The organism is Spongiibacter taiwanensis (assembly GCF_023702635.1).
GTDB lineage: Bacteria > Pseudomonadota > Gammaproteobacteria > Pseudomonadales > Spongiibacteraceae > Spongiibacter > Spongiibacter taiwanensis.
This window is the reverse complement of the sequence record NZ_CP098455.1, coordinates 114,847-167,128: the sequence shown is the minus strand read 5'-3', so window position 1 is coordinate 167,128 and position 52,282 is coordinate 114,847. Positions and strand designations below refer to the sequence as shown.

Below are 52,282 nucleotides of genomic sequence, written 5' to 3'. Positions count from 1 at the left end.
GCTTGCGCTGGTAAATTTCCTCGCGGTCCACACCCACATGGCGCGGGGCCTGCACCCCCAGCCGCACCTGGTTGCCCTTCACGCCCAACACGGTCACCTCAGTGAGCTTGCCGTTGTCATCGCAAATCAGGGTCTCGCCTATCCGTCGGGTTAATATCAACATGGTGGTTCTCCTTCCTTAGTTTTGGGTCACTAAAACGTGACCACGTAGGTGAGCCCTGCGGCAAACAGCCAATAGAGCCCTTTTCGCCAGTCGCCACACATCAGGTAGGGGGTCGCTGACCCCAACTGCAGCACCATCATGGCGGCGGGTAACAGTTTTTCAGCGGTCATGGTTGGCACCCTCAGACAGCGGCGGGAGCCGGGCAAAGCCGGTGCGGTCGAATAACGCTTTCCACTGGCTAAGGGGCTTGGCGGCGATGGTCATCAGGTTGTTGGCCTCGTCTTCCCGATGCACTTGCAACAGCACATCCAGAAGCGCAATGGCCAGCGCATTGCCGCCTGCCACCAGCTCTTCATAGCTGGCCACGCCGGGGTCCTGGGTAAATTCACTCACGCGGTTCTCTCCTTGTTTTCAAAAATCCAGCAGCGCACCGACTTGCCCTCTGTGCCGTTCAGGGAAATGGCAGAGTTGACCACAGTGGTGTCCAGGTACTTGTAGCGGCGGCTGCCTTTGAGCAGGCGTTTCAGATCGGTCATGGGCGGCACCTGCTGGCGGTGCTCCACGGCGCGCTCAACAAAGTGGTTGAGGTTGATGGCAATCCGGTCGTCGTTTTTGCTGTGATTCAGCTTGGGTTCTTTATCGGAGCCATTCAAAAATTCGTATTGCTCCCAGAACTCCTGCACCACCGGATGATCGGCGCTGATGGCCTGCTGGCGCTCCACGGCCATGTTCAGCAGCTCCCGCTGGGCGGCCTGCACCTGCTCTTTGCTGAGGGGCAGCACCAGCGCAAGGGCGCTCACCAGGGCACACAGCTGGCCGTGGTTTTTAGCGATCCGCACGTTCTTAATGCCGGGCTGGGCCATCAGGCGCTTTTCAAATTCAGGGGTTTTCTCGGTGATCAGGGCCATGACATCGGCCTCTTTCTTTACTGACTCGAGCACAAAGCTGCTCACATGCTCCAGGGGCATGTGCTCCAGCTCGTGGGCCATTCGCTTGCTGTCGTCATTGTGGGCGGCCCGGGTAAAGCGCAGATGCACTATCCGCTGCAGCACCGCCTCACTGGCCTGCACAGCGGCGTTCTGGCTGATGGCAATGGCACCCCGAAATGGCGGCTCGTAGGTTTCATTGCCGCTGTTCTTCATTCCCCGGCTACGCACCGACCGCCCGTTGTAGGCGGTTTTCAGCTCATCCCAGTCAAACTTTTTGCCGTGGGCGGTATCTTCGTCCCGGTCGCCCTCAATGAGCACCACCGGCATGTTGGACACCTGCCCCATATTCCGGGCCCGGGCCGCCGCGGTGGATTTGCTGGGGTCGAAGCCTTCGTAATCGCGCCGGCCAAAGGTCTTCCAGAGGAATTCAATCAGGGTGGTTTTACCGGCGCCGGGCTCGCCAATGATTTCGCAGAACGGGTAGCTTTTTTGAGTCTCGCGGATCTGCTCGGCAAACAAGGCACCAAACCAGAACGCCAGCGCCACCAGGCCCTTTTCACCAAAGCACACATGAATGTGGTGAACCCAGTCAGTCCGGTAGTTGTCGGCATTCTTGGCAATAGCCAGGTGAACGGATTGGTTCAGGCTCTTGATGGCCAGCTTGCCCGCGTCAAAATAATCCTCGTCGTTAATGGCAATCAGGCGGCCATCTTTCACCGCCACATCGTTATAAACGTAAATGCCAAACTCTTTGCTGTAGCCCAAAAAGTCGATGGTGTTCACGGTTTTAATGTTGTAGAGCTGGTCTTTGGCAATAGTGTCCAGCTGCTGGCTGGTGCCGGTAAACACACTGCCCGCCGCCACCGACAACAGCCGCTTTTTAAACTCGCTGGCGCTGGAAAGCTGGCCCCCGGTAAAGGTGTTTTTGACCGGCAGACCACCGTGGGGAAAGGTGATGCGGGCGTAGTACCAACTCTCATCGGTGATGGTGTTGGCCTGAAAATACAAAAACTGAAAGTGGCAGTTGGCGATCTCGCAAATGCTGTTGCTCAGCTCCAGGGCCTTATCGCGCATCTGCTTTTCAGTCAGGCCTTCGTCGCCATCAGCCAGGCTGTTATAGGCCTTGTTGAACTTATCCAGGTTGAGGGCAAACCAGTACACCCGGCTGCGAAACTCAAAATTAAACTCCTGCCGCTGGTGGTGGTTGTACATCAGCAAGGCCTTTTCGCTGGCACTGGCGGCAATCAGCAAACTGCCGTGGTAGCGATACCGGGCCATGTCCTTGTCGGTGAGGCGGGCCTGCATGTGCAGGTCGTTCCAGTCGTCTTTGCCTTTGCTGTCTTGGGGGATGGTGACGGCGCTGGAACTTTCTTTGGTTTCAGCCAGGCGGGTATGGTGGCGCAGAGTCCACTTGCGGCCAGCGTGGTCACCGTCCAGCGCCCACACCCAGCGCACGTCTTTATGCTTGTGCTCATCAAAAAACGCCGCGGGGAAGTTGGTGCAACCCAGAATGGCGCAGGCCTTGTAGCCGTTCAGGTAAAGGGCAATGGCATCCAGAATGCCCTCTACAATAAACACCTCGTCGCCCTGAGCAATTTCCTGCCCCGGGGCCAACCAGGCCAAGCCTTTATAATCGCCTTTGAATGAGGCCTTGCGCTTCTTCTTCTCGCCGTTGTCATTTACCCAAAGCTCTTCAACAAAGCGGTCGAAATAGATGCCGTCGGCAATCATAAAGCGCACGGTGGCCGTGCCCGACTGCTTACCGATGACGTTGGCGCTCCACCAGCGATCCTGCTCATACCAGCCGGCAATGCGGGTAATGTCGAAGCCCCTGGCCTGCATCAAGTACGCGTCGGCAGTGGCCCGGGGGTTATCGTCGGTGGGCTGGTAGCGTTCGTTGAATTTCTCAAACGCATCGGGGTAAAGCTCTTTAATGTGGCCAGACCAGGCGCAGTTGTTTTCCCTGCCGCAGCGGATAACCCAAGGGCTTTCCGCTTTGGCGTAGAGCTCTTTTTTGCTGCAGCTGGGGCAGATGCCCGACCGCAACCACCCTGCCCGCTCTTTGAACTGATAATCCCGCAGCAGGCGCTGGGTGATATCGTTGTGTACCGCTGGGATCATGGCAGCCCCTTAGAATTGCAGGCTGTGCTGAATCGTAGTTATGTCGGCGCTGAGCTGCTCTGCGTCGTCGAATAGCCCGCCAAGCTGATCGCGGACGGCGTTAGAAATACTTTCTATCGCCTTGGACAGATTGTTCGCGCCAGCTTTGAGCTCAGTCAGGCGGGTAACGGCTTGCTCATGCCGGGCGTCCGGCACATCCAGCTCATCGAGCTTCATACACACTGCAATATGTGCCGGGCTGCCCTGCTCGGTCACACGCAAATGACACTCCAGCTCATCCAGGGTCAGGTTTCTCAACATGGCTTCATTCATGATGCTTTCTCCGTTTTGGTCACTGGTTTTCATGGCTCGATCTACATGCGAATCGGCATGAGCACATGCACGATTTCCTGATTGCCGGTCCACAACACCTGGGCGTTGTGGGCACCAGAATTGAGCCAGGTAAACTCGCCTTTGATGGAATGCATGGCGTCGTTCACGTAGGCCAGATTCATATACACCTTGGGCCACTTTTCTTGGCAGGTCGCTGGGGCCTCGTCCTTGGCTGCGGGCTCGCCCTTATTCTTGCTGTCGTCCCCGGCGCTCAGCGTCAGCAGGTTGTCTTCAATCATGCAGCCCAGCATGTTGGTGCCCACCGGCACAAAGCTGCGCAGGCGGCTCAAGGCCGGGGAAATATGGGTGGCGTCCAGGGTTGCCTTCACGCCCGTTTCAGGGATGTGCATCACCCGCTTGTAATCCACGTATTGGCAGTCCAGCAGCTGGGACCGGTACCGGCCGGCCGCGTGGGTCACCTCAATGGCGCTGTCGCTGTACTGAAGCTCGGCGCCCTCTTCCATCAGCGCGGCAATCAGGTTTTTCAGGCTGTCCCGGGGGATGGTGATGGGTTTGAAATCTGCATCAACAGACGCACAGGCCAACCGGTGCCCGTCGGCGGCCACCACGTCGCCTTCGTTGAGGTGGACGCCCAGCAGCATGAACCGCACATCATTCACCGCCGCGGCGTACTGCACGGTAGCAATGGCCTTGGCCAGCGCTTGCGGGTCCAGCACCGGCGTCATTGCCCGGCCCATTGCCTGCCCCTTCGGGAAAATGTCTGCCGAGAGGGACAAAATCTGAAACCGCCGACGGCCCTGCTGCAGCACGGTTTTAAACTTCTCGGTGCCGGGGCTGCCCTCGGTGCTGAGCGTCGCAGGCCCAGCCAAACCGGTGACAGCCGCCTGCAGCTTTTCAGCGTGGCAGGTAACGCTACCGCCCTGCTCTACCCGTTCAGCAGCAATCACCACCTCGCGCTCCTGGCTGCCGTCCCGGCTGATCACCCGAAGCTCAGCGGGCGACTGGGTGGCAATCAACAGCACATGCTCATAGATGTTTAGGGTGCTGCGCTTTTGCGCAAGATTGTTTTTCAGGGCGGCAGCCAGTCCCTGTGCATTCACAGTCACGTTCATGTGGGGCCTCGTTATTGGAGTGAGAAAAAGTCGGTAATGGCGTGCAGAATCTGGTCTGCACTCACAATGATCTGGCGGCCGTCCTTGGTGCGCAGTGTGGTGTAAAACGCCGTGGTCGCCTCGGCGTCAAGCCACACCTCGCCGGTATGGCTTGCCTCGGCCAATGCCAGGGCCGCTTCTTTTTGTGCCCGGTCGGCGGTGATATCAAAGGCCATCATGAGGTGCGCCTGGCAGCGCGACACCAGCGCCTCGTTGCCCTCGCGGCTGGCCAGATGCTGGTTACGGTGTGCCAGCACATAGCTCATGGCTGCGTTGCTGACAGTGGTTTCTGGGCTGAAAGGCAATACATTGCTCATGGTCGCACCTGCGTTAGTTTTTGGAGAAAAGGCCCTTGGTCACCGGAAGGTGAACCGAGGGGTGGGGAGTTGCCGACTCGGACAGCGTCCGGGTGGCGGTTAAATGGGCCACCCAGGTGTGGCCGCAAACCGGGTTTTTGCAGATCAGCGTTAATTCCCGGGTGAGCCGGGTCATCTGCTCGCTGTCGCGGATGTAGCTGTCGCAGAGGCAGTGGGGGCATGGCACCAGGCGGCTCATTGGGCACCTCCCGCGCGCAGGGATTTAACGTAGTTGATGGCGCTAACGGTGGCCGACAGGGCTTCGTGCAACTCTTTATCTGCCTTATCCAGTTCGCCCGGGTCGATGCCATCCAGCAGCGCTACCACTGAGCGAGCAGCGTCTGACTGTTCCTTAATCAGCAGATCAGCCGCGAGCGCAGCGCTACTCCCATCGATCCGAATGGAGACAGCAACACCGGCCTCTGAATACACATCACGTAGGTAATGAAGGCGCATGTCTTGTGGCATGGCGGCAACAATGGCCTGCTCCATGTACCAGAGTTTGTCTGGGGCGGGCTTGGCTTCTTCGTAGGCCCCCAGCCAGCGCCAAAGCTTTTGGGCATGCGCCCGCATATCCCCTACCGCGTCATCCCCATGGGAAAACTCGACCCCGGTGCCCGCCAGTTGTTCTTTCAGCCCTAGTTCGTCAAATTTTTCGACAACGATTTCCGCCACAACCTGGCGGTTATGGCGCGGGCTGGCAGCCCACTTATCGAGGTAGCGACGGATCAGGGCCAAACGATTCTGTAGGTTTGTTATTTCCATGCTTATTTCCTTCCTTGTTGGTAGTTGCTCCACCAACGTCGCACAGATTTCAGAACCAGCAACTCAGCGTGCATGCGGGGTGCTTTGATATTCATATCAACCACGTGGAATGGCTCGGCTATTGGAAAAGCGGCATGTCGTCATCGACGGCTGCGCCCATTTCATTCAGGTGGTCACGGATAAGCAGGGAGATGGATTGCTTTTCCTTGGCGTCATTGGTGGCGTTGCGAGAGCGAATCAGCTTGTCGAGCTGGCTAACCGCCTCACCCTTGCCGCGCTTGTAGGCGACGCCGTTGGTTTCGTAGGAGTGGAGAGCCTGCGCCCATTCGATTTGGAGCTTCAGGAGCTTTTCGGCGGCCTCTTCGTTGCCTTGCGCTCGGACTCGGCTTGTTTGAATGCGCGCTAGAAACATCCGCGAACGGTCAAGACGGATATAAATGCTCTCTTTCTGGGGGGTGATATCACCCCCCTCGGCTGCAAAAATGGGGTCTTTTAGCAGCTTGGAGCCAAACAAAATCGCGTTATCAACCGAAAAAGCGGCCTTTTTTGCATTCCGCCAGTCAGTTTCGGAGAGGTCTACCAGGGGTTTGAAAGGGATGTACTGCACCCCTTCATGTTCCACCACAATCATGGTGACCCCGTGGAAGTTGATCAGATTTACTACCCTGGTTGCGTTACTCATGGTTTTCGCCTCGCTGAGTGGTCTGTGATCGGATATTCAAGACGCTCTAACTGTTTGGATTTAGGATTCAGTTTTCACAGGAGAAGGAGGACCAAAGATGTCGGGCCTCAGGTCGTGAACTGAAATAGCACCATCTGTAGCCTGCGCTATGGCGCGGCAGCGGTGTGGAGGAACAACACCTGTCCGTTTCCATTTGGATACGGCGCTCTCTGTCACCCCCAAGAAATCGGCTAGGGACTTTTGGCTTTCGAGGAGATCGATTGCGCGTTGAATTGCGGACATATACTTTCCTAAAGGTTCACCTTTTCGGAGAATACTGAACCAACTGGACAGTAAATGTCAACGGTTTTTCGTATAAACTTGACCTATGGGAAAGATGCGTAATAGAGACGACAACATACTCGCCGAGAATTCGGAGTGGCTTGCAACCTTGTTCAATGAGGCGGGCGTGTCTCAGGTACAAGTTGCCACAGCACTGGGGGTAACAGAGAGCGCCGTATCGAAGTGGAAAAGAACAGGGAATATAACGGCAGAGAACATAGTTCTTATTTGCGAGTTGTTTGAGTTTAATCCACCTGTTTGGCTTAGAGATAAGCGCCTGGAAGATTCTGAACCACAGAGAACGGAAGAGACGTTATTAAGAATTCAATCACTCTATGAAGATGGCCACCTGACCCTAGACGACCTCCTCCACCTCGAACGCATGGCCCTACACATCGCGGGACTTCGCCAGGCGCTAGAAAATAAAGGGTAAGAAAACGAGCATGCACGGATTGCATTTGCGTTATGTTAAATAGACTGTTTTTAGTTTCTCTCCTGATTTTTGCGCCCAGCGCTTTTCCTCACGGCGGTGGTCTCGATAGCAACGGCGGCCATAACAATCGCCAGACCGGCGAATACCACTGCCACCGCGCACCCTGCACTTCTGTTAAATCCCTAGTCGAAAAGGCACAAACCGAAGCCGTTGATGAAGGTCGTGCTTTCTCCAGTCTCTATGACCGGGCTGACTGGCCACACTGGGTAGATGCGGATAACGACTGCCAAGACACCCGCGCTGAGGTCCTGATTCGTGATAGCCAAGTGCCGGTCAAGTTCAAGCGCAATAAAGGCTGCTCAGTTAGCCACGGATCGTGGCTAGACCCCTACACCGGACAGCTTTTTGATAAAGCCTCCGATTTGGATATTGATCACATCGTGCCGCTGGCCTGGGCGCATGGACACGGTGCCGGCGGCTGGACAAGGGCACAGAAGCGCGCCTTCGCCAATGACATGGATAACTTGTTGGCTGTGGATGCTGGAGCCAACCGGGAGAAAGGCGCCAAAGGGCCTGATGACTGGATGCCGCCTGCGGCGGCATATCGGTGTGAGTACTTGGGTAGGTTCAAAACATTAGTGGCGAAGTATAGGCTTGTGTTCTACCCTTCAGAATCCAGCGCTATTTCCCAGTTGGCGACTAGTTGCCGCAATCCTCATTAGTCAAAGCAAGGAAGCGAAGGACGCCCAGCCAATGGATATGGCAAGAAAAACAAGCTGCAATATAAAAAACTGGACCATCCTGTCTAAATACCGGCCCCGCGCTGCATTTTCCTTTTCGTTTTGCTCAAAGGCGCTGCATAGATCAGTCAGCATGTTGCAGTACGCCACATCGATGTCCTTTGAGATATACGAGTCATACAGTTTATCCACGTCGAATGTGCCAGTGAGCGCGGTGTTGCCGCCTTTCCAGATTAAGGCTGCAAACCAGTATATGCCTATTGAGCAAAGGCAAACCAAGCTCAAAAATGCAAACTCAAAACCGCGGCTCGATGCGGAGTCTGGTAAAAATTTCGCTGCCGTGATGATGCCGACAATGGCAGTCGAGGCTGCGGTAATAAAATTTGCTCTGTTCTTCATATCGTTATTGAGTCGAGCAAATTTCTCGTTGTTCTCTGAAACCCGTTCAAAAATAACCCGTTGTTGATATGAGATACCACCCATAGGAGCCTCCAATGTCGAACGAAGATACTACCCCAAAGCCAAAACCTACTGAATCCGAATCGCATCAGCCCGAAACGGTCTCAGTGAGAAACTCAGACAAGGGAAAGAGCGTTAGAAAATAACCTCACCCCTTTTTAGTCACCAACTCCACCGCCGTGACGAGCCCACTGTCGCTGGCGGTGTGATTCAAATCCTCGATCACCCAGCTGTGGGCGTCGATATCCCCTTTCCACCCGCTCAGTGCCACTGGCTGGCCGTTTACCAGCTCGGGTCGGCCTGGTTCTACGGTGATGCTCATGGTGGCGTCACCGCGCTGAATACGTGCCCACTCGGCTTTTGCTGCCTCCCCTGCTTGCTGCTCGTCTGGCAGTGGGTCGCGGATCTGTTTGGTGTAGCCTGCCTCACCCACGGTGACGGTCTCGGTTTGGGCGGTGTCGTTGTTGTACCAGCGGGCGGTGACGCCCGTGAAGCGGCTGTTGCGGTCGGCCGTTTTGTAGCGGTGGTCGGTGGTCTGGTTTTTGGCAATGGTAGCCATCGGCAAGGCCGCACCGCTGGCGGTGGCGCCCTGCCCTTTGGGGAAAAACAACAGGTAGCCGTTTTTGCTGGTGGCCACCGCATCAAACTGTTTGCCAATGCGGTTAAGAAAGGCGCTGTCTGATTCGGCGGTTTGGTTGAGTTGCGCCAGCGCAAGATCGGCCAGATCGGGGGCCACCTTTGGCGCCAGGTTGTAGCGCTCGGCGATGGTGGCCACCAGCGCGCCCAGGGTGGTGCCGGGCTCCCAGTGGGTAGAGCGCAGCGTTTTGAACTCTTCGCGGAAGTTAGCGCTGCGGGCGGTGATGATCAGCTTATCCGGCGGGCCGGCATGCTCCACATCGTCTACGGTGAATGTGCCCTTGTTGTGCAGGGCTTTGCCTTTGTAGCCCAGTTGCAGGGTAAGCTCAGCGCCCTTGGGGGGAATGTTCAGGGTGCCGTCGCTGTCGTCTAGCTCCAGCACTAGCTGGTCGGCTGTGGTGCCGCTGGCGTCGTGGTAACTCACGCTGATAATGCGCTTTTGCACCTCGGTGGCCAGGGCAATGCCGTTGGCAGTAATGGCGGCAATGGGGGTCATGCTGTGCGGGCCGTTTCGGGGTTGCCGGTGCCGTTCATAGCCAGGGTGCCGATGGTGTCGGTTTCGCCGTCATTGTTGCGATTGAGCACCACGGTAAATTCAATTTTGCGCGGGGTGCCATCGGGGAAAAAATAACTGGCGTTCTCCTCCACCGAGTCGATAAACCAAAATCCCTGGTGAACGCCATCGCCCTGCATCAGCACCCAGGCTTTGCCGCTGTCGCCCAGGTCGCGCAGATCCTGCAGGCGCTGACCGTCGCCGGTAATGTCGTGGGCCAGGGTGCCGCTGAGGGTAATGCGGTCTTCACCGGGGCCGGTAAATTGATGGGCGGGACGCTCACCCAAGCGGTTATTGGCCGCCCAACGCCATTGGGTGCTGCGTTGCAGACGGTCATAGGCCAGCGAGTCTATGGAGAATACAAACAAGCCCAGCGACATCAGCATGGCTTAGCCCTCACGAGTGGTCCGCGTATGACCCACCCCGGCGGCGGGTTTTGCGGCGGTCAATTTCATCAATGGTCTTTTTCACCAGGGCATCGGCGTTTTCGCCGGGCTGCTGGTGGACGTTAATGGTGTACTGGCTGGCGTCGGTATAGTTCTGGCCACCAGCGGCGCCAGCGGCCACCACCGGGGCCCCACTGCTGACCGGCACACTGGCCTTGGCGACGTCAGCGCCTTTGTTGCCAAACACCCAGTCGCCCACCTTGTTGCCAAACCACTCGCCGCCCATACCACCGGCAATGGCGCCTACCAGGCCACCAATGGCGGTACCGACAATGGGCACCACTGAGCCCAGTGCCGCACCGGCCGCACCGCCAGCCAGTGCGCCACCCATGCCGCCAAGGTCTTTGGAGACCTCCAGCCCTTTATTGATATTGGGGTTGTCGCTCATCAACGTGCTACCGATGGACAGCGCACCAATACCCGCACCAATTAACCCGGCCTTAGAGCCCAGCCCCCGCGCCAAACCCTTCAGGCCACCGCCCTTGCCGCCGCCGGCTACTGCACCGCCTAAACCTCCGGCCGCATTTTGCAGTGCCGCCCGTTTAGCGCTCACGCCCAGCCCGGAAATGGCCACCCGAAGGGCGGCAATGGCCACCAACACCGGCGCCACTGCCAAGGCAAGCGCACCTAATCCACCCACTAATATCATTGCGACCTTGCTGGCGCCGGGGAATTTATCGGTTAGCCAGTCGAGGGCATCAATTAATCGGGTTGCCGCACCAGCAACCCAATCGATTACTGGTAACAGCTCATTACCCAGCTTGGTCTGAAATTCATCCCAGCGATTTTGCAAAAGGATTAATTGGTTCTCTCTGGTCGCAGCGCGGTTTTCAGCTTCTCTGGACATGCTGCCAGCAAAATCTGCGCTGTCGGCTACTTTATCCAATGCCTTTTTGTACACCTGCAGATTGCCCGCCAGCAGTGAAATATCGTCGGAATACTCAAGCCCAAACAGATCAGTGAGCACCCCGGCGCGGGCCTGTTTGTCGATTTGTGAGAGTGCCGCCAGAAACTCATCCAGCGCACCCTGCCCGTTTTGGGCAATCATGGATTCCATGGTGTCGGCAGAGATGCCGATTTCGTCCAGCGCGTCCTGAAACTTGGCCCCCTGCTTGGTGGCGGTTTGCAGCTTGTTGAGCATGGCGTTAATGGCGGTGCCAGCCACCTCGGGCTTTTTGCCCAGGGCCACAAAAGCGTCACCCAGGGCAGCGGTTTGCACGGTAGTGAGACCAAACTGGGTGGCGGTACCGCCCACCCGCAAGAGTACGTCCACAATCTCCTTGGCCTTGGCGGCGGTGTTGTCAGACAGGTGGTTGACGGCATCACCCAGGTTACCCATTTCAGCGATCGGCACCTGGTATACGTTGCTGAGCTTGGCCATGGCCTCACCGGCCTGATCGGGCAGCATGTCAAAGGCGGTAGACATTTTGGCGGCGGTTTCAACAAAGCCCGGCAGCGCGCCGCGATCCACGCCCAATTGCCCACCTTGGGCGGCAATGGCGGCCAGCCCCTCTTTGGCTATGGGAATGCTGCGGGTCATCTGCAGGAGGGTGGCAGCAAAGTCTTTGAATTGGGCAGGGTTATCAAATTCCACCACCTTTTTCACATCTGCCATCGCTGATTCAAACGCAATGGCCTGGGCAGTGGGCCCGCGCAGAAAATTCAGCGCACCCCGGCCAACCCGGTCCAGCCCTGCCGCCACAATGGTGGTGTTAGCGGCTTTCTGCAAAGTCTCGTTGTGCTTTGATTCGGCGGCTTCCAGCTGGCCATGAGCCCTGGCCACCGCCTTTATTCTGTCTTGAGTCTGAGCGTAGGCGGCGCCCAGGCGCTTTTGTTCGGCAGCCAGCTCCCTTGTTTCGATGCCCTCTGCTTTTAGCTTCTTCCGCAGCGCCACCGACCGCTCCGCCGCAAGACGCCGCTGCTTGGTGGTTTGTTCCAGGGCCTTTTCTGCCCGCTCATGCTCGCGGATGAGGGTTTTATTTTCTTTGGCCTGGCGCTTTAAATTGGCGATCTCTTTCGCATCGACTTTTACGCCGCTGGCTTTCAAGTCCTGCAGCTTATGCAGTTCGGCACGGGCAACCTTTAGCTGTTCCGCTTCTTTTTCACGGGCAAGGCGCAACTGCTTTACTTTTTCTGCAGCTTGACTTGATGCTTCTTTGGCTTTGCTGGATGCAAGCTCATATTCTTTGAGGCGGGCCACCGCTTTGCGCTGGTTGCCAATATTTTTGAGCTCGTTTCCGGTTGCAGAGAGTTTTCTTGCTAGCTCACTGTTGATGCCAGCCAGCTTTTTTGCAGGTCCACTCCACTGATCAACAATGCGAAGCGTTAGCGTGCTATTGAGGTTATTGCTCATGTGCGTTACCGGGTTCAGTTGGGTTTAGTGTTGCCGGATCGGTCCCGCGCTTTTTGCTCCCACATGGCCAGGTCGGCCAAGGGCATTGCTGCCATTTCTGAGGGCGGCCAGTGGAAGATTACGGCAACATTTGCCATGGCCTCTTCCACCTGGTCGGGCAGTGGCATGCCTGCCTGCTGCCCTATTCGGTCAAAAAACCGACTACCTCCCCGGCGCAGCTGACCAGGTCTTTAACATCCATGTCGGCAATGTCTTGCTCGGTCAGGGCAGGCTCGGTGATACGCGGCAACACGGTAATCAGGCTGTCTACATCGGAGTTCAGCAGCATGGAAAGACGGCAGCCACGCAGTGCGCCGGTATTGGGCTTGCGCAGAGTGAGTTCGGTAATTTCCTGCTCACCGCGTTTGATCGGTTTTTTCAGCGTGATCAGGCTGTGGTTTTTTTCTGTCATGGTTTGCCCCTGTTTCCTCATCAGATGCCTGTAAATGGCAGTGATAAACTTTTTTCTCTACATAAAAGCGGCCAAGCAACTCACACTCTCTCGCTACCGTTAGATGCGCCTTCTCCCAACCCAACGCAAAACCCAGCAGCAGCGATAAAAGCATTAAGAAAAGAATCAGGATCATGGCCGCCTCAAGATTTTAAGAATCTATTAAAGCCCCAGTGCGTTACGCTGGCCCGCCAGGCGGTCAGTGCCGCCCACGTTTTCAATCATGTTGATCACGTCGATTTCGATCAGGGTTTCGCCGTTCACAACATATTTGAAATAGCTGAGACTGGCCGTGCAGTTGAGCATGCCCGACTCCCCGGCTTTGTAGCCGCTGGGCAGCTCCAGGCCGCTGTAGCGCCCGCGCATAACCACTTCAATGGCATCGGTGCGACTGGTGTCACCATCGCTCACAGCGGCACCCAGAAAGCGCAGGGCCACGCCGTCTACCGTGGTTACACCAAACTGACGCAACACGCTGGCGGCCATTTCGTGCAGGCGGAAAGACGACGTGAGCTTGTTCATGCCCATGTCGCTGTCGACCGGGGCGTTAAAGCCACCGGGGCGCATTTCTTCCATTTTGCGCTCAAGGTTGGGCAGCGTGATTTCGTCCACCTTGCCAACAAAGTTTTCACCGTCGGCAAACAGGTTAAAGTTCTTGAGTTTCTTGGGCAGCATGGTTGCTCTCCGGTGATTGAGTGGATGGCGTCAGGCGCGCTTAGGCGACCAGTTGCACCAGGTAACGGTCGGTAATGGTCTGGATGAAGGTGAGGTCTTCCAGCGGCGGCACGGGGGTGTAGTCGTAGCTGATGGTGAGCTTGCCCGCTGCCAGCTGCTCGGTGGTGTTCAGATCGGTATCCACGTAGGCATAGGCGTCCACAATGTAGCCGCTGGCCTTGAGGCTGCGGAATTTGGCGTTAATGCCCTCCACAATCTCTTTGATCAGCACCTTGCTCATGGGCTTATCCATCGCCCACATGTGCGCCTCGGCAATGGTGTCAGCCAGAATATCGCCAGTGCGGGCGGCAGACTCAAAGGCAAACACCGGGTCGTTGGAGCAGGTGCGCGAACCCCAGAAGCGGAAGCCACTGCTGCGAATGAGCGTGGTGATTTCGTTGCCGTTGAGGTAGTTGGCGTCGGTGTTGACGTTGGTGAGGTCGAAATGCACCGATTTGGAAATGCCGGTTACGCCGTTAACCTCGATGTTGGACAGGGTTTTGTGCCAGCCCACCTCGTTGTCGGCACGGGCACGCACACCCAGTGCGCGAGCGGTTGAGGTGAGCGCGACCTCGGCATTCAGTGCGGTGTTCCAGCCGGTAAATTCAGGCCATAGCAGCATAAGACGCTTTGAGCCGTAGCTATCGCGGGCGGTAACAGCGGCCTCCATGGTGTCGGCGCTAATGTAGGCATAGGCAAAGGCGCGCAGATCATCTGCCACGCTCACCATGGCCGCAATCACGCCGGTGAGGTGATCCAAGCCCGGCACACCCAGAATGCGAGGTTTAACGCCCAGTTGGGCCTGGGCATCTTTCAGGGCCAGCAGGCCGGTGGCCTTACCGTCTACCACCGAGCCAATCACATTCGTGGTGGTGGCGGCATCATCAATGCCCTCTGCCACGCGCACTACTACGACCATCGCGCCAATCTGATCAAAGATGGCGGTCATGGCAGCGGGCAAGGTGCCAAGGCCTTTGCCGGTGCTATCCAGCAAGGCGGCTTTGGCCCGGTTGCCCAGCACCAACACGGGAGTATTCAGGGGGAAGGGTTCGTTGACGCCGCCGGTAAGGGTGACTTTCGCCTCGGCAATCATTACGCCGGTGCCGTCTGAGCCGGTGGCATTGGCGGCGGTGACCAGGGCGGACGCCTCGCTGGTGAGCTCGTTAATCACATCAGCGGCGGTGCTGGTGACATCGCCTGTGCCGTCGGTGGCGAGGGTAACGGTGATGTCGTTGCCGTCGATTGCTACCGCCAGTGCTTCGTCCACTTCGCCGGTATCAATCACGGTAATGGTAACGCTGTTGCCAGCCTGGCCGATCAGTGCTGAGGTGAGCGCGATGGCGGTGTCTGAAGCGACAACACCAATTTGACCGGTGGCAGCCACCGCTGGGGTGGAGTCTGGCGCGGTACCCACCAGACCAATCACCGCCGTATTTACGGTGCGGATTGGGCGCGCCCCTTCGGATTTTTCGATAATGCGGACGCCGTGGTGATATTGGTCAGACATGGTGGTCTCCAGCGATTAATGATTGCGTTACCCGCATTTTTCGCTGGTTGCCATGCGCGTTAAAGCAGCGGCAGGAGTAAACCCCCGCTATACAGCGGGGTAAGATGGTGGGCTATTGGGAAATGAGCTGTGCCACGTCGGGGTTTTGCTGCAAAAAGGCCTGGAGCTTGGCCACTGGGTTTTCGGGTTCTGCTTGGGCGGGCGCGTTAACCAGATCCCAGCTGTGACCGTTCCAGCGCGGCCATTTTCCCTCGGGCACTTCAGACGGTGGCGGTGTTTCGGTGCATCGAGCGGGCAATAAAAACTTGCCCGGTTCCAGGGGCGATTCGTCGGCTTCGGTTTCGCCCTGATACAGCCCTGCAGCGTCGTGCTGATAAACAATCATGCGCAGCTCCTTTAATACTTGATGCAGGCCAGCATGGCAATATTGCGCGGGCGAGACTCACTGCCACCCGCTGACGATGTGAGGCCCACCGATGGCGTGGCGGTTTTACCTGCAATATGGGCGTTAGCCTCGCCCCCGGTCGCGCTCTTTGGCACCGGGCTATTGCTGGCGGTGATGGGGCTGCTTTGCGGGTTAACTGAGCCGGTGTCTGAGGTAAACGAAAAGTGGGTGTGGGCCTTGTTATCTGAGCCTTGGGCTGAGCCAAAAGTCCGGCCGGAATCAATGCCGCGGCTATCATCCCAGCCTCGCATAAACTCCCCCCGCAGATCCGGCAGCGCGAAGGTGTTAAAGCCATCGCCCGCACCAAAGGTGGTGCCGATTGCAGCAAAGAGGTTGGCATAGGCTGTGCGGCTCACCAGTGCGCCGTTCGCCTTGAGCCAGCCCGTGGGTGCAGAGTTGCGGGCAAACATGCCCACCAGCCCCGGGGGTGCCTTCTGATCTGCCTCGGCCTTGCTGTACACGCTCAGGTTTGCCCGGGCGGTCGCCACGCTGGCCACATCAGACAGGTTTTTGCTCTTTTCCAGCGGCGCAGGCGCGCTGCCGGTGGGCTCGTTCTGGGCGCAAATGATCTTGGTGCCGGCGGTGTAGCTTTGGCCGAGTATGATGCGGGTTTCGTCATTGGGCGCCGCCGCCTTCTGCCACTGGTCCGCCCCTGCCCCGGGGTAAAGGCGCTGGCCGTCAATGTACACCGCCAGCCCCCGGGTGCTGACCACCGCCAAATCCACCTGGGTTTGGCTGTCGGCCAGGGTCTGTTCCTCCTCGATGGTGTCCACGGTGATATTGGCCACGTCTGGGTCTTGCCAGTCCACATCGCCATCGGTATTCGATTGCTTGCGCAGCACCTGGCCCGTGGTGCCACCTGGTGTGAGCGTGGCCATTTTGATGTTGTTGATGATCCACGTTTGGGTGGCCACCGCCACGTTGGGGTCGACCTGCAGAGTAATCACCGCCGCATTGCTTACGGCAAATTCAACGCGGACCACCGTATCGGAAAAGGCCCCATCGGCATCAGTAGGCTTGTAAGTTTCCGGCAAGTTGCCAACAACGAATAACCCGCCCTGGTCGTCAAACACGCCAATTTCCCGCAGGGTAAACCCCCCTTCCGTGGCAGGAATAATCAGCTCGGCGGTATAGCGGGTGTTGTCTTCCGGGTCTTGATATACGCGGTTGACCACATCGCGGAAGCGCTCCCGCACCAGGGTAGCCTGACCTTCGTCGGGATAGACCTCGTTGCCGTTGCCATCGCCCACGGCGATCTCCACCAGGTTGATGGGCTCGCCGCTGATTTCAGCGGCAGCAAGGCGCTCTAGGGCGTAGGCGGTGTGGATGGTTTTGAAGTTTGGCATGGTAATAAGCCCAATCTAAGAAAATCTTCTGCGATGAAAATTTACTGGGAATTAAGTCTGTTCTTGTCCCCATTCGTCTGCAGGAAATACTTGATTCCGGACTGCATCACGAACAATCCAATTCGAACAGTTCACAATGAACATCTCGCAATCTGGAGATCCATCGTCATTTGGATTAATTACCGATTTTTGATTCCACAACATCATATCGGTCTGCCCCGCCAAAATTTCGTGGCACATACCTAGGAACCTCGGAAAGCTGCATGCCAAAGAGTCTGGCGTTGTAGACATGTAAGTCGAGCATTCTGCTATTTTCTGTTTGATCGATTCAGCATCCGATTCCAAACAGACAGCTGGCGACACGCTACCGGCCGAATCTTTGAACTGGACATAGATTTTTGTCATCGCATTTATCCTTTTCGTTGGTTCAGTAAGGACCACTTAATATCTCGTGGAGCACCGGTATTCTGAGTGACCTGTAGATTGCCACTGGCGTCTATCGAAAAAATAACATTCACGTTATTGGCGGCGCTTTGCACTGCGGTCTGAGTAATATTGTTATAGCGATGGACCGTGCACTCGCCATAGCAATAAAGACTAGAATTACCGACGATTACTCGAGCCTGGTATCCTTTCCCGAGACGACTAGCAGGAATCAGCGTGGTAGCAACTCCATTCTCTATATTTATTGTTCCGCCGCCTTCCTCTTCTTCTTTAAGCGTGTTGAAACAATCGCCTTTAAATGTACCGTCAAGCCGCATCGCGGCCCTCAAGATGTTATCGACCAATATTCTGTAGCCACTACGCGCCATGCCGTCGTCAATATCTGTAATATCAGATCCCTTGACTGCGATTGTGTGTGACAACGCTGCGCCACCAAGACCCGCAAAATCGCCTGCAGATATGTTTCCTGTCAAATCTCCAATAAGCTGCGTGGCATGGGGGAAGTAATCTCCACTGACGATCAGGATGGCATTTTCTCCAAGAAAAACGCTCTCGCCGTTTGCAATAAATTCGTTAGTCGGCTCGACCGGAACGGTTACACCGAACCCTTCGTAAACATCGGCTGTAGCGATGGTGGCCACTGCAATTTGCTCGCAGTCGAAGGTCCATCTGTCTCCATAATAATTAGACTTTTGTAGGTTTACCGTATTGCCACCTGCAATAAAATGACGCCCCCGCATAGCCAGACGCTTGGGAGCACCCGCCGCGATACATTCTGGAGTGCACAATATCCCGTAAAACACGCCCCAGTCGTAGGGGCCCTGATAATACCCAGTATCCATCTCGATATAGTCAACGCCGCCACCTCGGCATAGGACTACAGATCGACAGCTGTTGTGGTAATTTCTGATTCTAATCAGCTCACAGCTTGCGTCGACTACCAGCCCCGCAGATCCCCTTTCAAAGTGCGGTGTGTCCAGCTCTACCATCCGCACGCTGCTTAGATGCAGGCCAAAATGCCCAAACAGCGTCGGATCATTCAGAAGTTTCTCAGTGCGCAATCGTGTAGAGAGTGGAATTGTAGTGTTAACACCATCCCATTCTGGAGATATTGTGACGATCTCGGCCCGCGAATTCTGGCCAACCATAAAACTGAAATTTGCCACCAGCCCATCGATGTCAGTAACAACGACCTCATTGTCGCCAGCAGCTGCTGGCGCAGCCAATTTCCCGCGCACATTTTTTCCAGCGTACTCTGGATATCCAGCGTTGCACTTCAATGATTCAAAGACAAGGCTATGCCGACCATTGTCTGAATGCCGCAGAAACCCAACAGCTATGCCGTAATTTGCACATCCCACAAATCTCACGGTGTCCTGCTGACCGGTGTCTGAATCAACAAATGTGTCAAGCAGCATGATATTACGCCCAGCGGCGTTGCAGTTGGCAACCGTACCAAGATAGGTGCCGTCGAAATGAAATAGGAAGCCAGATTCGACTTCATTTGCTGGACAGATCGAATGGTTAGAAATATCGAAATTTCTGAGGCGCGTGAGTTTAACAACACCCTCTGTAAAATCATGGACTCCATCAAGTATCCAGCAGCACTGTCCCAGGACGGTATACTCTTCAAGAATGCCGGGTGATTCATTGCTATTAATGTGCAGTGCCGGTACGACGCTGGTTCGAATTTTACAGCCGACTTCAAAAACCAAGCCTCTTCCAGCTCTGTTTTTACTTATATTGCCCCGGAACTGTCTCGCAGTCTCAGAGATACGCCACGATTTGTCAGTGATAGACAACGGATCGCTATCCGGAACCCGGTTTATTACAGGAGTTCGCCGTAAGTGATCCGCTACTTCAAAACACGAGAGCCAAGCAGCGGTATCTTCCGCCTCATCTTCCCCGGCTGGGCCGAAAAATCGATATTCAAGCGCCCCGAATTGGCGAATTAATGCTCCATTTGATCCGTCCTCGCCGGATCGAGTAATGACAAGGGCGTTTCTGGTGTCAATCTCTGCCAGTGCTGACCAGTCCGCGGTCGACCATACCCATCCGCCCTCCCTCATAACATCCGTTAAATGGAAGTTTTGATTTAGTGGGTTGCTATCTATCGCGTTTTGCAGCTCTTCTATTGTTTTTACCTTTCTAATTGATCCCGAAAGCCATTCGTCTCTAAATTCAACGACTTGCTCTGCGGCATCAGATATTGGCGAATAATCTAAAACAGTCGTTCGAATTCTGTAATCCCTTAGCCCTGCTTTAAATCTCAGGTCGTAAGCCCCGTTGGGAGCGCTGAATTGGACAAGCCCATCTTTATTTGCTTGAAACGGGTTATCAATCGGGTTGCCGTTTTTATCCGTCAGACCAGTTACCAAGTTGCTGGTGCCCGCTTCGTAGAGGTAAGCCGTGCAGAACGGGATGGGCTTATTTTCAGCGGTGAAGGCGAAGTAGTTTTTAACTTCCATTTCAGGCCTCGGTGACGGGCACGACCAATTCGTTGATGACAACGATGGGGGCGGCGTATTGATTAACGGTGACTTCGTGGCCGCTGTTGCTGGCGGTGGCGAACGCGGGCTGGTTGCGGCTGATCACAATGGGGATGATCTGATTCAGGTGTGAGCGCAGGCTTTTGGCGCTGTCGACCACGGCCAGAATTTTGTCGATATCTTCAAAGCGGATGCCGGTCTGGTCGGTTTCAAAAATCAGGTTGAACGTATAGGGGTCGCCGGGTGGGTCCTGATTGAACCACTCCTGCACCTTCACGCCGAGGCCGATGGCATTGAGGGCGCGCTTGACGGCGCCAATGCTGCCTTTGCGGCGATGCACGGCCAGCGAGGCCTTGATAGCGGCGCGCTTTTGAGCATCGGTCCAGTTGGCATCCCAGGCATCTACCGAGGCGGCGCTGGCCAGCCAGGGCAAGAGCGCATAGGGGCAAGTATCGGGGTTCCAGACTTCCCGCATTACCACTGGCACTTTACCGATCCGGGCGGTGACGGCTTCCAGCGCCAGCTCATAGTCGCTGGCGTTTTTGGGCAGCAGGCTGGTATCAGACACCGGCTTCGCCCTCTACGGTGATATCAAAGGCGGTGCAATAGGCGGCCTCGCCGGTATCGATGGCGACATCGGCAGCGGGCTGGACCAGATCAACTGACTGCACTCCAGGCTGGTGCAAGGCGGCATAGACGGCGGACAATTTAATGTCGTAGCCCAGCTTATGGATGCTGTCTGCGTAGGCCTGGGCGGCGGCAATGGCGTTGGCCTGCACTACCATAGCATCGGGGCCGGGGTAGATGGTGAGCACGGCCTCGATGGCGTACGTAGTGATGGTGGCCGACAGCACAGTGACATTATCAGTCATGGGCCGCTTGTCTTCGTCATTCAGTGCCGCTTCTACCGTCTCAATCAAGCCGCTGTCGGCGGTGCCGTCACCCGTGCGGCTGAGCACATACACGGTCACCTCGCCGGGGTTTGGGCTTTCAGCGTCGGCGTCTTTAACGCTGGCGTCGGCGTTCAGTGTGAGCGCCACGTAACTGCCCCGGCTGCCGGCCGTGGTCAGGGCTTCGTCAGCCAGTTGCACCCGGCGGCGCAGGTCGGCGTCTGACTCATAAGTGGGCGGCACCGGGGGGATGGCGTTGGGGTTGCCGAGGTCGAGCACAAAACGGGTGAGTTCTTTGTTGGCGGCGAGCTGGTCCAGGTCTGAGCCGGTGGCGTAGGCCAGCATAATGGCCCGGGCGCCATCGTTAACCCGCTGGCGAATATTCAGCTCGCGGGCAGCGGCCACTTCCAGAATTTTATAGGCCGGGTCTGATTCCACATTGGCGTCAAAATCCGGGTGGCGGGCGCGCATGTCGGCAATCATTTCTGCCAGGATGGTTTCGTAGTCCAGGGGTTGGACCACGTTGGGCGGTGGCAACTGGGACAGGTCGATGGCGGAAAATGTGGTGGTCATTACAGCGGCACTCCCGTCAGCACTTGCTGGCCTGATTCATCAATGCCCTCAACGTGCAGCTCAAATTTGTCGGTATCCGCCTGGCCAAAGCGGGTTTTGGTGAGCTTAAAGCGCGGCTCCCACTTGGCAATGGCGTGGGCCGTGGCGGCAAACAGCCGCAGTTTGGTGGCGGGGTTGAGGGGCTGGTCGATCAATAGCGGCACCAGGCTGCCGTAGTCCCGCCGCATTACCCGGGATCCCACTGGCGTAGTGAGAATGTCGGCAATGGATTGGCGCAGGTGCTCTGCCCCGCTCAGCGCTTTGCCGGTTTTTGCGTTTACGCCGTTCATTGCTGCTGACTCGGCGCGTCGGTGTTCATAACGCCATTGGGGTGGGTGTGGGTGTTGTAAATGTCGCGGTCGGAACCCATTGAGCGGGTGCCATCAGAAACATCGCCGTCGGCATGGATGCTGCCAGCGGCGGCCATGTCGTCGTCGGTGGTGATAGCGCCGGTGCTGTGGGTGGTGCCGTTAATGGTCACGTTACCGTCGATTTCGGTGTCGCCCACAATGTGCAGGCCACCGTCGGTTATCAGCTCGGTGGTCGCACCTTCTGGCAGCGTGACGGATAAATGCTGGTTGCCGTGGTGGTAGCTGAACACGGCGCCATCGGGCAGCACGCTCACGGTTTCGTCGGGGTCGGTGCTGGGGGCGGGCTTGGCGGCGCTGTAAAGCCCGGGCAGCGCCACGGCGTTGCCGGGGTCGCCCGAGGGGCACAGCAGCATGACCTGCTCGCCTACGTCGAGTTGGGACCAGCTCTTTTCATCAGCGGCGCGGCTTGCCAGCCACTTGATGGGTGGGGTGAGGTTGTTGGCATCACCGCCAATGGCAACCCGGCAAAAGATACCGTCCACCGAGTGCACAATGCCCAGGGTGATCAAATTGGCAATGCGGCGCTGCAGGTCGCTGATGAGTTCGAGTTCGGTCATGGCTGTGATTGTTGATGATTTATGCGCGCGCGTAGTGGCTGCGGCGGTGTAACGGGCGGGTTTACGGCTTGGCGGGGTATTTTATGGGGTGGTTTTTACCGGCCAGAAAGGTGCTTGCTAACCAGGGTGTCGATGTGGCTCATGTCGGCGTCTGATAGACCCAGCAGCTCCCGCTGGGCGTATTTCACCAGCGGCCCGCCCTGCTCTACCTCGGCAATAAGGCCGTGCTGGTGCACCTCGGCAATAGCGGCCACCCGGCCCCGGAAGCCCACAGCGGCCTCGTCGGCGCTGGCGCGGTAGCGCAGGTGCTTGCGAGTGCGGATGCGGGCAAACATGGCTCGGCGGCGAATGCCGGGCTTCTGCAGGCGGCTTTTGCGGGGCTCAAACGCGGTGCCATCGGGGTTTTTCTGGGCGGCAACACGCTGGCTTTGGGATTGGCGCAAATAGAGGGCGATATCGCGCATAAGCTGGCGGCGGCTGGCCGGTGACAATGGCGCCAGGGTAGCGCTGAGCCAGTCGTTGAGGGTGCTGTCGGTATATTCGGTGGCCACTATTCGCCCTGGGCAACCCAGTCGGCCACGGGGTCAGGATCGGGCGGAATGTACAGCTCCCACTCCCCGGCGCTGAGGGGCACGACATCGATGGGCGCAACGCCGTTGTGTACCAGCTGGATACCGCCCTCTACCTCGTTGGCGCCCACCAGCTCTTCGAGCTGGACGATGATTTCTACATCAGTTTTTTTGTGGTCGATGATGTCGGCGTTAAAGCGGATTGCGTTGGCCTGGTGGTTGGCGTTATTGGCCTTGAGCCAGTTCAGCACAATGTAAAACAACATATCGGGCGCTTTGCCGTAATCCACCACAATGATGTTGGCGTCGTAGCGGATGGCAAAATGGTGGTTAATGTCGCCTTGGTGGCTGACGATTTCGCCGTCTTTAGCAAAGGTGACCAGGTTGTCGGCCTTGATGCCAAGCGGACTGTCGAGAATGTGATTGCGCAGCGCGGCGAGTAATTCCATTACGGTTTACTCAGCAGCGCGATCAGGGCCACAACGATGGGCACAACAGCCAGGATCAGGCCGATAATATAAGCGCTGGCGCGGAAGGCGCCCGCTTTCTGATTTTGGTTAGCAATGACGGTGTCCAGCTTACGCGCTGTTTCGTCGCTGGAAACTTTCGACTCACTCATAAAGGTGGCCACCTGCGCAGCCAATCCATCTATTTTTGCGTTCATGTTGGTGTTCATGTCGGCAATCCGGGTGTCGTGGCGAATATCGTTTTTTTCCAGGTCGCTAATCGCCTGCCGGTATTGGTCCAGGCGCTCCCAAACGACTCGCAGTGATTCATCAGCCATTCTTAATCCTTGACTGTATCTTGTGGCAATAATTCAACCGCAACGCCGCAGCGTCAGGCCCCGGACTTCAGTAAACGGGTTTTTTCGGCGCTGGAGCGCGTGGTGCCCACCCAATACGTAACGGACGCGGCCCATAAGCCCAGCAGCTGCCCAAACAGCATATAGGCCACATCGCGGTTGGCTGCCGGGATCTCGACGTGGAACAACAGCCAGCCCGCCACCGCAACCATGACCGTTAGCGCACCGGTAACAATGGCCGGCATGGGTGAATGCTTGTGAATCTCCCGGGCGTGCTCTTGGTTTTTGAGTTCCGCCAATGCGACCTTGGCGGCTATCTGCTCAAGTTCGGCTCGATGATCAGCCTCAATCTGCTTGAGCTTAACCAGCGCTTCAGGGGATGCCATAGCAGCCGCCACAGCATCAGGCTGATTATCCACGCCGAGAGCGCCAGCAACGACAGCGCCAAAAGCACCGCCAGCAGGTCCTCCCAGTACGGTTCCCAGCAGGGGCGCGGCTTTGGCAACACGCTGGCCTACGCTCTTCCAGTCCATCACAACTGCCCCGCTACGTATCGCTGGTAGTTGTCGATAAATTCCTGTGGGTGGCCCTTGCCCTGATGGGTGTTGTAGTGGTCTTTCCAATAACGGGCCTGACCATCCAATGACAGCGGGATGGCCTCTTTTACCCGGCGATAGTGCAAGCGGGCAAAGGCGCAGGCGTAGGCCAGATTGATCAGTAAATAGCGGCTGTGAAATTCGGTGACACCTGCCAGCTCCATCACCTTGCTGGCCAATTCCGGCCGGTAACGCAGGTAGTTTTCGACAATATCGTCATGGGTGGCGGGCTCCATTTGCCACAGCCCCAGGGCGGGTCCGTTGCCCAATTGGCGGATAAAATTAAAACCCCCGCTCTCTTGGGCGGCAGTACCGAGCAGCAACAGAAACGCCTCGCCACTGAACATGCCCAGAGCCATGAGTACCGGTTTAACAATATGCTCAGACAGCTGCTTAACGTTCATGGTTAGTCCCACACGTTGAGGGTTTTGGATTTTTCCTGCACGGGCTTGTCTGGCAGGTTCACCAGAAGCCCGGCGGGCAGTATGTGGCCGTAGTCGGCCAGCCGTGGGTTGAGTTCAAGCAGCTGCTCGGTGACGCCAGCGGTGCGGCCCAGCTCCCGGTAGCAAATCAGGTCGGCGGTGTCGCCCTGCAGGGTGCGGATCTGGCGCATCAGATCAGCTCCACTACGGTGCCGGGCTGGCTCATAATGGCCCGCACGTTGCGGCGGGCCTCGCGCTTAAAGTCGTCAATGGGTTGGCTGAGTTCGTCGGCTTTGTTGTGACCGGCGGCGGTGCTGTCAAAGTCGCGCATGTGCTCTACCACGCGGGCTTTAGCGAGGTGGAACACGGCAGACTGGTAGAGTTTTTCTTGATGGTTAACGGCCTGTTCGTCCTCGCCATAGACGGTGTCTTTGGTGGCGGCCAGGGTGGCATTGCCCAGTTCAATTTGCGCGGCAGACCACACCGCCAGGCTGTTATTGACTTCCATCAGAGAGAGCTGCAGCGCCATGCTGATGCGCTCGGTAGACACGGTGGTGTCTACGTCCATGGCATCGCGGAAAAGCGACGGGCTGACAGTTGGAAAAAAGGGGATGTTGGGCAGGTCGGGCTCGTTGCTGGGGGATGCTTGGCCGCTGGGGATAAAACTGCCCATTATCTCACCTATATTGATGTGCCCTTTGCGTTAAGAAGCGCCCGGCTTTCAGCTTTGACCAATTTCAAAACCTCCAGCCGGGTCTTCCGTCGGCGGGGCGACCCTCTTATTGACTGGCAGCGGCTTTAATTTCCCGCTCCAGTTTTTCAATGTCTTTTTTCACGCCCGCAGCGGTGTTCAGCTCCAGGGCGCGTTGCAGCGCAGTCAGGGCGGCGGGCTTGTCGGTTTCCCTCAGCTCATAGCCGATGGCCTTGTGCAGCTTGGCGCGCACCTGGTCGGGCATGTCTTGCTCTTTGGTCAGCTCCTGAACTTGCTGCAGCATGGCCAGCGTGATGCCCTCTGCCCCTTTAAGGCTGTAATCGGCAAACTCTTCGGCGATCACCGTGCCCATGGTGCGCTGATGCGCGTCTGGCGTGGGCAGGTTGTGGCGCAGGCAATATTCAGCCAGCTCCAGCGCGCCTTCGTAATAACCGGCGTCGATGCACCAAAGCAAAAGCGTGGTGACAACTTCATCCGCGCCACCGGCATCCGCTTCCAGAACCCCAGCAATGTAGGCTGCGTAATCAGGAATCAGCTGCTTTTTAAGCTCAATTTTCTTCTCGATGCTTTGAATGCTTTTCAGCTGACGCTTATGTTCAGCCAGCAAAACCAGCTGCCGCTCGTAGGCGGTGTGGTTTTGGGTGTTGGCTGGATCAGCGTTTTTCTCGGCTTCGATTTTGGCCGCCATGCGCTGGCGGTGCCGCTCTGCTGGTGTCATGTTCGCCCCGTTTATTGCTGGTTAGTGGTTTAGCTGTATCGGCAGCTACCCACGCTTACGCGTAGGCAGTGCCGTTCCACAGTTTGATATTCTCGACAGCGGCGAAGGCGCCGGTGTCTTCCACTACGTAGTCTTCGTTGATGGACTGGTAGTCTTCCACGCGGTCGCGCTTGGCGTTGTCCACCACGGTGCGGCGGCGCGTGCCCTCTTGCCAGTAGATGGACAGGTTGTCCAATGTGGTCACCACGATGCTGCGCGCCGGGAAGAAAGGCACCCGTACCGCTGGCAGACCGCCAACACGCTTGCTGGAAATAATCATGTCGCTGGCGATTTTCTCAGTGGGCGTGTTGTTGTCATCAATGATGGGGAAGTATTTATCCGCCAGCAGTTGACGGCCCATGATGGCCACTAGGCCAGTGTCTTCGGCATGCCATTCGTCCAGCAGGTTTTCGACCACATCGAACACCAGCGAGTCCAGGTTCTGGTAGTCATAACCGGCGTTGGTGCCGACGTTAACAGCGGAAGAGGCGGCTTCGACCTCGCTCATAATGCGGGCGGCGTCATTGTCGCGCACATACTGAATCCAGCCCTTGTTCACATCTTGCAACAGCGGGTTGGTGCCACGGTTAGAGGTGGCAGCGCGGCTGGTACCGTTCCACCCGATCATCAGGCGGTCGCGGGCGATCTGGCGCAGAATGGCATCGCGGATGCGGGTTTGAAAATCGGGGAATTTTGCCCACATATCCAGCTTGGAATACTTCAGGTGGGTGTCGAAGTTGGTTTGCTCGCAACGGTAACCAAACGCGTTCAGCCCGGTGGGGTCGGTTGTAGCGCGATCGGTTGAATCCGTATCGGTAGTGCCTGCGATGGTAGAGCTGGTACCCAAGCCAAGGGTTTCGCCCTCTTGCTCGGTAACCGGCACCACGTTGATGCTCTGCAGGAAGGCAGAGGATTCTTGAATACGGTCTTCCAAGGTTTGGGAAATTGAGGGCTCAACACTGAACTTGGTGCCCCCCTTGATATCTTCAAGCGCAATGGCATTCAGCGCGGCTTGCTGGGCCAAATAGCCGTTGTATTTTTCGCGGGTTTCTTTACGCATGCCAGTTGCTCCTAATCAAAGTCTTTGTGCTGTCGGCCTGTTGCTTTCGGGGTTGTTGGGTTAACAATCTGCCAGGACTTCGCCGTCACCACCGGTGGCGGACGGGCGCTGGCTATGCTTGTGTTCTTTGCCGAGCTGGGTTTTGAGCGTGGTCAGCTCTTCCTGCAGGGCGGAGAATTGGGTTTGCAGTCCGCTGGTGTCACCACCCGCCTTCACGCTATCGGCTAAATCGGCCAGGCTGCTGGACAGCTTGACTACCTCTTCCGCTACCAGGGTGATGGCGTCGTTTTGGGTATCGATGGCAGCGCTGAACTCTTCGCGTGTGTCACGGGACTGCTTTTTGAACATGTCTTTGATCTTGGCAAAGAGCCCGCTTTCGTCGGTTTTTGAGTCCGGCTTACTTTCGGTTTCAAACACAATGTCGACTTCCATCGCTGCGCTGAACAGGTTCTCGGGTCGGGCTTTGCGGCTGGCCAACAGCTTTTCTTCTGCCGGTTTCTCCGCCGAGAATTTCAGGGCCTCAGTGCCCAGACTGGCGGGGCTGTCGGTAATGCCCAGCCCGTACATATAGGCCTGGCCGCTGCCAGCGAAGTCGGGGTCCAACTCGATAGAGGTGTAGATTTTCTGGCGCTTTTCGTTAATCGCAATAAGCTCTTTGGTCGGATCGATGGCGGCGTAGAGGGCCATTTTTCCTTTCAACTCGCCCTCTTTGATTTCTTCTGCTTTGACTTCTACCACGTCACCCAAGGCGGGGAATGGACCTTCGGCGAATAGGCCCCGCAAGTGTTCCAGCCAAATACGGGCGCCGTATTTTTCTGTGTTGTAGGTGCTGCCCATGTCCACAATCTGTTCGCGGGTGATGGCGCGGCCATCGGTGGTCTGGCCTTCAACGGCAACTCGGAAAAATTTCGATTTCATATTCTGCATCCGCTTTGGTGGCTGTTGGGCTGTGAAATCAGCTATTGAGCGGTAGCGTTGCGGAATTGTTTTGACACGCCAAGGCGGCGCGGGAGTAAACAAGGGCTTTACACCTTGGCTACATAAGGGGGCGGCAGGTTTGCCCGTAATCTGAGCGCATGAAAACGGCCTCAGATGACAGAACAGAAGCGCGGTTGCTCTATTGGCAGGGCTACCGCATTCCCGAGATTACTCGGCGGTTATCTGTGCCCGGCGCCACCCTTCACAGCTGGAAGCGTCGGGACGATTGGGACAATGCGCCCGTGGTGCAGCGGGTTGAGCAATCAATCGATGCCCGGCTGTGCCAGCTGCTGAAGAAAGATGAAAAAACCGATCAGGACCTGAAAGAGATCGAGGTGCTGACCAAAAGCCTTGAGCGCACAGCCCGCATTCGTCGCTATGACGATGGCGGCAACGAGGCAGATTTAAACCCAAACGTTCGCAATCGCAACAGGGGAAAGCGGCGCAGCAATAAAAAAATCAAGAATGAGATCTCGCCGGAAGCGCTGGACCGCATCAAAGAAGGGTTCATGGATGAGATATTTGGCTACCAGAAAATTTGGCTCAGTAAAAAGACCATTTGCCGTATCAGAGACGTACTAAAGAGTCGCCAAATCGGCGCAACTTACTATTTTTCCAACGAGGCTTTTGTTGACGCTGCAGAAACCGGAGACAACCAGATTTTTATATCAGCCTCAAAAGCTCAGGCGCACGTGTTCCGAAATTATGTGGTGCAGTCGGCCAAGAAATGGGGCGACGTAGAACTGACTGGCGACCCGATTGTGCTGCCCAATGGTGCGGAGCTGATATTCCTGTCTACCAACAGCAACACCGCACAGAGCTACCACGGCCATCTGTATTTCGATGAATATTTCTGGACAAACAATTTTCAGAAACTGAGGAAAGTGGCCTCGGGAATGGCGGCTCACAAAAAGTGGCGGCAGACCTATTTTTCTACCCCTTCCAGCGTTAACCACGAGGCATATCCGTTTTGGACCGGTGCGCTGTTTAACCGGGGGCGCAAGAAAGAAGACCAGATCCAGTTGGACGTTTCCCACAAAAAGCTTTCACCCGGCCGCATGTGTGAAGACGGCCAATGGCGGCAAATCGTTACTCTATTGGATGCCGAGGCTAAGGGCTGCGACCTGTTTGATATTGACCAGTTGCGCCTGGAATACAGCCCAGAGGAAATGGAAAACCTCTTTATGTGCCAGTTTGTGGATGACACCTTTTCGGTGTTTTCCTTCACTGAACTGACGGCCTGCATGGTGGACAGCTGGGTGGCTTGGGATGACTACAAGCCACTGGCTCCCCGACCGATCGGCAGCCGCGATGTGTGGATAGGCTATGACCCGTCGCGGACCAGTGACAACGCCAGCTGTGTGGTGGTCGCCCCTTCGCCGGTACCGGGCGGCAAGCACCGCATTCTGGATAAGCTTAACTGGGTGGGCATGGACTTTGTCGACCAAGCTGAGCGCATAAAAAAGTTGACCGAAATTTACAACGTTACCCATATTGGCATCGATAAAACCGCGATTGGCACCGGCGTTTTTGATATGGTCCGCCGCTTTTTCCCCCGCGCTGTGGGTTACGACTACAACCCTGGCATCAAGGCCCAAATGGTGCTCAAGGCCAAAGACATTATTTCCCATGGCCGCCTGGAATTTGATAACGGCTGGACCGATATGGTTCACGCCATGCTGATGATCAAGCGGACCATGACCGCCGGCGGCGGACAGATGACCTACCAGGCTAGCCGCACCAACGAAAGCGGCCATGCGGATTTGGCCTGGGCACTCATGCACGCACTCGACAACGCCCCGCTCCATGAGAGCGCGGGCAACAACAGCATATTGGAGATTTTCTAATGGCCACCGCGAAAGCCAAACCCGCCAAAAAACACAAGACCGAGGTGTTCACCTTTGGCGATGCCGAGCCGGTGCTGGCCGCCCGGGATATCTTGGGCTACACCGAGTCGTGGTTTAGCGGCAAATGGTATGAGCCGCCGGTATCAGTCAACGGCCTGGCCAAAACCTACCGGGCCAACCCTCACCACTCCAGTGCTATCCAGGTGAAAAAAAATGTGTTGGTGAAAACCTTCCGCCCTCACCCGCTGCTGAGTCGTCAGGAGTTTGAAAAGTTCGTCCTCGATGACCTGGTGTTCGGCAATGCCTACTTGGAGCGTGAAACCAGCCGATTAGGCACACCCATCCGCCTGCGCCACAGCCTGAGCAAATTCACCCGCCGCGGCAAAGAAGATGCCTACTGGTTTATCCACGACGCGGGCAACCCCCACGAATTTGCGGCCGGTTCGGTGTTCCACCTACTGCAACCGGATATCAATCAAGAGATGTACGGCGTGCCGGAATATATGTCCAGCCTGCAGAGTGCCTGGCTGAATGAGAGCGCCACCATATTCCGCCGCCGTTATTACGACAACGGCAGCCACGCAGGCTTCATCCTGTACATGACCGACGCCAGCCAGAATGGCGAGGATGTGGACGCGATCCGCAAGGCCATGAAGGAAAGCAAGGGCCCGGGTAACTTCAAGAACCTGTTCATGTACGCGCCCAACGGCAAAAAAGACGGCATGCAGATCATCCCCATCAGCGAAGTCAGTGCAAAGGATGAGTTTTTCAACATCAAAAACGTCACCCGGGACGACCTCATGGCCGGCCACCGCGTACCGCCCCAGCTCATGGGCGTCATTCCCACCAACACCAGCGGCCTCGGGGATCCCGAGAAAGCCGCAAAAGTCTTCGCCGCCAACGAGGTCGAGCCCCTGCAGGAACGCTACCGCGCCCTGAACGATTGGATCGGCGAAGAGGTCATGCGGTTTGATGAATACCGAATCGAAGGCCTCGGCAGCTCTGACTAGCCGCCCACCACCTCACACTGCCGAAAGGCTTCCCCGCGGCTGCTTGCACAGCCGGACCTTTGGACTCTCAATTTTTGAAGCCGACACGGTCATCGTCGCCGTTAATGACGCTACCCAACGATGCCCGCAACGGCTGTTGCTGCAGGACAAAAACAGCTCTGTGGCGCACCGGGTAAGGTAGCAAGTGTAAATATCCTTGGCAGGGTACGTGCAGTGAGGGCAAATCGGCGTAAAGCCGAAAATAGTGAATCTTGCTGGAACGCCGTCATCAGCGCGCGATTGGGTGACCGATTTTCCATTTTTGCCAGCCATCTCACACCTCCCCCTCGTGTTCCATCAGCCACTCACTGAGAACCACCGCGCATTCCATAAAATCAAAGGCGTCCACTGCGGGCTGCAGGCGCTCCACCAGATCGGCTATGCGTCTGTCCAATTTCAGTCCGGGGATTGTCGCCGCCAAATCCAGAAGGCGGAACACTTCCGGCCAGAACTCACGGGGATCTTGATCAACGCTGCAGGCGTGGGTGTAGTCAACAAAGTGGAAGAAGAACAAAAAGGCACTGCGGGAGATGGGCGATTGCCGCCAGACAGCCTCGGCTGAATGGGAGGGAGTTTTACAACTTGCATGTTTTTGAGCAGCCATACATGGCCTCCTTTCGATTTAGTAGTGTGCCACCTTGAATGAGGGCGGCGGGACTCAACTACCGTCGAAAGGCGGCTGGGCTTATTCCCCCGAAGGGTATTGTATTCGGCCCTATCATCCCGCCATAACAGGCGTTCATGCCCAAATAAAAGGCACAAAAAAACCGCAAGGCTGACGGGTGCGGATACCGCTTTCGATGTAGTAGTGGCAGAATAGCACTTTCCTTGCTAGCGTGCACCAAATCACTCAACAAATGGAAAGCAGCATGAAATGGAGTTCGTGGGTTGGTTCTATTTTTATAGGTTTGGGCGTAGCCGTTGTGTTGTTCGATGACGGCCTCCCTTCCGAAAGCGAAATCGCTCAGCTCAATCTTTCTGACTATATAGCTCTGACCCCAAGTGATCGGCCAAAAGTCATAGACAAGTTTCTAAAAAGCGAGGGCAATTCAGGATATAACCTGGAACAATTTAAAGTCTGCCTTAACGATTTCGCTCCACAAAAGAACGCCGACCTCCTCTTCACAACCGTCTTAGGATGGTGCGTCAATGAGCACAACAATCTGCCAGAAAAGTTCCGAAGCCACTACGACGAACTCGACGACATTGACTCCGATTTAGATATTTCCGCTCGCATCAAGTGCCAAGACCTTGTCAGGTCGGAGATGCTGAGCCCCAAAGATGCTGACTTCCCCTTTTACGACTACATAACCATTCGGAAAAATAGGGGCCGTTACACGATAAAGTCGCATGTCGATACAAAAAATCATTACAACGCTAATATCCGAATGACTTGGTACTGCGACATACAGTTCCTTCACACAGGCGACACTGCCTTCACGGAGAACTGGAAGCTTCATCAATTGACGTTTGAGTAAGATGGCCAGCGGATATTTACTCGGTATCTTCTTCCACTAGTCGAAGCCGCCGCTCGTTCTGGAAATCCACCAGGTCAGGATTGCTCGTGCAGAACACCCAGCATCGAACCGTGCCGCCAGTGATACGGGAGTTCACCGGCTTGGTTTCTACAAAGCGGCGATCCACGCTGGTTTTCAGGGCAGACTTCACGCCTTCCGGCACATCAAAGCCGTTCTCTGCGGCCACATCGATAAAGTGATTCAGGTTCAGGGCAATGTACGCATCATCCTTACTGTGGTTCAGAATGTTGTTGCCCTTCTCATCCAAGCACACCGCCTCGTAAATATTCCAGAACTGAGCCACCTTCGGATTCTCTGCCAGCGCCTCTTCCTTGGCGCCAAGCATCTCCAGGACATCAATGCCAGTAACTTCAGCCACCATGCGGTTCGACATCGCCACCGCCCGGTGCTTAGGAACCCCGGAGCGCTCCAGGTAGGTCAGCCCCGCCGAAAACTGGCGAGTCATGGCAGGCATATCAAACGGGAATTCCATGTTGTACTTCCGGTCTGTGCGGAAGTAACCATCGCGCCGCAGGCTTGGCAGCACCTCTTCAAAGACCCAACGCTGGAACTTCTTGGCAGATGGAAGCTTGCTGCCAAAGATCATGGCGTAAACGTCAGGCTCGTAGATGCAATCTGTGGGTCGCATCTCTCCGCGCGAGTTGCGGACTCCCCGTTTCAGGGAGTCCGCGCAATGCCTCGCTACAGCATTTTCCGGGCGCTCATACCCAAGCACACTCGCAACATCAGTAGCTACAAATAATGGCTGCCCGTTCTCGTCTTTGAGCGTACGAACTTGGCTGCCCTGGAAGTAAAAAGGAATAATCTGATCCATCGTCAAAGCCCCGTAATTAGTGGTTCTCAGCCAGACTTCCACAGCATATAAGGGGCGTCAAGTTAATAAAATCACAGCCCTCGCAGCACCTACCAAGGGGGTGGCCAAACGCCCCACCCCTGGATGGGTCGGCATTTTACCGAGCCACCAGCTCTTCCCCGGACACATTCGGCCCAAAAAAACGCACCAATTCAGTGCAGCCTAAGCCCCGACAGGGGCAGGGAGGGGGGCCAGCCCCCGGCGCGCGCAATTCGCCCCCCGCCGCGCCTCCGCGCTTTATGTCCAAGATTTTTTGCAGATGCATAATCAGCTGAAAATCAGGCGCGGCACAGCTTTGGTGCAAAGCCGTAAGCCACTGATTTATTGCGAATTTATATGTCCGTGCAGAAAGATTGGGCGGTGGGTGTTCTCTGAGGTGCAGGGGGGGCATCGGAAAAGCGTAATTTTTGTAGTCACCCCCTGTTTTACGTCATAAGCCATTGTTATTAAAGGATTTTAAAATTACAAATAACCGTAATTTACCGTAACCAAAAACGTAATTAATTTTTAACTCATTGATTTATATAGATATTATTTTACCCAAATATTACTAAAAATAGTGTAACTAAATTACGCTTCACCAACACAATAATTACATTCACCGTTTCGGGTTTTCGATTTAAAAACAACTAGATAAGACGGCCTCCGCAAAAAATTACAAAAATTACGCTTTTCCGAACCCCCCACACATTTTGGCGAAACCCCTTATATAGAGAAGGTTTCACACCCACGCTAAATATTGTCACTGGAATGCTGGGACCGCTTCGGGACTAAATAAGCACATCAAATGCGCTATTTTCAGTCGTAACCCATTGATTTATATAGAGCGCATAACAAGCAGATAGGGTTCAAATCCCTGCCCCTCCGCCATCTTTCCCCCACCAGTTTTGCTTTGCTTTACCCCCCATCCTCAGTATCATAAATGCCGAAACCCCACTTTTTTGGTGACTTCGGAGCTCACAATGCAAGAGAAAACCCTGTATCACGCGAACGTTCAGGCCGCCGGTGCCCTGGATACCAGCAAGGTACTGCGCAACACTTATCTCCTGTTAGGCATGACACTGCTGAACAGCGCCCTGTTTACTGGTATCGCCATGGCGCTGAACATCGGTCACGGCACCGCACTGGTGCTGTCTCTGGTCGGCCTGGTTATGCTTTTCGTTGTTCACAAAACCGCTGACTCCGCCAAAGGTCTGGCAGCCGTGTTTGTATTTACCGCGCTACTGGGCGCGGCCCTTGGGCCAATGCTGCAAGCCTATTTGTCCCTGGCTAACGGCCCACAGCTGGTGATGCAAGCCCTCGGTGGCACTGCGCTGGTGTTCTTTGGCCTGTCTGCTTACGCGCTGACCACCCGCAAGGACTTTTCTTTCCTGGGCGGTTTCCTGATGGTGGGTTTGCTGGTTATCGTGGTTGCCAGCATCGCCAATATCTTCTTCCAGGTACCGGCGGCATCCCTGGCTATTTCCGCTGCGGCCGTGTTCATCATGTCGGGTTTGATCCTGTTTGATACCAGCCGCATTATCCACGGTGGTGAAACTAACTACATTCGCGCAACCGTCGCGTTGTACTTGGACATCTACAACTTGTTCGTCCACATGCTCCACCTGCTTGGCGCATTCAGCGGCGACGATTGATATCGAGTTGTTACAAACTCGCTAGCTCGCGGCCCCAATGAGTAATCATTGGGGCCGATTTCTTTCAGGTATTGACGCTGCGCCCAATGAAACTCCAATACGCTCTTCTGGTGACGGCTGCCCCCGGGCACCCCTCCGCCCCCCTTGCCCTGCACTTTGCGCAATCTTTGCTTGAGCAGGGGCACGCCTTGCACAGCGTTTTCTTCTTTGGTGATGGGGTTAATCACGCCAACACGCTGATCACGCCACCCCAGGACGAAATGCCGCTTTGGCGGCAGTGGCAGACTCTGGGCGGCGAAACCTCGCCGGTGCTGAACGTCTGTATTTCCAGCGCACTGCGCCGTGGTGTAGCGGACGAAGGAGAGGCCCAGCGTTATGAGCTGGGCAATGCCAACTTGGCCAATGGTTTTAGCATTAGCGGCCTAGGGCAGTGGGTTGAAGCCTGCTTGCAAGCTGATCGCGTGCTGCAGTTTGGAGGTCAGTAATGCAGTTTCTCTATCTATTCACCCAACCTCCATATCAGGGCCCCGCGGCCAAAGAAGCCTTGGACATGGCGCTGGCTTGCGCGGCTTTTGATCAGCAAGTGAGCTTGGTATTTTGCGGCCGAGGCATTTATCAGCTCATGGCCAATCAAGCACCGGCCGGCCAGCACAAAAAGTCCTTACTGGGCGCGATTAACGCCCTGCCCCTTTATGATGTGGATGAGGTTTTTTACCTCGCGGACGATCTCGCCGCGCTAGGCCTGTCACCCGCGCAGCTGGTCGGGCATGCACGAGGCATCGACAAGACGCTGCTGCAGCAAAAGCTGGCCGCTAGCGACATCATCCAGAGTTTCTAAACTATGACACTGCATATATTCCAATCAATTGACAGCTTGCAGCGAGCGGGCGCCTGTTTGCAGAGCGAGGATGAAATCGTTCTGGTCGGCGATGGCACCTACCTGGCGCTGCCGGATACGCCACTACGGCTAAAGGCCTACGTATTAACTGATGACGCGAGCCTGCGCGGGTTAACCGCAACGAATCACTTTACCCCAATTGATATGGCAGGCTTTGTTGCGCTCACCGCCAAACACCCTCATACCCTGAGTTGGTGAGATGTCAGCGCTGCAGGTAAAGGGCCGGGACATTCCCGTTGATAAAGATGGCTTTCTAAAAAACCTTGCTGACTGGGATGCAGAGGTTGCCGAAGCGCTGGCTGCCAGCGAAGGCATCACCCTGGACCAGCCGCGCTGGCAGTTGATCGAGTTGGTCCAGCGCTTTTACCAGGAGTTTGGCCTATCACCGGCAATGCGGCCACTGGTAAAATATGCTCGCCAAAACTTAGGTGAACAACAGGGCAGCAGTCTGTATTTTTTGCGCCTGTTTCCCGGCAGCCCGGCAAAACTGCTGAGCAAAATCGCCGGCCTGCCCCGCCCCGACAACTGCCTTTAATTCGGATTTTCGCGAGCCAACTATGACAGCAGAGCATCCCTTCGCCCAATACGTTCGCATTCTTGGCAAAGGCAAGACGGGTTCCCGCTCGCTCACCCGAGAGGAAGCGGCAGCGGCCATGTCGATGATTCTGGACGACCAGGTAGAGGATGTTCAGCTCGGTGCCTTCCTGATGCTGCTCAGAGTCAAAGAGGAAAGCCCTGACGAGCTTGCGGGTTTTGTCGACGCGGTACGTCAGCATATTCCCAGCACGGGCATTACGGTCGATCTGGACTGGGCCTCCTATGCAGGCAAGCGCCGTCAGCAGGCCTGGTATCTGCTCGCCGCCCTGGCATTGGCAGATAGCGGAATACGGGTGGCAATGCACGGCGCCGCCGGACACACCGCTGAGCGGCGCTACGCCGAGCAAATCCTGCAGGAGCTCGGCGAATGTGTGGCCCACGACTGGCGCGAAGCCAGCGCAGCCCTGGATCAAACGCGCTTTGTCTATCTGCCCCTGTCCCTGGTCTGCCCTGGCCTGCAAAGCATGATGGACCTGCGCCAATTGTTTGGACTTCGCTCGCCCGTTCACACGCTGTCGCGACTGATCAATCCCCTCGGCGCAGCGTACTCCGTACAAAGTATCTTCCATCCGGCGTATGCGGACAGCCACCAGCAGGCCGCAGCGTTGCTCGGGCAGGCCAATGCCGTTGTCTTTAAAGGTGAGGCTGGCGAGGCCGAGCGCAAACCAGAAGCGGTGTGTCGCGTTAAAACACTGCGTGAGGGACAACTCGGCGAAGCAACCTGGCCAAAAATGATTGATGGCCGGCAGGAATGGCAGACAGACATCTCCGCCGAGCACCTGCGCCGGGCCTGGCGGGGCGACGCCATTCCCGAATACGGCCAGCTGGCCATCATCGGCACCCTGGCCATCGCCCTGCAATTGCGCATGCCCGAACTGAGCCAGGAAGACGCCATCGCCCAGGCCCGGCAATGTTGGGAACAACGCAATCGCCAGCGATTGGGTTAACACCTCCCTCTCACCTTTGACAGACTCGGATACCCCACCCTGCCCCATGTTTCTTACTCAGCTGCCCACCGGCGAATACCCAAAATTGCTCGACCAGAAGGTCAACACCGTCCGCCAGATTTTTGCCGACATCCCCCTGCCGGAGGCTTCGGTGTTTGCCTCCCGCCCGGCCCATTATCGGATGCGCGCCGAGTTTCGGGTCTGGCATGAAGGCGACGACCTGTTCTATGCGATGTTTGATCCGAAAGACCCCAAGACGCCAATCCGGGTAGACCAATTCCCGGTGGCGAGTGAGGCCATCTGGGCACTGATGCCCACCCTCATCAACGCGATCGCCAAACAGCCAAGCCTGCGCCAACGACTGTTTCAGGTAGAGTTTCTGAGCACCCTGGCCGGTGACATGCTGGTAACACTGATATATCACCGCAAGCTGGACGATTCCTGGCGGCAGGCGGCGGAGCAGCTCAGCGAGGCGCTCAATAATATTCAAGTCATCGGACGCAGTCGCAAGCAGCGGGTGGTGCTGGACCGCGACTACGTCAATGAGACCCTGCAGATTGACGGCCAGCGCTATCACTACCGCCAGTATGAGGGGGGCTTTACCCAGCCCAATGCCGAGCTCAATCAGACCATGATCAGCTGGGCAAAGCAGCAGTTCGGCCATCGGCCAAATGAAGACCTGCTGGAACTGTACTGCGGCAACGGCAACTTCACCGCGCCCTTAGCGACGCAGTTTCGGCAGGTATTGGCGACCGAAATTTCGAAAACCTCAGTGCGGGCAGCGCGGGAAAATTTTGCCGCCAACGGCACTGACAATGTCCGCATTGCGAGAATGTCCAGCGAAGACTTTACCAGTGCTCTGAATGGCGAACGTGAATTTCGTCGGCTGGAAGACATCGACCTGGCGAGCTTTGATTTTAGCTCGGTATTCGTCGATCCGCCGCGGGCTGGCCTGGATGAAGCGACCTGCGCACTCATCAGCCGCTTTGACCATATCGTCTATATTTCCTGCAACCCACACTCTCTGCAGCGCGATTTGCAATTATTAACAAAATCCCACCGCCTGGATGGCTTCGCCCTGTTCGATCAGTTCCCTTACACTGACCATATGGAATGTGGTGCCTACCTGCAGCGGAGCGTGGTCGATGACAGTAAAACTGACTGAACTGGAAACCCAGGAAGCCCTTCAGGCTTTACCCCACTGGGAACTGCGCGACGGCAAACTCTGCCGGGATATCGAATTTGAGAATTTTATTTCGGCGTTCAGTTTTATGGCCCGGGTCGCCATGCGCGCGGAAAAGATCGACCATCACCCCGAGTGGAGCAACGTTTACAACAAAGTCAGTATTGCCCTTACCACCCACGATGCTGGCGGTTTATCGGCAAGAGATTTAGCCCTCGCTGACGCCATCGACAAAGAGCTTTAACCGCCGCTTCGGCTCCGGTCAGTAAAACTCGACCGCGAGTTCGCGCAAGCGCCGGCTGAGGTAGTCATCCAGGTGGGGTAAGTCGTCTGGGTGGACATCCACTACCGGCGCGCCCAACTTTTTACATGCCTCCACCCGGCGCATTCGCTGGGCCAAAATCTCTGCCTCGCTATCGCTCCCCCAGTACTCCAGATACACGCCAAAATCCGGCAGATAAAAGTCGGCTGTTAACGTCTCATCAACCGGCAGCGGCGCATCACACGCAAAGCGTAAACCAGCCAAGTACAGCCACTGGGCAATTTGCCAGTGCGGCCATGAATCCATCTGGCGACCATCGAGGGTCGGCGGTGGCGCACTCTGACTGAAAAGATCCTGCTCCGACACCGCCGATTCAGGGGCGCGCAGCTGGTCAAGTAACCGCTTTAGCGGCCGCTGATCCACAATCTCCTCAGGCCACAGGGCGTATTCCGCCCCCACTTGCTGATTCTCAAATAGCTGCCCACCAAGCTGCTTGCCAATTTTGGTGAGCATCCAGCCCGACTTGGCCGGGCGCAGCCAGCCCAGCTCGACCAGCACCCGATTTATTTGCTGGGCACTCAGACCATAGGGCTTGCCCACCGCAGCGGCGCTGACCAGGCGGCCTTTTTCCAAATTTTTTAGCAGTGGATGGTCCAGCAGTGAAGTCGGCCAAACGATATAACGGCCATAACGTTTACTATTCTGGTAACGGCCACCTTCGAATTCGCCCTTACCCGTCAGCGCCCAGCCGTCATCCACTTTCTTGATCCAGTTGTGGTCTTTCAGCGCACTGAACAGCTGCTGCACCGGCAGCTCCAATCGCCTGGCCAGTGCAGAGGTTGAAATGCCGTCGCTGTTGTTCACCGCTATTTATCCGGGATAGCGAGATTGCAGCGTCTGATACACCTGGCCGGCAAAGTCGTCGCTGCCCGCATCAAGGGTGTCAAGAATGTCGGAAAGGTGCTCGTTATCCTCGCGGCCGGCCCAGGTTTTTTGGTAAGTCCCGGCCTTGTAGCCATTATCCTGACGGAAGAAATTGAGCACGTTTTTACCGATGTATTGCTTGTAGAGCTGATCAAAGTCCAGACCCGCCGCTACCAGAAGGTCCCAAAACAACGCGACGGAAAAGGCCCGATGAGTAAGACAGTGCTCGGCCAGCGCCTCCGTGGCCGTGAGCACATCGCGTGCACCCGGTTGCCAGCCCTCAAGCTCTGCCAAAATGCCATCGGCAAGGGCCTCAACATCGGAATCGGGTTGGAACAGCGCACTCATGCCAAAGTGCCAGATATCGATAACCTCTAACTGAACCTGGCGCACATCGGCCTGCTGTTTCTTCCACCACTTATAGCCCTGGTGGTCCATCAATTCCGCACATTCGATCCAAGCCGCCCGGTACCACGCAAAGCCCTGGCTTACCCACTCGGGATGCACTTTGCAGTTCATCTTGTCCTGCAATTGCAGCATATTGACGAAGGCTTGCCGGTGATGGCTATCAAACACGATGTTACTCTCCTGGGCGGATGTCAGTTGCGGTAGGCGCTACATCATAAACAGGCAGCCCAGCCCAGAAAAGCAGGAATTGCGTTCGCCTTACAAAAGGCGATGGCAGATTTACTCGAGGGGATCGCGCTGGGCCAGCGACATGAAATATTGCATTTCGCTGTTGCCAAGACCGCAGCGCTGGTCGTCACCCACATGGGTGAGAATTGCGCTGGGCAATTGGGAGAGAAAATTGGCACCAAACTGCACCTGCCGCTGACGGCTGTGAATGACCAGGCTGGCATGGGGGCCACAGACAACGTAATGGGCCGCCCGTTGCTCTCGGTTAAAACTCATTGTGACTTTCCTCCATATCGATCTCCCTCACCTCAACATGGATCTCCCTGAGGCTGGACAGATCCCTTAGCGGTAGGCGGTCGCCCTGTTGGAAGTGACTGGCGACTTCCTCCGGGAGCGCGGGCAAGCACAAATAAGGCGTGGCCTGATCGCCAGTGCTGATTAACAGGTCGTAGACGGGGCGACGCAGTGAATCGCGACGGCGAAGTAAATCAGCGAAGACCAGCGCATTGGACTTGGGTGGCAGTACATCTACCACCAAATGACAAAGCTTTCCCTGAACGTTGTAACCGACCAAATATCCGGCAATTCGCACATCGCCCTCCGGCCGACCGATCCCGTAGTCAGCAGTATCCGGGCAGGGGTGAATTTCGCAGAATCCGGTGAATTACCTAGCCGGTGCAAAACTGGGACCCAGTGCACAAAACGACTGCTCTATTGCCGCACCAGCCGAGCCATCGCCCCGCAAGCCTGTGGGTCAGAGCTTCGCCAGGGATTGATATCCAGCCCGCCACGGCGCAAATAACGAGCAGAGACAGTCAGCCGTTCTGGCTCACAATCGCGCCAGATATCCCGATAAATTCGTTCTACACAATGCTCATGAAAATCATCGTGCTGGCGAAAGGAGATGAGGTAAAGCAGTAGCGCCTCATGGGAGAGTTGCGGGCCGCAGTAATCAATGATCACCGTCGCCCAATCGGGCTGCCCAGTCACCGGACAGCGCGAACGCAACAGGTTGCTGTAAAGACACTCCGCAACACTGTTTTTACCGGTCGATTTCAGCGGTGAATCGCCAAGCTCGTAGTTTTGGGGGTGAACCTCCAGCGCATCCAGACAGAGGCCGGGGGGCGCCGCTACCGGCAGTAAACTGTGCCAGTCGTCTGGCAGGTAGAGGCGCAGATCGATCGCGCAGCCCACTCGTGCCGACAGGTCTGCCTTGAGCAGGGCGACCAGGTCGTCCGGATGACCCAGGCGATGCTGATTCAGCGAATTCAGGTACAGCTTGAAGGATTTGGATTCAATAATATGGCTCGACGCAGCCGGAATAAAAAACTCGGCGCAGGCCACCATCGGCTTGCCACTGGCATTGAGCCAGGACAGCTCAAAGGCCGTCCAGACATCGCTGCCGTGGATCGGTGCCGTCAGCGCCAACGCATCGCGACCCGGCGCCCGGGGGATGGGGTGCAGCAAATCCGCCGAGTATTCGGTGGGATAATTGACGCTCTCCCCCAGTGGACCGTGTTTGACGCCGCTCATCGGAATTCTCCCTGTCAGGCAGCTGCGCTACTGGCGCAGGCGCGTGCCCCTGGACAACAGAAACATACAGTAGGCATAGGCCATCACCGTAAAGCCGCCGACCATCACAAACGCCGTGGCGACACCCACATCAGACACCCCGAGCACCCCATAGCGAAAGGCATTGACGATATACAGCATGGGATTGAGACGGGAGACGTCGGCCCAGAACTCCGGCAGCAGATCGATGGAATAAAACACCCCACCCAGGTAGGTCAGTGGTGTAAGGATAAAGGTCGGCACGATGGACACATCATCAAAGTTGTTGGCGAAGACGGCATTGATAAAGCCCGCCAGAGAAAACAGCACCGAACTCATCACCACAATCGCCACGGTGATCAGCGGATGTTTGATATCCAGGTCCGTAAAAAACAGCGACAGCACCGTGACAATCACCCCGACACCCAAACCCCGGGCGACACCACCGAGCACAAAGCCCCACAGAATGGTGGCATTACTCATTGGCGAAACGAGGATTTCCTCGACAAAGCGCTGGAACTTGGCGCCGAAGAAGGAGGACACCACATTGGAATAGGCATTGGTGATCACAGACATCATGATCAGCCCCGGCACCACAAACTCCATGTAGGTAAAGCCACCCATCTGCCCAATGCGCGAGCCGATCAGGGTGCCGAAGATGATAAAATAAAGCGACATGGTGATTGCCGGGGGCAGCAATGTCTGCATCCAAATTCGCAAAAACCGGCGCACTTCCTTGCGCACGATAGTGCTGAAGGCGATCCATTGTTCGGCGTATGTCATCGACTCAACCCTCTACCGCTAATTATTTGCCAGAAGCGATACAAACAGCTCCTCAAGGCGGTTGGCCTTGTTGCGCATGCTGGTGACCACTATGCCCTGCTCTCCCAACGCCGCGAACACCTCGTTGAGAGAACGTCCCTTCTCTAGCACCACTTCCAGCATTTGCTCATCGCTGCGCCGGGCCTCAAAGCCCGGGAGGCTGACTTCGGCAGGCAGTGGCTGGGCCACATCAAGAATGAAGGTTTCCCGGTGCAGCTGTTTCAGCAGCGCCTTCATGTTGGTGTTCTCCACAATTCGGCCATCATCAATAATGGCGATATTGCGGCACAGGCTCTCGGCCTCTTCCAGATAGTGGGTGGTAAGAATAATAGTGGTGCCCTCCCGATTGATTTCGGTGAGGAATTGCCACATGGAGCGGCGCAGTTCGATGTCCACACCGGCGGTGGGCTCATCCAGAATCAGCAGGCGAGGCTCGTGAACCAGCGCACGGGCAATCATCAGGCGTCGCTTCATGCCCCCTGACAGCATTCGCGAGGCATTTTTACGTTTGTCCCACAGGCCAAGCTTGCGCAGATACTTTTCAGCCCGCTCGGCCGCCAGGGCCCGTGGCAGACCGTAGTAACCGGCCTGATTGATGACAATGTCCCAAACCGATTCAAAGTTGGAGAAATTAAACTCCTGGGGCACCACGCCGATTTCGCGCTTGGCCGCCGCCAGATCGGTATCGATGGTGTGACCGAACACCGCCACCTCGCCCGCCGTCTTTTTGACCAGGGAGCAAATGATCCCGATGGTGGTCGACTTGCCGGCACCGTTGGGCCCGAGCAAGGCGAAGAAATCCCCCTCGGCCACCTGGAGGTCAATTCCCTTGAGGGCTTCAAAACCGTTGCCGTAGACCTTGCGCAATCCCGAAATTGCCAGGGCTGGAACCATAACTGGAATCCCGTAAGCTGTGAAAAAAAGGCGCCTATTTTGCCACGGCAGCGAGATCGAATACACTGCGCAGGTTTTTGACCTGCGAGGCGACCGTGCAATCTCGAATCGAATATTACCGCCAGTTAGTGACTCAACTGCAGCAGCAGTGCCTGGCCATTGTGCCGAATCATCCCGGCCACACTGAGGAGAGCAATCAGCAACTCCTGGACGATCTGCAGGCGGTGTTAGCCGACTTTGGCCACGGCCCGGACTATATCGAGCTGACGGGCCAAATTCTGCAGCGGATTATCAGTCACTACCCCGACATTACACCGGTAATGCACCGGGATTTGCTGTGGTTCTGTGGCGGCCAATGCCTGCATTATCTCGGTGACGAAGAAATGGATCGCTACCAGCTGCTGGAAGATCGCTATTTTGAAAAGGCCGCCGCCGAGCCAAATACCCGTTATCGCGACCTGCGCGCACAAATATTCGGCTTGCATTGAGACCAGCTGGGCCCGGTATCAAAACCCGGGCATAAAAAAAGCGAGCCAAAGACTCGCTATAAAATTGGAGCGGGATATCGGGTTCGAACCGACGACCTGTACCTTGGCAAGGTACCGCTCTACCAACTGAGCTAATCCCGCAAATCAGGTGTTAACCTGGCGCCGAGCTGAACACCAGCAAGGCAAAATAAATGGCGTCCCCTAGGGGACTCGAACCCCTGTTACTGCCGTGAAAGGGCAGTGTCCTAGGCCACTAGACGAAGGGGACGCCGCAAGTCTTTCAGCGCGCCTTACCTGCTCACCCCGAAAGAGGCGGCAATTTTAGAGGCACTCCCCCAGCCCGTCAAGAGCACTTTTCAGGAGCTTTACTGAAAATACGTTGAAGCCAATGGCTTCTCTTCCCGCGCGCTCAAGGCAATACCTTCAGCGCAAAATTAAATGGCGTCCCCTAGGGGACTCGAACCCCTGTTACTGCCGTGAAAGGGCAGTGTCCTAGGCCACTAGACGAAGGGGACGCCGCAAACCTCTCAAGCTACGAGCCTTGGATGCTTGAAAGTGGCGCGAATTTTAGGGAGCCATCCCAGCCCCGTCAAGCGCGATTTGCATATTCGGGCAAAAAAACTGTCACAGAAAATTTCCTCGACAAATGAAGCGCTTAAGTACAACGAAAGATCATTCCTTCCGGTCGAGGGTTAAAGACAGCGAGTTAATACAGTATCGCAGGCCGGTTGGCGCGGGGCCGTCGCCAAAAACGTGGCCGAGATGGGCGTCACAGCGGGCACAGACTACCTCTTCGCGCACCATGCCATGGCTGGTGTCCCGATTCACCCCCAGTGCTTGCTCGTCGGCAGGGGCATAAAAGCTCGGCCAGCCCGAGCCCGAATCGTACTTGGTGCTGGATTCAAAGAGCGCCTCGCCGCAGCAGCGGCAACGATAAACCCCCTCGCCTTTCTCCTGATAATACTCGCCGGTAAAAGGCCGCTCGGTGCCCTTCTTGCGGCACACCTGGAAAACGTCCTCGGGCAATTCGGCGCGCCACTGGGCGTCCGTCTTTTCTATTTTTTCCATAGACTCCTCCACTTAGGGCCGTCTGAGGCCGTATAATCGCAGCAAGCTTAACCATTGGCCCCGGCCGGTCAAGCTATTCGATTCACCCCAAGAATCTGGTTGCTACCAGATAAGATGAGCAGCATGGACCGTTATTACAAATCGAAAAAACTGAGCAACGTGTGTTACGACATTCGCGGTCCCGTGTTGCAGCGAGCGAACGAGCTCGAAGAAGAAGGTTACCGGATTCTCAAACTCAACATCGGTAACCCGGCGCCCTTTGGCTTTAACGCGCCGGACGAAATCATTCAGGATGTCATCCGCATGCTGCCCGAGAGCGAGGGCTACAGCGACTCAAAGGGACTGTACTCCGCCCGCAAAGCGGTCATGCAGGAGTGCCAGAAAATCGGCATTCCCAACGTCGAAGTCGGCGATATTTATTTGGGCAACGGTGCCAGCGAGCTGATTACCATGGCGACCCAGGCCCTGCTCAACATTGGTGATGAGGTGCTGATTCCCGCCCCGGATTACCCGTTGTGGACGGCGGTGGTATCCCTGTCTGGCGCCAAACCCGTGCATTACCTTTGTGACGAGGACAACGGCTGGCAGCCCTCGGTGGAGGATATTGAAAGCAAAATCACCGCCAATACCCGGGCGATCGTCATCATCAACCCAAACAACCCAACTGGCGCGGTTTACAGCCGGGAAATGCTCGAACAGCTGGTCGCCATCGCGGAAAAGTACAAACTGGTGATATTTGCTGACGAGATCTACAGCAAGATTCTCTACGACGATGCTGTCCACATTCCCTTGGGCAGCATCTCGCAAAACGTCCTGTGCCTGACCTTTAACGGGCTGTCGAAAGCCTACCGCCTGGCGGGCTTTCGCAGTGGCTGGCTGATTGTCTCTGGCGCCAAGGACGAAGCCAAAGACTACATTGAAGGGTTGAATATCCTGTCGTCGATGCGGCTGTGCGCCAATGTGCCCGCCCAGCACGCCATTCAAACTGCCCTCGGTGGTTACCAGAGCATCAACGAACTGATTCTGCCCGGTGGTCGCCTGCTTGAGCAGCGCGATATCGCCTACCGGATGCTCAATGATATTCCCGGGGTAAGCTGCACCAAACCCGAGGGTGCCATCTACATGTTCCCCAGGCTCGACCCTGCGGTTTACCCCGTGGTAAACGATGAGCAGTTGGTACTAGACCTGTTGAATCAAGAGCGAATTTTGCTGGTACAGGGGCGCGGCTTTAACTGGCACAAACCCGACCACTTGCGCATTGTCTTTCTGCCCAACAAAGTCGATCTCACCGACGCCCTCAACCGCTTCGCCAACTTCCTCGACGGCTATCGCAAAGTGCTGACCCGCCGGGCCAGTGCCGCCTCCTGAGCAATTCCGCTGTCGCTAGTCCGGGCAGCGGAAATGCAGTACCTTCAGCCCCCGCTCCGGATCCCGCTCTGGAAAATCGGCTCGCCCCGCAACTGGCCCCATATAGTGGGCGACGGGAAACTGCTCGGCCATGGCATCGATCAAAAACTGCCCAGACAGGTAAGGTGCATTCAGGCATAGCATCAAATCGGCCCCCGGAGATACCATCGATGCCAAGCGACCCAGCAGCTTGGGATATTGGCGGCGGGCATCAAAACTGCCCTTCTGCTGGGACGGCGGATCACACACCACCACATCGAAGGGTCCCAGGCGCGACAAGCGACCCCAGGATTTGAAGATATCCCAGCTGGCAAACCGCAATTGGCAATCACCATGGTCGAGGTTGTTGAGGGCGTGATTTTTCTGGCCCTGACGCAATGCCGCCTTGCTCATATCGACATTGATCACCTCCGCCGCCCCTGCCCTGGCTGCCGCCACGGAGAAAGCACAGGTGTAGGCAAACAGATTGAGCACGCGGCGCCCTTTAACGCGCTCACACAGCCAGGCTCGCTGGGGCGCCATGTCCATAAAGTAACCAATGTTTTGTCGACCGGAAAATTGCAGAGCAAAGCGCGCCCCACTCTCGAAGGCAAAACCCTCTTCCGGAATTTCTCCTTTTAAACAATAGCTTACTACAGGCTTTTCATATCTATTCTGAACAATAATTGCCTCACATTGGGGGCCCATAACGCGACTAAGCTGCGCAGCAAAGACCCGCCAGAACGCCTCTGGTGGCGGTCGGTAACAAACCACCCAAAGTACCGGCGCAAAGTAATCGACCGTAAGCCACTCCAAGCCCGCAAAGCACTGACCGCGGCCATGAAACAGGCGCAGACCATCGACCTGATTGGCAATTCGCTGGGGCCAGCGGTGAATATCCGCCAGCAGCGCGGTCTCCACCGCACTCGCGGCAACCGAATCTCGCGTTGGGCCAAGCCCCTCAGCCATCTGCCAGCCCCACCCGATACATCACCGCGTCCCGATAACCAGTAATGACCGGCACGTAGCCCCGCCACGCTTGATCCAGGGCGGCGTCATTGCTGTCTACCAGCAGCGGCCTGCCGTTAAGTTCGGTGAGCTTGCGTTTACTGGCCACAATGATGAAATTTTCTCGACCAATACGCCGGATCAGCTCTGGAGTGAGTTGCTGGTTGCCCCGGCCCAATATATGCCCCTGACCGGCGATCAGGGTGATAACCACTTTTACCGGGCCGGGATGACTATCAAGCAAGGCCGTGATTTGCGCCGCACTAAGGTCCCGGCCACGCCACTGCCCTGCCAACATGGCATCAAACCCCAATAGGGTTTTCTCTAGCCCCCAGGCATCAGCTAAAAACGCCGTGGTGCTGCCAGGGCCAAGAAGATACAAGGTCTGGTCGTCGAGCTCTTCCTGCAGGTAGTCTGCGATATCGGCCAGCACCAGCTCTTCAGACTCGCGCCCACCAATTTTGACGTTTTGTAAAAATCCGCCAATGGCGGGCACCAGCAGCTCTCCATAGTGGGCAGAACGCACCTGCCCCTGACTCAACCCGGCCTCATCAATGTCACGCACCTCCCGTGGCGCAATTTCTACCAGCGCGCCGCGGATAAGCGAAACCACGATCTCCGCCGCCGACTCCGGGCTCACCGCGTACACGCCGGAATGCATCTTCACCCCCGCCGGCAGCCCCAATACCGGATACTTGTCGCCAACCGCCTGATAGATGTCCCGGGCCGTGCCGTCGCCACCAACAAACAGAATCAGATCGACGCCGTGAGTTTTCAGTGCCCTGGCTGCGTTCCGAGTATCTTCACCAGCACTCCGATCACGCTCTGCACTGTGCCCAATGGCAGAAAAGGCGAGCCCCGCTTCTGTCGCACAGTTCTCCGCCATCACCCCCTGATACCCCAATACTTCAATGTCCAACGCGGTGGCTGCCAATATTTGCAAACAGCGCAGCGCGCGAGCGTGGGCGCGGCTGTGAGCGTCTGCCGCGCCCTGCCCCGCAATCGCGTCGCTGCCTTTCAAACCCAAAGGCCCGCCGCTGCCGGCGTAGGGGTTGATGATTAAACCCAGCGTAAACAAGCCATTCTCCTGATCATAAATTTGCTGCAATCATTGGCCGGTCAAGGCCTTGAACAGGGCCCTGTCTGCCGCTGAAGCGGTTTTACCACCGATCAAGGTCGCCGTATTGAGTTCCCGCCGACGAGGGTAGGTTTTGCGCAGGCGATCAAAGGCAGCAGCTGGCTCTGGCTCAGCAAGACCTTGCCGAAACCGCTGATCGTCACTGCAAATGTCGTAGACCTGAGCAATGCCACTGCGAATTTTCTCGGCCACGGTGTGGCCTTGCAGCGCAATACCCACACCCTGCTGCAGATCAGGCGGTGGCGCTGGCGGCACAAACGCCACCCCAAGATGCCTGGCCAGGGCGGCCGCCACCTGATGCAGGCCCTTAAGCTTGCCATCTGCGCTGTAGCCAGCAATATGTGGCGTGGCCAGCAAGCATTGCCCCGCCAGCACCGGATCCACCCGGGGCTCATTCTCCCAGACGTCCAGGACCAGCTGGATGTCTGGGCGCTTCGCATTCAAGCTCAGCAGGTCCTGAGTCGCGAGGGCCTCGCCCCGGCCCGCATTCAAAATCACCGCGCGGGCCGGCAGCGCCGCCAGCCAATGGCTGTCCAGTAAATGCCGCGTAGGAAAAGGGCCCGTTGTCGTCAGGGGTGTATGCAGACACAGCACGCGGCAGCGTTTTAGTGCATCGAGGGGCCGAAGAATGGGATGAACCGCTGGATCGAGAAACGGGTCATAGGCGTCACAGCCAATGCCCAGCCCTTGCAATCTTGTCGCTAGCCGGCGGCCCACATTACCGAGACCGACAATTCCCACCCGGGCGCCCTGTAACAGGTCCTCCAGCAGGCCAGGGGGATTGGCCAGCGCGCTGAGCACGTAATCCACCACCGAATCCGCGTTGGAGCCCGGAGCGCTGCAGAAGGCAATACCCCGCTCGCGCAAAAAGGCGGTGTCGAGGTGATCGGTTCCGATGGTGCAGGTACCGACAAAACCAACCCCACTGCCGGCCAGCAGCTCCCGATTGACCTGGGTCACCGAGCGCACAATCAACGCTTGGGCACCAACCAGTTGCGCCGATGTCACGCTGCGGCCCGCAACCAACTCAACGTCACCGAACTGACCGAGACAGGCCTCGGCTCCGAGGATGTTTTCGTCGGCGATGATTTTCACGCTGCCCGCCCCCCATTGGCCGGTTTAAACAGCGGAGAGAATCGCTGCTGAAGGTTATCAATATAGTCCGCTGGCATGCCGATCTGCTCAAGACACTCAGCCAACCGCGGCGGGAAGAATGGCTCCAGGCGATAGGCCTCCAGCTCGCCCAATCTCGGCGCGTCGGCCCGCAGCCGACACAATTGCCGAAATAAGAATGCCTCGTCTTTTTGCGCCTCAAGTCGCGCTGCCACCCCGGCCGCACCGCGCAGCGGCATCACCGAAATCTCATTTAGATTAGAAAATACTGACTCTAATGAATTGTATTTATTAATTATTTTCAAAGCTGCAACCTTACCAACACCCTGAACACCGGGGATGTTATCAGACCGGTCGCCGGCCAGTGCCAGAAAATCTGCCAAGTGCTCTGGCGCCAGCCCCTGACGCGCCTGCCAACGCTGGCGGCTGATTGGCGCACTGCGACCGTCCCACCACAGATCGTCGGCAGCCAATAGCAATTGACCAAGATCTTTGTCGCCACTCACCACCGTGAGCGGCAGCTGCGCCTCACGGGCCACCGCCGCGCCAGCGGCCAGCAGATCGTCGGCTTCAAACAGATGATTTGCCGCACAGGGAAAACCCAGCGCCTGGCCGATGCTACGGCAAGCGGCAAGCTGGCGCGCCAGGTCCGCGTCTGGTAGCGCCCGATTGTCTTTGTAGAGTGGATACAACTGCTCTCGCCAACCCCTTCCCAGACTTTCATCGAAGGCGAGCAGCGCGTAGTGAGCTACCGACTTTTCACTCTCACCGCCCGTTGGGGTTTCGCATATCGACATACGAAACGACAGCAAAAAACGGAGAAACCCGGCTACTGCGCCAAAGCGTTGGGCAAACTCGGCATCCCCGCTAATCAGCCCCGGGGGCTGTCCTGCAAAATAGGCCCGGAAGATGAAAATCGAGGCATCAATCGCAAAGAAGCGCGGCTCAAGTGGGCGTCCTGGCAGCGGGTGTTGTCTCAACACAGATCACCGAGCTGGAAGGCCTTCGCACATAAGGGCCGATAAGACCGACCAGCGGCCGCTGCCAGCGCCTCTCGAAAAGCAGCCGCACGGGGTGGTAAGCCAACGCGGATTAACTGCTGCACCATCTGCCAGACGGCCAGCTTGAACGGAAAAGCGTCAAAATCCGGGTTACCATCCAGATTATCTACGCTGACCTGAAAGGTCAGCCCGGCGGCATCGCTAAACAGCCACTCCAACGCCTGGGGCCGGGCTTCAACTCGCTCAAAAGCCCGTTGGGTATCGCTGTCCCGACCATCAGGACTGTACCAGTAGCCGTAGTCGTCCTCGGCCCGGCGGTGACAACCGGCAATGCACCAGTGGGCCACCTCATGAAGGGCGCTGGCGACATAATCATGGCGAAAAATTACCCGGTGAGCTTGCCCAGGCTCGCGACTCGCTTGATAAAACGGCTCTTCGCCACCAGCAACGAGCCGGGTATTGAAGTCGTCAGAGAACAGCTGGTCGAATATCGCGCAGACCGACTCGCTGGTCATTGCCGGGGGCGCGTCAATTACCCTTGGGGCCAGCTCCCACTGCGGCAAAGCCTCAGACATTGAAACGCAGCCCCTCTTCGCTAGCCGGTTCTGCAGACCGATGGGCTGGGTGTTCACGCAGCCAGGCCAGGTAATCAGCCGACAGATGGGCTTCACCAGCCAACAGGTGATTCAGGTAGTTGCTCTCCGGCAATAGCGCATTGTTGATAAATGCGGGGTTAGCCACATAGACCCAAGCCGCCACCGGCCCCTCATCAGTGAGCAGCACCATTCGCTCCCGGCTGTAGCGGACCGGCGTTCCCTCAAAAACATCCATCGCCGCCAGCGCCCGGACTTCAGCAAGTTGGTAAAGCACTCCCTCAACACAGCGGCCGCTGGCCGGAACAATGTTGGCATAGGCAACGGTTGGGCGGCTGTGGGACTGCTTATTGAACCTCAGCGCATACCCCGGCAAGCGCCCGGCAAGCGCCCGGTCATAGACGAGCCCACGGGCCTGCATGCGAGCCGGATTCATATTGGAGCCATAGGCGAAGTAATACGCAGACATAGAGAAAAATGATCTAAGGCTTGGCAAAGCTAACAACAAGGAGTAATTTTATCAGAAAGGGACTGTGTTGCGGTTCCGTCGCAACGCCCGATACGTGAGGAAGAAGTTATGGCTCCACGTAACACCGGCACGTCTTCATCAGCGACCATTCTCCCCTTTCCCCGGCGCGCTCAGCGCCCCG

At 56.6% G+C, this 52,282-nt stretch carries 69 protein-coding genes and 3 tRNA genes (2 of these 72 running past the window's edge); 16 read left to right on the top strand and 56 right to left on the bottom strand.

The window, feature by feature from the left end:
- From csrA to NCG89_RS16905, 11 genes are all read right to left on the bottom strand, one after another.
- A protein-coding gene (gene csrA / locus NCG89_RS00885; protein ID WP_251087892.1) for a carbon storage regulator CsrA crosses the window boundary here: on the bottom strand, positions 1-163 show its 5' portion. 62 nt of this gene lie to the left of the window's left edge; 163 of the gene's 225 nt are visible here — the first part of the coding sequence; it begins with the start codon at positions 161-163; its stop codon lies off the left edge, out of view.
- 29 nt (positions 164-192) lie between these two features.
- Positions 193-333: a hypothetical protein gene (locus NCG89_RS00880; RefSeq protein WP_251087891.1), complete on the bottom strand. Its 141-nt coding sequence runs from the start codon at positions 331-333 to the stop codon at positions 193-195.
- Complete coding sequence (locus tag NCG89_RS00875; protein ID WP_251087890.1) at positions 323-556, bottom strand: hypothetical protein; 234 nt, start codon at positions 554-556, stop codon at positions 323-325. Before NCG89_RS00875 ends, NCG89_RS00880 begins: the two co-directional genes overlap by 11 nt.
- The gene (locus NCG89_RS00870) at positions 553-3,213 is read right to left on the bottom strand and encodes a toprim domain-containing protein (RefSeq protein WP_251087889.1); all 2,661 of its coding nucleotides are present in this window, start codon (positions 3,211-3,213) and stop codon (positions 553-555) included. Before NCG89_RS00870 ends, NCG89_RS00875 begins: the two co-directional genes overlap by 4 nt.
- Positions 3,214-3,222: 9 nt before the next feature.
- Complete coding sequence (locus NCG89_RS00865) at positions 3,223-3,525, bottom strand: hypothetical protein (protein WP_251087888.1); 303 nt, start codon at positions 3,523-3,525, stop codon at positions 3,223-3,225.
- Between the two features lie 41 nt (positions 3,526-3,566).
- Entirely contained in the window at positions 3,567-4,658 is a 1,092-nt protein-coding gene (locus tag NCG89_RS00860; protein ID WP_251087887.1) for a DNA polymerase III subunit beta, read from the bottom strand.
- 11 nt (positions 4,659-4,669) lie between these two features.
- Positions 4,670-5,014: a hypothetical protein gene (locus tag NCG89_RS00855; RefSeq protein WP_251087886.1), complete on the bottom strand. Its 345-nt coding sequence runs from the start codon at positions 5,012-5,014 to the stop codon at positions 4,670-4,672.
- Positions 5,015-5,027: 13 nt separating this feature from the next.
- Positions 5,028-5,252, bottom strand: coding sequence for an Ogr/Delta-like zinc finger protein (locus tag NCG89_RS00850; protein WP_251087885.1), 225 nt, complete (start codon positions 5,250-5,252; stop codon positions 5,028-5,030).
- Entirely contained in the window at positions 5,249-5,818 is a 570-nt protein-coding gene (locus tag NCG89_RS00845; protein WP_251087884.1) for a toxin YdaT family protein, read from the bottom strand. Before NCG89_RS00845 ends, NCG89_RS00850 begins: the two co-directional genes overlap by 4 nt.
- Before the next feature lie 118 nt (positions 5,819-5,936).
- Positions 5,937-6,500: a phage antirepressor N-terminal domain-containing protein gene (locus NCG89_RS00840; RefSeq protein ID WP_251087883.1), complete on the bottom strand. Its 564-nt coding sequence runs from the start codon at positions 6,498-6,500 to the stop codon at positions 5,937-5,939.
- Between the two features lie 60 nt (positions 6,501-6,560).
- On the bottom strand, positions 6,561-6,782 hold the full coding sequence (locus tag NCG89_RS16905; protein WP_432757878.1) for a transcriptional regulator: 222 nt from the start codon (positions 6,780-6,782) through the stop codon (positions 6,561-6,563).
- A gap of 94 nt (positions 6,783-6,876) precedes the next feature.
- On the opposite strand from NCG89_RS16905, the gene NCG89_RS00835 reads away from it, so the two are divergent.
- Complete coding sequence (locus NCG89_RS00835; RefSeq protein WP_251087882.1) at positions 6,877-7,254, top strand: helix-turn-helix domain-containing protein; 378 nt, start codon at positions 6,877-6,879, stop codon at positions 7,252-7,254.
- Between the two features lie 32 nt (positions 7,255-7,286).
- Complete coding sequence (locus NCG89_RS00830) at positions 7,287-7,976, top strand: HNH endonuclease (RefSeq protein WP_251087881.1); 690 nt, start codon at positions 7,287-7,289, stop codon at positions 7,974-7,976.
- Here NCG89_RS00830 and NCG89_RS00825 read toward each other — a convergent pair whose 3' ends face one another.
- From NCG89_RS00825 to NCG89_RS00700, 26 genes are all read right to left on the bottom strand, one after another.
- Positions 7,977-8,477, bottom strand: a complete 501-nt coding sequence (locus NCG89_RS00825; RefSeq protein WP_251087880.1) for a hypothetical protein — start codon at positions 8,475-8,477, stop codon at positions 7,977-7,979.
- A 124-nt stretch (positions 8,478-8,601) separates the two neighbouring features.
- Entirely contained in the window at positions 8,602-9,585 is a 984-nt protein-coding gene (locus NCG89_RS00820) for a contractile injection system protein, VgrG/Pvc8 family (RefSeq protein ID WP_251087879.1), read from the bottom strand.
- Positions 9,582-10,028: a phage tail protein gene (locus NCG89_RS00815; RefSeq protein ID WP_251087878.1), complete on the bottom strand. Its 447-nt coding sequence runs from the start codon at positions 10,026-10,028 to the stop codon at positions 9,582-9,584. Before NCG89_RS00815 ends, NCG89_RS00820 begins: the two co-directional genes overlap by 4 nt.
- Positions 10,029-10,038: 10 nt before the next feature.
- Positions 10,039-12,441: a phage tail tape measure protein gene (locus NCG89_RS00810; RefSeq protein ID WP_251087877.1), complete on the bottom strand. Its 2,403-nt coding sequence runs from the start codon at positions 12,439-12,441 to the stop codon at positions 10,039-10,041.
- A 14-nt stretch (positions 12,442-12,455) separates the two neighbouring features.
- Positions 12,456-12,608 carry a GpE family phage tail protein gene (locus tag NCG89_RS00805; RefSeq protein ID WP_251087876.1) on the bottom strand — a complete coding sequence of 51 codons (153 nt, stop codon included), beginning with the start codon at positions 12,606-12,608 and terminating at the stop codon, positions 12,456-12,458.
- Between the two features lie 14 nt (positions 12,609-12,622).
- Positions 12,623-12,892 (bottom strand): phage tail assembly protein, encoded by a 270-nt coding sequence (locus NCG89_RS00800; protein WP_251087875.1) that lies wholly within the window; start codon positions 12,890-12,892, stop codon positions 12,623-12,625.
- Complete coding sequence (locus tag NCG89_RS00795; protein ID WP_251087874.1) at positions 12,837-13,067, bottom strand: hypothetical protein; 231 nt, start codon at positions 13,065-13,067, stop codon at positions 12,837-12,839. Before NCG89_RS00795 ends, NCG89_RS00800 begins: the two co-directional genes overlap by 56 nt.
- A gap of 26 nt (positions 13,068-13,093) precedes the next feature.
- Positions 13,094-13,606: a phage major tail tube protein gene (locus tag NCG89_RS00790; RefSeq protein ID WP_251087873.1), complete on the bottom strand. Its 513-nt coding sequence runs from the start codon at positions 13,604-13,606 to the stop codon at positions 13,094-13,096.
- Between the two features lie 40 nt (positions 13,607-13,646).
- The gene (locus NCG89_RS00785) at positions 13,647-15,152 is read right to left on the bottom strand and encodes a phage tail sheath subtilisin-like domain-containing protein (RefSeq protein ID WP_251087872.1); all 1,506 of its coding nucleotides are present in this window, start codon (positions 15,150-15,152) and stop codon (positions 13,647-13,649) included.
- Positions 15,153-15,264: 112 nt separating this feature from the next.
- Positions 15,265-15,537: a hypothetical protein gene (locus NCG89_RS00780; RefSeq protein WP_251087871.1), complete on the bottom strand. Its 273-nt coding sequence runs from the start codon at positions 15,535-15,537 to the stop codon at positions 15,265-15,267.
- An 11-nt stretch (positions 15,538-15,548) separates the two neighbouring features.
- Positions 15,549-16,943 carry a phage tail-collar fiber domain-containing protein gene (locus NCG89_RS00775; protein WP_251087870.1) on the bottom strand — a complete coding sequence of 465 codons (1,395 nt, stop codon included), beginning with the start codon at positions 16,941-16,943 and terminating at the stop codon, positions 15,549-15,551.
- Positions 16,944-17,353: 410 nt separating this feature from the next.
- On the bottom strand, positions 17,354-19,855 hold the full coding sequence (locus NCG89_RS00770) for a hypothetical protein (protein ID WP_251087869.1): 2,502 nt from the start codon (positions 19,853-19,855) through the stop codon (positions 17,354-17,356).
- A 1-nt stretch (position 19,856) separates the two neighbouring features.
- Positions 19,857-20,444 carry a phage tail protein I gene (locus NCG89_RS00765; RefSeq protein WP_251087868.1) on the bottom strand — a complete coding sequence of 196 codons (588 nt, stop codon included), beginning with the start codon at positions 20,442-20,444 and terminating at the stop codon, positions 19,857-19,859.
- Positions 20,437-21,339, bottom strand: a complete 903-nt coding sequence (locus NCG89_RS00760) for a baseplate assembly protein (protein WP_251087867.1) — start codon at positions 21,337-21,339, stop codon at positions 20,437-20,439. Before NCG89_RS00760 ends, NCG89_RS00765 begins: the two co-directional genes overlap by 8 nt.
- Positions 21,339-21,668: a GPW/gp25 family protein gene (locus tag NCG89_RS00755; protein ID WP_251087866.1), complete on the bottom strand. Its 330-nt coding sequence runs from the start codon at positions 21,666-21,668 to the stop codon at positions 21,339-21,341. The genes NCG89_RS00760 and NCG89_RS00755 overlap by 1 nt, the downstream gene beginning before the upstream one ends.
- The gene (locus tag NCG89_RS00750) at positions 21,665-22,306 is read right to left on the bottom strand and encodes a phage baseplate assembly protein V (RefSeq protein ID WP_251087865.1); all 642 of its coding nucleotides are present in this window, start codon (positions 22,304-22,306) and stop codon (positions 21,665-21,667) included. Before NCG89_RS00750 ends, NCG89_RS00755 begins: the two co-directional genes overlap by 4 nt.
- A gap of 95 nt (positions 22,307-22,401) precedes the next feature.
- Complete coding sequence (locus tag NCG89_RS00745; RefSeq protein WP_251087864.1) at positions 22,402-22,857, bottom strand: phage virion morphogenesis protein; 456 nt, start codon at positions 22,855-22,857, stop codon at positions 22,402-22,404.
- Positions 22,857-23,324, bottom strand: a complete 468-nt coding sequence (locus NCG89_RS00740; protein ID WP_251087863.1) for a phage tail protein — start codon at positions 23,322-23,324, stop codon at positions 22,857-22,859. The genes NCG89_RS00745 and NCG89_RS00740 overlap by 1 nt, the downstream gene beginning before the upstream one ends.
- Positions 23,324-23,659: a hypothetical protein gene (locus NCG89_RS00735; protein WP_251087862.1), complete on the bottom strand. Its 336-nt coding sequence runs from the start codon at positions 23,657-23,659 to the stop codon at positions 23,324-23,326. The genes NCG89_RS00740 and NCG89_RS00735 overlap by 1 nt, the downstream gene beginning before the upstream one ends.
- Before the next feature lie 53 nt (positions 23,660-23,712).
- The gene (locus tag NCG89_RS00730) at positions 23,713-24,210 is read right to left on the bottom strand and encodes a hypothetical protein (protein WP_251087861.1); all 498 of its coding nucleotides are present in this window, start codon (positions 24,208-24,210) and stop codon (positions 23,713-23,715) included.
- Positions 24,210-24,677, bottom strand: a complete 468-nt coding sequence (locus tag NCG89_RS00725; RefSeq protein ID WP_251087860.1) for a hypothetical protein — start codon at positions 24,675-24,677, stop codon at positions 24,210-24,212. The genes NCG89_RS00730 and NCG89_RS00725 overlap by 1 nt, the downstream gene beginning before the upstream one ends.
- Positions 24,678-24,679: 2 nt before the next feature.
- The gene (locus tag NCG89_RS00720) at positions 24,680-24,886 is read right to left on the bottom strand and encodes a tail protein X (RefSeq protein WP_204996443.1); all 207 of its coding nucleotides are present in this window, start codon (positions 24,884-24,886) and stop codon (positions 24,680-24,682) included.
- Positions 24,886-25,368 (bottom strand): head completion/stabilization protein, encoded by a 483-nt coding sequence (locus tag NCG89_RS00715; RefSeq protein WP_251087859.1) that lies wholly within the window; start codon positions 25,366-25,368, stop codon positions 24,886-24,888. The genes NCG89_RS00720 and NCG89_RS00715 overlap by 1 nt, the downstream gene beginning before the upstream one ends.
- 106 nt (positions 25,369-25,474) lie before the next feature.
- Positions 25,475-26,125 (bottom strand): phage terminase small subunit, encoded by a 651-nt coding sequence (gene gpM, locus NCG89_RS00710; RefSeq protein ID WP_251087858.1) that lies wholly within the window; start codon positions 26,123-26,125, stop codon positions 25,475-25,477.
- A gap of 55 nt (positions 26,126-26,180) precedes the next feature.
- Entirely contained in the window at positions 26,181-27,224 is a 1,044-nt protein-coding gene (locus tag NCG89_RS00705) for a phage major capsid protein, P2 family (protein WP_251087857.1), read from the bottom strand.
- Between the two features lie 60 nt (positions 27,225-27,284).
- Positions 27,285-28,142, bottom strand: a complete 858-nt coding sequence (locus NCG89_RS00700; RefSeq protein WP_251087856.1) for a GPO family capsid scaffolding protein — start codon at positions 28,140-28,142, stop codon at positions 27,285-27,287.
- Between the two features lie 158 nt (positions 28,143-28,300).
- Between NCG89_RS00700 and NCG89_RS00695 the strand changes: the two genes are divergently transcribed.
- Entirely contained in the window at positions 28,301-30,049 is a 1,749-nt protein-coding gene (locus NCG89_RS00695) for a terminase large subunit domain-containing protein (RefSeq protein WP_251087855.1), read from the top strand.
- Entirely contained in the window at positions 30,049-31,059 is a 1,011-nt protein-coding gene (locus NCG89_RS00690; RefSeq protein WP_251087854.1) for a phage portal protein, read from the top strand. Before NCG89_RS00695 ends, NCG89_RS00690 begins: the two co-directional genes overlap by 1 nt.
- Positions 31,060-31,372: 313 nt before the next feature.
- On the opposite strand, the gene NCG89_RS00685 is transcribed toward NCG89_RS00690, so the two are convergent.
- Complete coding sequence (locus tag NCG89_RS00685) at positions 31,373-31,702, bottom strand: hypothetical protein (RefSeq protein WP_251087853.1); 330 nt, start codon at positions 31,700-31,702, stop codon at positions 31,373-31,375.
- Between the two features lie 265 nt (positions 31,703-31,967).
- Between NCG89_RS00685 and NCG89_RS00680 the strand changes: the two genes are divergently transcribed.
- Positions 31,968-32,576, top strand: a complete 609-nt coding sequence (locus NCG89_RS00680; RefSeq protein ID WP_251087852.1) for a hypothetical protein — start codon at positions 31,968-31,970, stop codon at positions 32,574-32,576.
- Between the two features lie 16 nt (positions 32,577-32,592).
- Here the strand turns inward: NCG89_RS00680 and NCG89_RS00675 are convergent, their stop codons facing one another.
- Positions 32,593-33,450, bottom strand: a complete 858-nt coding sequence (locus NCG89_RS00675) for a BRO-N domain-containing protein (protein ID WP_251087851.1) — start codon at positions 33,448-33,450, stop codon at positions 32,593-32,595.
- 1,001 nt (positions 33,451-34,451) lie between these two features.
- Between NCG89_RS00675 and NCG89_RS00670 the strand changes: the two genes are divergently transcribed.
- From NCG89_RS00670 to NCG89_RS00635, 8 genes are all read left to right on the top strand, one after another.
- Complete coding sequence (locus NCG89_RS00670) at positions 34,452-35,123, top strand: Bax inhibitor-1/YccA family protein (protein WP_251087850.1); 672 nt, start codon at positions 34,452-34,454, stop codon at positions 35,121-35,123.
- Positions 35,124-35,209: 86 nt separating this feature from the next.
- Positions 35,210-35,608 carry a sulfurtransferase complex subunit TusD gene (gene tusD / locus NCG89_RS00665; protein ID WP_251087849.1) on the top strand — a complete coding sequence of 133 codons (399 nt, stop codon included), beginning with the start codon at positions 35,210-35,212 and terminating at the stop codon, positions 35,606-35,608.
- Entirely contained in the window at positions 35,608-35,961 is a 354-nt protein-coding gene (gene tusC / locus NCG89_RS00660) for a sulfurtransferase complex subunit TusC (RefSeq protein WP_251087848.1), read from the top strand. Before tusD ends, tusC begins: the two co-directional genes overlap by 1 nt.
- Positions 35,962-35,964: 3 nt before the next feature.
- On the top strand, positions 35,965-36,219 hold the full coding sequence (locus NCG89_RS00655) for a DsrH/TusB family sulfur relay protein (RefSeq protein WP_251087847.1): 255 nt from the start codon (positions 35,965-35,967) through the stop codon (positions 36,217-36,219).
- 1 nt (position 36,220) lies between these two features.
- A complete protein-coding gene (locus tag NCG89_RS00650; RefSeq protein ID WP_251087846.1) occupies positions 36,221-36,556 on the top strand; it encodes a TusE/DsrC/DsvC family sulfur relay protein in 336 nt (111 codons plus the stop codon).
- Positions 36,557-36,578: 22 nt separating this feature from the next.
- Positions 36,579-37,565, top strand: coding sequence for a glycosyl transferase family protein (locus tag NCG89_RS00645; protein ID WP_251087845.1), 987 nt, complete (start codon positions 36,579-36,581; stop codon positions 37,563-37,565).
- A 46-nt stretch (positions 37,566-37,611) separates the two neighbouring features.
- Positions 37,612-38,730: a tRNA (uridine(54)-C5)-methyltransferase TrmA gene (trmA, locus tag NCG89_RS00640; protein ID WP_251087844.1), complete on the top strand. Its 1,119-nt coding sequence runs from the start codon at positions 37,612-37,614 to the stop codon at positions 38,728-38,730.
- A complete protein-coding gene (locus tag NCG89_RS00635) occupies positions 38,711-38,992 on the top strand; it encodes a 4a-hydroxytetrahydrobiopterin dehydratase (protein WP_251087843.1) in 282 nt (93 codons plus the stop codon). Before trmA ends, NCG89_RS00635 begins: the two co-directional genes overlap by 20 nt.
- Positions 38,993-39,010: 18 nt before the next feature.
- Here NCG89_RS00635 and NCG89_RS00630 read toward each other — a convergent pair whose 3' ends face one another.
- From NCG89_RS00630 to NCG89_RS00600, 7 genes are all read right to left on the bottom strand, one after another.
- A complete protein-coding gene (locus NCG89_RS00630; protein WP_251087842.1) occupies positions 39,011-39,874 on the bottom strand; it encodes a hypothetical protein in 864 nt (287 codons plus the stop codon).
- A gap of 6 nt (positions 39,875-39,880) precedes the next feature.
- Positions 39,881-40,474 (bottom strand): dUTP diphosphatase, encoded by a 594-nt coding sequence (locus NCG89_RS00625; RefSeq protein ID WP_251089393.1) that lies wholly within the window; start codon positions 40,472-40,474, stop codon positions 39,881-39,883.
- A 147-nt stretch (positions 40,475-40,621) separates the two neighbouring features.
- Complete coding sequence (locus NCG89_RS00620; RefSeq protein WP_251087841.1) at positions 40,622-40,846, bottom strand: hypothetical protein; 225 nt, start codon at positions 40,844-40,846, stop codon at positions 40,622-40,624.
- Positions 40,836-41,162, bottom strand: a complete 327-nt coding sequence (locus NCG89_RS00615) for a hypothetical protein (protein ID WP_251087840.1) — start codon at positions 41,160-41,162, stop codon at positions 40,836-40,838. The genes NCG89_RS00620 and NCG89_RS00615 overlap by 11 nt, the downstream gene beginning before the upstream one ends.
- Positions 41,163-41,281: 119 nt before the next feature.
- Positions 41,282-42,103, bottom strand: coding sequence for an NADPH-dependent 7-cyano-7-deazaguanine reductase QueF (queF, locus tag NCG89_RS00610; protein ID WP_251087839.1), 822 nt, complete (start codon positions 42,101-42,103; stop codon positions 41,282-41,284).
- Between the two features lie 27 nt (positions 42,104-42,130).
- Positions 42,131-42,904, bottom strand: a complete 774-nt coding sequence (locus NCG89_RS00605; protein ID WP_251087838.1) for an ABC transporter permease — start codon at positions 42,902-42,904, stop codon at positions 42,131-42,133.
- A gap of 18 nt (positions 42,905-42,922) precedes the next feature.
- Complete coding sequence (locus tag NCG89_RS00600) at positions 42,923-43,837, bottom strand: ABC transporter ATP-binding protein (protein ID WP_251087837.1); 915 nt, start codon at positions 43,835-43,837, stop codon at positions 42,923-42,925.
- A gap of 95 nt (positions 43,838-43,932) precedes the next feature.
- On the opposite strand from NCG89_RS00600, the gene NCG89_RS00595 reads away from it, so the two are divergent.
- Positions 43,933-44,325 carry a PA2817 family protein gene (locus tag NCG89_RS00595; RefSeq protein ID WP_251087836.1) on the top strand — a complete coding sequence of 131 codons (393 nt, stop codon included), beginning with the start codon at positions 43,933-43,935 and terminating at the stop codon, positions 44,323-44,325.
- Positions 44,326-44,390: 65 nt separating this feature from the next.
- Here the strand turns inward: NCG89_RS00595 and NCG89_RS00590 are convergent.
- The 4 genes from NCG89_RS00590 to msrB all read right to left on the bottom strand — a co-directional run bounded on the left by NCG89_RS00590 (position 44,391) and on the right by msrB (position 45,393).
- A tRNA-Gly gene (locus tag NCG89_RS00590) sits at positions 44,391-44,466 on the bottom strand.
- Positions 44,467-44,517: 51 nt separating this feature from the next.
- A tRNA-Glu gene (locus NCG89_RS00585) sits at positions 44,518-44,593 on the bottom strand.
- Between the two features lie 171 nt (positions 44,594-44,764).
- Positions 44,765-44,840, bottom strand: a tRNA-Glu gene (locus NCG89_RS00580).
- Positions 44,841-44,997: 157 nt separating this feature from the next.
- The gene (gene msrB / locus NCG89_RS00575; protein WP_251087835.1) at positions 44,998-45,393 is read right to left on the bottom strand and encodes a peptide-methionine (R)-S-oxide reductase MsrB; all 396 of its coding nucleotides are present in this window, start codon (positions 45,391-45,393) and stop codon (positions 44,998-45,000) included.
- 123 nt (positions 45,394-45,516) lie between these two features.
- Between msrB and NCG89_RS00570 the strand changes: the two genes are divergently transcribed.
- Positions 45,517-46,761, top strand: a complete 1,245-nt coding sequence (locus NCG89_RS00570; RefSeq protein ID WP_251087834.1) for a pyridoxal phosphate-dependent aminotransferase — start codon at positions 45,517-45,519, stop codon at positions 46,759-46,761.
- A 15-nt stretch (positions 46,762-46,776) separates the two neighbouring features.
- On the opposite strand, the gene NCG89_RS00565 is transcribed toward NCG89_RS00570, so the two are convergent.
- Genes NCG89_RS00565 through NCG89_RS00540 form a run of 6 tightly spaced genes read right to left on the bottom strand, consistent with a single transcriptional unit; the run spans position 46,777 to position 52,101 of the window.
- Positions 46,777-47,748 (bottom strand): class I SAM-dependent methyltransferase, encoded by a 972-nt coding sequence (locus NCG89_RS00565; protein WP_251087833.1) that lies wholly within the window; start codon positions 47,746-47,748, stop codon positions 46,777-46,779.
- Entirely contained in the window at positions 47,741-48,865 is a 1,125-nt protein-coding gene (locus NCG89_RS00560) for an ATP-NAD kinase family protein (RefSeq protein WP_251087832.1), read from the bottom strand. Before NCG89_RS00560 ends, NCG89_RS00565 begins: the two co-directional genes overlap by 8 nt.
- Before the next feature lie 30 nt (positions 48,866-48,895).
- On the bottom strand, positions 48,896-50,020 hold the full coding sequence (locus NCG89_RS00555) for a 4-phosphoerythronate dehydrogenase (RefSeq protein WP_251087831.1): 1,125 nt from the start codon (positions 50,018-50,020) through the stop codon (positions 48,896-48,898).
- Entirely contained in the window at positions 50,017-51,018 is a 1,002-nt protein-coding gene (locus NCG89_RS00550; RefSeq protein ID WP_251087830.1) for a 5'-3' exonuclease, read from the bottom strand. The genes NCG89_RS00555 and NCG89_RS00550 overlap by 4 nt, the downstream gene beginning before the upstream one ends.
- Positions 51,015-51,614, bottom strand: a complete 600-nt coding sequence (locus tag NCG89_RS00545) for an elongation factor P hydroxylase (protein WP_251087829.1) — start codon at positions 51,612-51,614, stop codon at positions 51,015-51,017. The genes NCG89_RS00550 and NCG89_RS00545 overlap by 4 nt, the downstream gene beginning before the upstream one ends.
- Positions 51,607-52,101, bottom strand: coding sequence for a gamma-glutamylcyclotransferase family protein (locus tag NCG89_RS00540; protein WP_251087828.1), 495 nt, complete (start codon positions 52,099-52,101; stop codon positions 51,607-51,609). Before NCG89_RS00540 ends, NCG89_RS00545 begins: the two co-directional genes overlap by 8 nt.
- Positions 52,102-52,209: 108 nt before the next feature.
- Between NCG89_RS00540 and NCG89_RS00535 the strand changes: the two genes are divergently transcribed.
- Positions 52,210-52,282: the 5' portion of a hypothetical protein gene (locus NCG89_RS00535; RefSeq protein ID WP_251087827.1), read on the top strand. 605 nt of this gene lie beyond the right edge of the window; the window shows 73 of its 678 coding nt (coding positions 1-73); its start codon is at positions 52,210-52,212; its stop codon lies off the right edge, out of view.

Bases quoted from the DNA above. Each gene is read 5' to 3' on its own strand.
- NCG89_RS00880 (WP_251087891.1), bottom strand. From the start codon at position 333: ATGACCGCTGAAAAACTGTTACCCGCCGCCATGATGGTGCTGCAGTTG.
- NCG89_RS00870 (WP_251087889.1), bottom strand. From the start codon at position 3,213: ATGATCCCAGCGGTACACAACGATATCACCCAGCGCCTGCTGCGGGAT.
- NCG89_RS00865 (WP_251087888.1), bottom strand. From the start codon at position 3,525: ATGAATGAAGCCATGTTGAGAAACCTGACCCTGGATGAGCTGGAGTGT.
- NCG89_RS00860 (WP_251087887.1), bottom strand. From the start codon at position 4,658: ATGAACGTGACTGTGAATGCACAGGGACTGGCTGCCGCCCTGAAAAAC.
- NCG89_RS00855 (WP_251087886.1), bottom strand. From the start codon at position 5,014: ATGAGCAATGTATTGCCTTTCAGCCCAGAAACCACTGTCAGCAACGCA.
- NCG89_RS00850 (WP_251087885.1), bottom strand. From the start codon at position 5,252: ATGAGCCGCCTGGTGCCATGCCCCCACTGCCTCTGCGACAGCTACATC.
- NCG89_RS00845 (WP_251087884.1), bottom strand. From the start codon at position 5,818: ATGGAAATAACAAACCTACAGAATCGTTTGGCCCTGATCCGTCGCTAC.
- NCG89_RS00840 (WP_251087883.1), bottom strand. From the start codon at position 6,500: ATGAGTAACGCAACCAGGGTAGTAAATCTGATCAACTTCCACGGGGTC.
- NCG89_RS16905 (WP_432757878.1), bottom strand. From the start codon at position 6,782: ATGTCCGCAATTCAACGCGCAATCGATCTCCTCGAAAGCCAAAAGTCC.
- NCG89_RS00835 (WP_251087882.1), top strand. From the start codon at position 6,877: ATGCGTAATAGAGACGACAACATACTCGCCGAGAATTCGGAGTGGCTT.
- NCG89_RS00830 (WP_251087881.1), top strand. From the start codon at position 7,287: ATGTTAAATAGACTGTTTTTAGTTTCTCTCCTGATTTTTGCGCCCAGC.
- NCG89_RS00825 (WP_251087880.1), bottom strand. From the start codon at position 8,477: ATGGGTGGTATCTCATATCAACAACGGGTTATTTTTGAACGGGTTTCA.
- NCG89_RS00820 (WP_251087879.1), bottom strand. From the start codon at position 9,585: ATGACCCCCATTGCCGCCATTACTGCCAACGGCATTGCCCTGGCCACC.
- NCG89_RS00815 (WP_251087878.1), bottom strand. From the start codon at position 10,028: ATGCTGATGTCGCTGGGCTTGTTTGTATTCTCCATAGACTCGCTGGCC.
- NCG89_RS00810 (WP_251087877.1), bottom strand. From the start codon at position 12,441: ATGAGCAATAACCTCAATAGCACGCTAACGCTTCGCATTGTTGATCAG.
- NCG89_RS00805 (WP_251087876.1), bottom strand. From the start codon at position 12,608: ATGCCACTGCCCGACCAGGTGGAAGAGGCCATGGCAAATGTTGCCGTA.
- NCG89_RS00800 (WP_251087875.1), bottom strand. From the start codon at position 12,892: ATGACAGAAAAAAACCACAGCCTGATCACGCTGAAAAAACCGATCAAA.
- NCG89_RS00795 (WP_251087874.1), bottom strand. From the start codon at position 13,067: ATGATCCTGATTCTTTTCTTAATGCTTTTATCGCTGCTGCTGGGTTTT.
- NCG89_RS00790 (WP_251087873.1), bottom strand. From the start codon at position 13,606: ATGCTGCCCAAGAAACTCAAGAACTTTAACCTGTTTGCCGACGGTGAA.
- NCG89_RS00785 (WP_251087872.1), bottom strand. From the start codon at position 15,152: ATGTCTGACCAATATCACCACGGCGTCCGCATTATCGAAAAATCCGAA.
- NCG89_RS00780 (WP_251087871.1), bottom strand. From the start codon at position 15,537: ATGATTGTTTATCAGCACGACGCTGCAGGGCTGTATCAGGGCGAAACC.
- NCG89_RS00775 (WP_251087870.1), bottom strand. From the start codon at position 16,943: ATGCCAAACTTCAAAACCATCCACACCGCCTACGCCCTAGAGCGCCTT.
- NCG89_RS00770 (WP_251087869.1), bottom strand. From the start codon at position 19,855: ATGGAAGTTAAAAACTACTTCGCCTTCACCGCTGAAAATAAGCCCATC.
- NCG89_RS00760 (WP_251087867.1), bottom strand. From the start codon at position 21,339: ATGACCACCACATTTTCCGCCATCGACCTGTCCCAGTTGCCACCGCCC.
- NCG89_RS00755 (WP_251087866.1), bottom strand. From the start codon at position 21,668: ATGAACGGCGTAAACGCAAAAACCGGCAAAGCGCTGAGCGGGGCAGAG.
- NCG89_RS00750 (WP_251087865.1), bottom strand. From the start codon at position 22,306: ATGACCGAACTCGAACTCATCAGCGACCTGCAGCGCCGCATTGCCAAT.
- NCG89_RS00740 (WP_251087863.1), bottom strand. From the start codon at position 23,324: ATGGAATTACTCGCCGCGCTGCGCAATCACATTCTCGACAGTCCGCTT.
- NCG89_RS00735 (WP_251087862.1), bottom strand. From the start codon at position 23,659: ATGGCTGATGAATCACTGCGAGTCGTTTGGGAGCGCCTGGACCAATAC.
- NCG89_RS00730 (WP_251087861.1), bottom strand. From the start codon at position 24,210: ATGGACTGGAAGAGCGTAGGCCAGCGTGTTGCCAAAGCCGCGCCCCTG.
- NCG89_RS00725 (WP_251087860.1), bottom strand. From the start codon at position 24,677: ATGAACGTTAAGCAGCTGTCTGAGCATATTGTTAAACCGGTACTCATG.
- NCG89_RS00720 (WP_204996443.1), bottom strand. From the start codon at position 24,886: ATGCGCCAGATCCGCACCCTGCAGGGCGACACCGCCGACCTGATTTGC.
- NCG89_RS00715 (WP_251087859.1), bottom strand. From the start codon at position 25,368: ATGGGCAGTTTTATCCCCAGCGGCCAAGCATCCCCCAGCAACGAGCCC.
- gpM (WP_251087858.1), bottom strand. From the start codon at position 26,125: ATGACACCAGCAGAGCGGCACCGCCAGCGCATGGCGGCCAAAATCGAA.
- NCG89_RS00705 (WP_251087857.1), bottom strand. From the start codon at position 27,224: ATGCGTAAAGAAACCCGCGAAAAATACAACGGCTATTTGGCCCAGCAA.
- NCG89_RS00700 (WP_251087856.1), bottom strand. From the start codon at position 28,142: ATGAAATCGAAATTTTTCCGAGTTGCCGTTGAAGGCCAGACCACCGAT.
- NCG89_RS00695 (WP_251087855.1), top strand. From the start codon at position 28,301: ATGAAAACGGCCTCAGATGACAGAACAGAAGCGCGGTTGCTCTATTGG.
- NCG89_RS00690 (WP_251087854.1), top strand. From the start codon at position 30,049: ATGGCCACCGCGAAAGCCAAACCCGCCAAAAAACACAAGACCGAGGTG.
- NCG89_RS00685 (WP_251087853.1), bottom strand. From the start codon at position 31,702: ATGGCTGCTCAAAAACATGCAAGTTGTAAAACTCCCTCCCATTCAGCC.
- NCG89_RS00680 (WP_251087852.1), top strand. From the start codon at position 31,968: ATGAAATGGAGTTCGTGGGTTGGTTCTATTTTTATAGGTTTGGGCGTA.
- NCG89_RS00675 (WP_251087851.1), bottom strand. From the start codon at position 33,450: ATGGATCAGATTATTCCTTTTTACTTCCAGGGCAGCCAAGTTCGTACG.
- NCG89_RS00670 (WP_251087850.1), top strand. From the start codon at position 34,452: ATGCAAGAGAAAACCCTGTATCACGCGAACGTTCAGGCCGCCGGTGCC.
- tusD (WP_251087849.1), top strand. From the start codon at position 35,210: ATGAAACTCCAATACGCTCTTCTGGTGACGGCTGCCCCCGGGCACCCC.
- tusC (WP_251087848.1), top strand. From the start codon at position 35,608: ATGCAGTTTCTCTATCTATTCACCCAACCTCCATATCAGGGCCCCGCG.
- NCG89_RS00655 (WP_251087847.1), top strand. From the start codon at position 35,965: ATGACACTGCATATATTCCAATCAATTGACAGCTTGCAGCGAGCGGGC.
- NCG89_RS00650 (WP_251087846.1), top strand. From the start codon at position 36,221: ATGTCAGCGCTGCAGGTAAAGGGCCGGGACATTCCCGTTGATAAAGAT.
- NCG89_RS00645 (WP_251087845.1), top strand. From the start codon at position 36,579: ATGACAGCAGAGCATCCCTTCGCCCAATACGTTCGCATTCTTGGCAAA.
- trmA (WP_251087844.1), top strand. From the start codon at position 37,612: ATGTTTCTTACTCAGCTGCCCACCGGCGAATACCCAAAATTGCTCGAC.
- NCG89_RS00635 (WP_251087843.1), top strand. From the start codon at position 38,711: ATGACAGTAAAACTGACTGAACTGGAAACCCAGGAAGCCCTTCAGGCT.
- NCG89_RS00625 (WP_251089393.1), bottom strand. From the start codon at position 40,474: ATGCTGCAATTGCAGGACAAGATGAACTGCAAAGTGCATCCCGAGTGG.
- NCG89_RS00620 (WP_251087841.1), bottom strand. From the start codon at position 40,846: ATGAGTTTTAACCGAGAGCAACGGGCGGCCCATTACGTTGTCTGTGGC.
- queF (WP_251087839.1), bottom strand. From the start codon at position 42,103: ATGAGCGGCGTCAAACACGGTCCACTGGGGGAGAGCGTCAATTATCCC.
- NCG89_RS00605 (WP_251087838.1), bottom strand. From the start codon at position 42,904: ATGACATACGCCGAACAATGGATCGCCTTCAGCACTATCGTGCGCAAG.
- NCG89_RS00600 (WP_251087837.1), bottom strand. From the start codon at position 43,837: ATGGTTCCAGCCCTGGCAATTTCGGGATTGCGCAAGGTCTACGGCAAC.
- msrB (WP_251087835.1), bottom strand. From the start codon at position 45,393: ATGGAAAAAATAGAAAAGACGGACGCCCAGTGGCGCGCCGAATTGCCC.
- NCG89_RS00570 (WP_251087834.1), top strand. From the start codon at position 45,517: ATGGACCGTTATTACAAATCGAAAAAACTGAGCAACGTGTGTTACGAC.
- NCG89_RS00565 (WP_251087833.1), bottom strand. From the start codon at position 47,748: ATGGCTGAGGGGCTTGGCCCAACGCGAGATTCGGTTGCCGCGAGTGCG.
- NCG89_RS00545 (WP_251087829.1), bottom strand. From the start codon at position 51,614: ATGTCTGAGGCTTTGCCGCAGTGGGAGCTGGCCCCAAGGGTAATTGAC.
- NCG89_RS00540 (WP_251087828.1), bottom strand. From the start codon at position 52,101: ATGTCTGCGTATTACTTCGCCTATGGCTCCAATATGAATCCGGCTCGC.